Annotated in this window: 39 protein-coding genes and 1 pseudogene (1 of these 40 running past the window's edge); 16 read left to right on the top strand and 24 right to left on the bottom strand. The window is 61.7% G+C overall.

Annotated features, from left to right (window positions below; translation table 11 throughout):
* A protein-coding gene (locus tag DZK26_RS04725; protein ID WP_181918393.1) for an ATP-grasp domain-containing protein crosses the window boundary here: on the top strand, positions 1-468 show its end. It extends 531 nt beyond the left edge of the window; 468 of the gene's 999 nt are visible here — the last part of the coding sequence; its start codon lies off the left edge, out of view; its stop codon occupies positions 466-468.
* 25 nt (positions 469-493) lie between these two features.
* Here the strand turns inward: DZK26_RS04725 and DZK26_RS04720 are convergent, their stop codons facing one another.
* Both DZK26_RS04720 and DZK26_RS04715 read right to left on the bottom strand, forming a co-directional pair.
* Entirely contained in the window at positions 494-745 is a 252-nt protein-coding gene (locus DZK26_RS04720; protein WP_116898367.1) for a hypothetical protein, read from the bottom strand.
* Positions 746-1,123: 378 nt separating this feature from the next.
* A complete protein-coding gene (locus DZK26_RS04715; RefSeq protein WP_181918394.1) occupies positions 1,124-3,469 on the bottom strand; it encodes a TonB-dependent receptor in 2,346 nt (781 codons plus the stop codon).
* Positions 3,470-4,100: 631 nt separating this feature from the next.
* On the opposite strand from DZK26_RS04715, the gene DZK26_RS04710 reads away from it, so the two are divergent.
* Complete coding sequence (locus DZK26_RS04710; protein ID WP_181918395.1) at positions 4,101-5,651, top strand: sulfotransferase; 1,551 nt, start codon at positions 4,101-4,103, stop codon at positions 5,649-5,651.
* Between the two features lie 173 nt (positions 5,652-5,824).
* Here DZK26_RS04710 and DZK26_RS04705 read toward each other — a convergent pair whose 3' ends face one another.
* Entirely contained in the window at positions 5,825-9,142 is a 3,318-nt protein-coding gene (locus tag DZK26_RS04705; protein ID WP_220337167.1) for a VPS10 domain-containing protein, read from the bottom strand.
* A 104-nt stretch (positions 9,143-9,246) separates the two neighbouring features.
* Positions 9,247-11,130: a DEAD/DEAH box helicase gene (locus tag DZK26_RS04700; protein ID WP_116898370.1), complete on the bottom strand. Its 1,884-nt coding sequence runs from the start codon at positions 11,128-11,130 to the stop codon at positions 9,247-9,249.
* Positions 11,131-11,304: 174 nt separating this feature from the next.
* Here DZK26_RS04700 and DZK26_RS04695 point away from each other — a divergent pair, with 174 nt between their 5' ends.
* Entirely contained in the window at positions 11,305-12,216 is a 912-nt protein-coding gene (locus tag DZK26_RS04695) for a hypothetical protein (RefSeq protein WP_147316854.1), read from the top strand.
* Positions 12,217-12,340: 124 nt separating this feature from the next.
* Here the strand turns inward: DZK26_RS04695 and DZK26_RS04690 are convergent, their stop codons facing one another.
* On the bottom strand, positions 12,341-14,446 hold the full coding sequence (locus DZK26_RS04690) for a winged helix-turn-helix domain-containing protein (protein ID WP_116898372.1): 2,106 nt from the start codon (positions 14,444-14,446) through the stop codon (positions 12,341-12,343).
* Positions 14,447-14,807: 361 nt separating this feature from the next.
* Between DZK26_RS04690 and DZK26_RS04685 the strand changes: the two genes are divergently transcribed.
* Positions 14,808-15,101, top strand: coding sequence for an MTH1187 family thiamine-binding protein (locus tag DZK26_RS04685; RefSeq protein ID WP_116898373.1), 294 nt, complete (start codon positions 14,808-14,810; stop codon positions 15,099-15,101).
* Between the two features lie 88 nt (positions 15,102-15,189).
* Here DZK26_RS04685 and DZK26_RS04680 read toward each other — a convergent pair whose 3' ends face one another.
* Positions 15,190-15,837, bottom strand: coding sequence for an NAD(P)-dependent oxidoreductase (locus tag DZK26_RS04680; protein ID WP_116898374.1), 648 nt, complete (start codon positions 15,835-15,837; stop codon positions 15,190-15,192).
* A 343-nt stretch (positions 15,838-16,180) separates the two neighbouring features.
* On the opposite strand from DZK26_RS04680, the gene DZK26_RS04675 reads away from it, so the two are divergent.
* Together DZK26_RS04675 and DZK26_RS04670 are read left to right on the top strand one after the other, a co-directional pair.
* Positions 16,181-17,365 (top strand): hypothetical protein, encoded by a 1,185-nt coding sequence (locus tag DZK26_RS04675; RefSeq protein WP_147306662.1) that lies wholly within the window; start codon positions 16,181-16,183, stop codon positions 17,363-17,365.
* Positions 17,362-19,362 (top strand): protein-L-isoaspartate(D-aspartate) O-methyltransferase, encoded by a 2,001-nt coding sequence (locus DZK26_RS04670; protein ID WP_116898376.1) that lies wholly within the window; start codon positions 17,362-17,364, stop codon positions 19,360-19,362. The genes DZK26_RS04675 and DZK26_RS04670 overlap by 4 nt, the downstream gene beginning before the upstream one ends.
* A 42-nt stretch (positions 19,363-19,404) precedes the next feature.
* On the opposite strand, the gene DZK26_RS04665 is transcribed toward DZK26_RS04670, so the two are convergent.
* The 3 genes from DZK26_RS04665 to DZK26_RS04655 form a co-directional block, all read right to left on the bottom strand.
* Complete coding sequence (locus DZK26_RS04665) at positions 19,405-20,226, bottom strand: alpha/beta fold hydrolase (RefSeq protein WP_116898377.1); 822 nt, start codon at positions 20,224-20,226, stop codon at positions 19,405-19,407.
* An 86-nt stretch (positions 20,227-20,312) separates the two neighbouring features.
* A complete protein-coding gene (locus tag DZK26_RS04660; protein WP_116898378.1) occupies positions 20,313-20,609 on the bottom strand; it encodes a 2OG-Fe(II) oxygenase in 297 nt (98 codons plus the stop codon).
* Positions 20,610-20,743: 134 nt separating this feature from the next.
* On the bottom strand, positions 20,744-22,054 hold the full coding sequence (locus DZK26_RS04655) for a hypothetical protein (RefSeq protein WP_147306663.1): 1,311 nt from the start codon (positions 22,052-22,054) through the stop codon (positions 20,744-20,746).
* A gap of 324 nt (positions 22,055-22,378) precedes the next feature.
* On the opposite strand from DZK26_RS04655, the gene DZK26_RS04650 reads away from it, so the two are divergent.
* Positions 22,379-22,915, top strand: a complete 537-nt coding sequence (locus tag DZK26_RS04650; RefSeq protein ID WP_116898380.1) for a DUF2062 domain-containing protein — start codon at positions 22,379-22,381, stop codon at positions 22,913-22,915.
* Between the two features lie 75 nt (positions 22,916-22,990).
* Here DZK26_RS04650 and DZK26_RS04645 read toward each other — a convergent pair whose 3' ends face one another.
* Both DZK26_RS04645 and DZK26_RS04640 read right to left on the bottom strand, forming a co-directional pair.
* Complete coding sequence (locus tag DZK26_RS04645; protein ID WP_116898381.1) at positions 22,991-23,770, bottom strand: crotonase/enoyl-CoA hydratase family protein; 780 nt, start codon at positions 23,768-23,770, stop codon at positions 22,991-22,993.
* A 25-nt stretch (positions 23,771-23,795) separates the two neighbouring features.
* Positions 23,796-25,592 (bottom strand): acyl-CoA dehydrogenase, encoded by a 1,797-nt coding sequence (locus DZK26_RS04640; protein ID WP_116898382.1) that lies wholly within the window; start codon positions 25,590-25,592, stop codon positions 23,796-23,798.
* A gap of 121 nt (positions 25,593-25,713) precedes the next feature.
* Between DZK26_RS04640 and DZK26_RS04635 the strand changes: the two genes are divergently transcribed.
* A complete protein-coding gene (locus DZK26_RS04635) occupies positions 25,714-26,979 on the top strand; it encodes a lipopolysaccharide assembly protein LapB (RefSeq protein WP_147316853.1) in 1,266 nt (421 codons plus the stop codon).
* 73 nt (positions 26,980-27,052) lie between these two features.
* Here DZK26_RS04635 and DZK26_RS04630 read toward each other — a convergent pair whose 3' ends face one another.
* From DZK26_RS04630 to DZK26_RS04615, 4 genes are all read right to left on the bottom strand, one after another.
* Positions 27,053-28,840 (bottom strand): CocE/NonD family hydrolase, encoded by a 1,788-nt coding sequence (locus DZK26_RS04630; protein ID WP_181918396.1) that lies wholly within the window; start codon positions 28,838-28,840, stop codon positions 27,053-27,055.
* A gap of 146 nt (positions 28,841-28,986) precedes the next feature.
* Positions 28,987-30,789 (bottom strand): serine hydrolase, encoded by a 1,803-nt coding sequence (locus DZK26_RS04625; RefSeq protein ID WP_181918397.1) that lies wholly within the window; start codon positions 30,787-30,789, stop codon positions 28,987-28,989.
* 144 nt (positions 30,790-30,933) lie between these two features.
* Positions 30,934-31,413 carry a DUF4440 domain-containing protein gene (locus DZK26_RS04620; protein ID WP_116898386.1) on the bottom strand — a complete coding sequence of 160 codons (480 nt, stop codon included), beginning with the start codon at positions 31,411-31,413 and terminating at the stop codon, positions 30,934-30,936.
* A gap of 250 nt (positions 31,414-31,663) precedes the next feature.
* Positions 31,664-33,742, bottom strand: coding sequence for an ATP-binding protein (locus tag DZK26_RS04615; RefSeq protein ID WP_116898387.1), 2,079 nt, complete (start codon positions 33,740-33,742; stop codon positions 31,664-31,666).
* 211 nt (positions 33,743-33,953) lie between these two features.
* Between DZK26_RS04615 and DZK26_RS04610 the strand changes: the two genes are divergently transcribed.
* Positions 33,954-37,079, top strand: a complete 3,126-nt coding sequence (locus tag DZK26_RS04610) for a DNRLRE domain-containing protein (protein ID WP_116898388.1) — start codon at positions 33,954-33,956, stop codon at positions 37,077-37,079.
* 36 nt (positions 37,080-37,115) lie between these two features.
* Complete coding sequence (locus tag DZK26_RS14125) at positions 37,116-38,618, top strand: hypothetical protein (RefSeq protein ID WP_147306664.1); 1,503 nt, start codon at positions 37,116-37,118, stop codon at positions 38,616-38,618.
* Between the two features lie 166 nt (positions 38,619-38,784).
* Here the strand turns inward: DZK26_RS14125 and DZK26_RS04605 are convergent, their stop codons facing one another.
* Positions 38,785-40,095 carry an amidohydrolase family protein gene (locus DZK26_RS04605; RefSeq protein WP_181918398.1) on the bottom strand — a complete coding sequence of 437 codons (1,311 nt, stop codon included), beginning with the start codon at positions 40,093-40,095 and terminating at the stop codon, positions 38,785-38,787.
* Positions 40,092-43,211 (bottom strand): amidohydrolase family protein, encoded by a 3,120-nt coding sequence (locus DZK26_RS04600; protein WP_181918399.1) that lies wholly within the window; start codon positions 43,209-43,211, stop codon positions 40,092-40,094. Before DZK26_RS04600 ends, DZK26_RS04605 begins: the two co-directional genes overlap by 4 nt.
* A gap of 756 nt (positions 43,212-43,967) precedes the next feature.
* Between DZK26_RS04600 and DZK26_RS04595 the strand changes: the two genes are divergently transcribed.
* On the top strand, positions 43,968-45,278 hold the full coding sequence (locus tag DZK26_RS04595; RefSeq protein ID WP_116898391.1) for an acetyl-CoA carboxylase biotin carboxylase subunit family protein: 1,311 nt from the start codon (positions 43,968-43,970) through the stop codon (positions 45,276-45,278).
* A gap of 171 nt (positions 45,279-45,449) precedes the next feature.
* On the opposite strand, the pseudogene DZK26_RS04590 reads toward DZK26_RS04595, so the two are convergent.
* Positions 45,450-45,638, bottom strand: a pseudogene (locus tag DZK26_RS04590) (hypothetical protein); the annotation flags it as partial.
* A 269-nt stretch (positions 45,639-45,907) separates the two neighbouring features.
* Here DZK26_RS04590 and DZK26_RS04585 point away from each other — a divergent pair.
* The gene (locus DZK26_RS04585; protein WP_116898392.1) at positions 45,908-46,183 is read left to right on the top strand and encodes a YqjD family protein; all 276 of its coding nucleotides are present in this window, start codon (positions 45,908-45,910) and stop codon (positions 46,181-46,183) included.
* A 28-nt stretch (positions 46,184-46,211) separates the two neighbouring features.
* Complete coding sequence (locus DZK26_RS04580) at positions 46,212-46,688, top strand: phage holin family protein (protein WP_116898393.1); 477 nt, start codon at positions 46,212-46,214, stop codon at positions 46,686-46,688.
* A gap of 10 nt (positions 46,689-46,698) precedes the next feature.
* Here DZK26_RS04580 and DZK26_RS04575 read toward each other — a convergent pair whose 3' ends face one another.
* A complete protein-coding gene (locus DZK26_RS04575) occupies positions 46,699-47,730 on the bottom strand; it encodes a DedA family protein (protein ID WP_116898394.1) in 1,032 nt (343 codons plus the stop codon).
* A 403-nt stretch (positions 47,731-48,133) separates the two neighbouring features.
* Here DZK26_RS04575 and DZK26_RS04570 point away from each other — a divergent pair, with 403 nt between their 5' ends.
* The 3 genes from DZK26_RS04570 to DZK26_RS04560 all read left to right on the top strand — a co-directional run bounded on the left by DZK26_RS04570 (position 48,134) and on the right by DZK26_RS04560 (position 50,428).
* Entirely contained in the window at positions 48,134-48,922 is a 789-nt protein-coding gene (locus DZK26_RS04570; RefSeq protein ID WP_147306665.1) for a hypothetical protein, read from the top strand.
* Between the two features lie 353 nt (positions 48,923-49,275).
* Positions 49,276-49,761: a VOC family protein gene (locus DZK26_RS04565; protein WP_116898396.1), complete on the top strand. Its 486-nt coding sequence runs from the start codon at positions 49,276-49,278 to the stop codon at positions 49,759-49,761.
* 1 nt (position 49,762) lies between these two features.
* Complete coding sequence (locus DZK26_RS04560) at positions 49,763-50,428, top strand: dihydrofolate reductase family protein (protein WP_116898397.1); 666 nt, start codon at positions 49,763-49,765, stop codon at positions 50,426-50,428.
* Between the two features lie 330 nt (positions 50,429-50,758).
* Here the strand turns inward: DZK26_RS04560 and DZK26_RS04555 are convergent, their stop codons facing one another.
* From DZK26_RS04555 to DZK26_RS04535, 5 genes are all read right to left on the bottom strand, one after another.
* On the bottom strand, positions 50,759-53,248 hold the full coding sequence (locus tag DZK26_RS04555; protein WP_116898398.1) for a Mur ligase family protein: 2,490 nt from the start codon (positions 53,246-53,248) through the stop codon (positions 50,759-50,761).
* 6 nt (positions 53,249-53,254) lie between these two features.
* Entirely contained in the window at positions 53,255-54,034 is a 780-nt protein-coding gene (locus DZK26_RS04550) for a class I SAM-dependent methyltransferase (RefSeq protein ID WP_181918400.1), read from the bottom strand.
* Between the two features lie 603 nt (positions 54,035-54,637).
* On the bottom strand, positions 54,638-55,966 hold the full coding sequence (locus DZK26_RS04545) for an aminotransferase class V-fold PLP-dependent enzyme (protein WP_116898400.1): 1,329 nt from the start codon (positions 55,964-55,966) through the stop codon (positions 54,638-54,640).
* A gap of 168 nt (positions 55,967-56,134) precedes the next feature.
* On the bottom strand, positions 56,135-57,115 hold the full coding sequence (locus tag DZK26_RS04540; RefSeq protein WP_220376491.1) for an NAD(P)-dependent alcohol dehydrogenase: 981 nt from the start codon (positions 57,113-57,115) through the stop codon (positions 56,135-56,137).
* A gap of 57 nt (positions 57,116-57,172) precedes the next feature.
* Positions 57,173-57,671 (bottom strand): DUF808 family protein (locus DZK26_RS04535; RefSeq protein WP_116898401.1); only part of this gene is annotated, 499 nt, incomplete at its 5' end.

The raw sequence follows: 57,671 nt of genomic DNA, 5'->3' as shown, positions 1-57,671 counted from the left end.
AATATCTCACCCCCCGAAGCCGTGGTGCAGGAGTTCCTGACCGGTCGCGAGCTCACGGTATCGGTCATCGGCAATCCAGAGACCGGTCTGGAAATACTGCCGCCCGCAGAGATCGACTACTCCGGACTGGACACCAACCTGCCGCCGATTTTCACTTACGGCGCCAAATTCGACCCGGGGTCACGCTATTACGAGCAGCTGGAGCATTTCCGGAGCGAACTCGATGCAGACAGCCTCGAGTGGATTAGCCACACCTGCAAGCTTTTGTTCGAGCGCCTGCGATGCCGCGATTACGCGCGAATCGATTTCCGTGCCGGCAAGGACGGTCGGCTGCGACTGCTCGATCCCAACCCCAATCCGACCTGGCATCACAACGGTCGGCTGGCCAAATCGGCCGAATGGGCCGGCTACAGCTACGCCGACTTGCTGCGAAAGATTCTGGAGGCCGGGTTGTCGAGGTATCGCTAGGCGGAGTTCGGGATCAGCACTGCCCTCAGCGGGCCTCAGGCCGTCGCGTGACTACGGCGGCGAGACCGGTCAAAGCGAGCGTCCGCAAGAGGATTCCGTCCAGATCGCCTCGCAAGTCGCGGAAACGGTATGGAAGGGTTTCGTCTGCAGACTCCTGGACGCGGCTGGGCCGTCGTTGAGCATCGTCGGAATCGATGCCGTGGGTTAGCACCTTGATGGCGACCTGTTGATCCCACTCGCGATCATCGCGCCAGGCACTGAGCCCCAATGCCATCATTATGCTGAGCGCCGATTCCGACTTCTTCCGCTACCTGGAAGTGTCGCAGGTGCAGTAACCTGGTTGTCCCACCTTCCCCCGCCGCGGGGGAAGGTGGATCACACCCATACTTCTTTACGGCTAGGTACGCCAACGAACAGGCCGGCGCCCCGCCTGCTTGGCAAGCTGACTGTGTAGACAACCAGCGAAATTGGATCAGCGTGTTTAGCTTAAGGCAATTTATAGGACGCCGGTCAGCCTTCGGGTGCAACCTGGAGACGAAGCCCGCTGGGTGGACAAGCGGGGCACATGGGTAGGTGAGTCGAAGAGGATCAACTGAGGTCACGTGAAAGGCGCCCCCGCGGCCAGTGATTCGGCCGCGGGGAAAACGCAATTCAATCAGTAGGTCCAGCGAACCTGTACGCTCCAGGTACGGGGCTTACCCCACACCCCGTAGCCCCAGTCATCGCCGAGCGTATTCTGGTAGGTAAAGTATTCTTCGTCTGTGATGTTTTTAACCATGCCCGACACCGCCCACTGGCGATCGGCCGAACGCCAGGTAACCTTGGCGTTGCCAATACCGTAGGACGGATGGCGCGAGAATGGGTCGTTCTCCACCTGCAGGAAGTGCTCGTCCTGCCAGGAATAGTCAAGCTGAAAGGCCATTTCGCTGCCGCCTTTTAGCGGGCGATAATAGCGAGCAAGCAGGTTGTAAGAGATCGCCGGGGCCGAGGGCAGCTCGTTGCCATCGAGGCTCAGAACATCCCCGGCCACGATGGAAGTGCGATCCGAATCGAGTTCCGTATCAAGCAAGCCGAGCCCGCCGATCACCTCGAAGTAGTCCGTCACGCGATAGTTCAGTTCGGCTTCGATGCCCTTGCCGGTCACGTCGCCAGCATTGAGAATCACCTGGCCGGTGGAGACATTCTCGAAGAGCTGCGTCTGGAAACCCTCCAGCTCATAGACAAAGGCAGCAGCGTTGAATCGCGCCCTGTTGTCGGCAAAGGTTTTCTTCCAGCCGAGTTCGAAGTTGGTGATCTCCTCCTTGGTAACCGGCTCGAAGGCCTCAGGCTTGTTGTTATAGCTGGCCGAATAGCCGCCCGAGCGATGGCCCGTCGACAGGCTGCCGTATATCAGCGTGCTGTCGTCGGGGCGGTAATCGAGTCCAAGACGGCCGGTTAACGCGTCTTCCGACAGGGAGTCCTGCACGGCGTAGTTAGAGCCGTAGTAAGAGGGATCCCGGATATAGTCAAAGTCCCGTTCCTCGTCGGTGTAGCGCAGACCAGTCACCAACGTAAGTTGGTTGCTGAGGTCGTATTCCGTCTGCCCGAAAACAGCCCAGGACTGGGTATCCAGGCTAACGTCCTCGAAATGTGCAAAGCCAATGTCCGCCGCCGCATCGAACTCCTCATCGCCCGGGTTCTGGGTGGTCATTTCCCGGAGATCGTCGTAGAGATACAGTCCAGCAACCCATTTCATGCGGTTCGTGTTGCCGTTCAGACGCAACTCCTGGGTGATCTGCTCCGCATCCACGGTGTACTGCTCGTCGAAGAACACATCGAAAGTGTTCCCTTCGGGATCGAGATTCGGCCCGGCGCTGACGCCATCGCCGTCATCCTCCAGAAGTTTCTCCAGGCTCTCGTAGGCGGTAACAGAAGTCAGCGTAAAGCTCTCGAAATCAGCAATGTAGCGGGCGTAAGCGCCAAAGGTGTCGATCTCGGTCTTGATCCCGTCTGCACCGCCAATGCTTGAGGACACGTCTTCCGGATTGAAGTCTCCACCCGACTGGATGATGCCGGTAGTAGCGAAGGTATTGCTGGTGCATTCACCCCGGTGGATGCGGGCCACGGAGCAGCGCTGGTCCGAGACGGTGCCGTCCGGGTTGAAGTCGAGATACCCCATGTGGGCGAAGCCGACGGACTGCTGGTCGGCTGAACTGCCATGCACATCCAGCAATAGTTCGGAGGCATCCCCGATATCGAACTCGAGCTTGCCGCGAAATCCGTAGGTGTTAGTTTCGTTGAGCTTTTTGGAGGTGTTGACTGCCACGCCGTAGTCGTTCACCGAATCACCATTGTTGACCTGCCAACCGTCGTCCTGGTTCACCTTGAAGGCAAAGCGGCCGCGCACACCGTCCGCGATCCCGCCGCTGACGGCCCCCTCGAAAATTCTCTGGGAATAGGAGCCAACCTGGACACTACCGTGGGCCTCGAATTCCTCAGTCGGCCCCGCGGTTACGTATTGCACCAGCCCCCCGGTAGCGTTGCGACCGAACAGCGTGCCCTGGGGGCCGCGTAGCACCTCCACGCGTTCCAGGTCGAATAGCTGGATCGCCGAGCCGGCGGGATTGCCGCGATACACCTCGTCCACGTAGATCGAGACCGGAGATTCCCAGGAATCGGAGAAATTGACCAGGCTGATGCCGCGCATGCTGATCGACGGGCTCGACGCCTCACCAAAGATGGCGAAGAAGTTCATATTGGGGACCTGTTGATACACCTCCAGGCCCGCTTCGTAGCCCAGTTTCTGCAGCGCATCCCCGGTCAAGGCAGTGACCGCCAAGGACACATCCTGCACACTCTGTTCCCGCTTCTGCGCGGTAACGATCACTGTATCGGTTACGGAACTCGAATCACGTTGCGCTTCCTCTTCCTTTTCCTCTTCGTCGTTTGCATCCTGTTCCGACTGTGCCAATACCGGCATCGCAAGGCAGGTAGCCAAAAGCCCCGCCAGCAGGCAGGACATCGACGCCCAGGATCCGCTCCGACCCACGACAGGCGGTTCCGCAGTGCGTAGGTCGGTCGATGTATTTGTTCTTTCACTAGCTCGAGGCATGAGGTTTCTCCCTAGATAGGTTGTGTCACTTCAATTCGCCAAGATGGAAAGTGAAACGTCGGTCCGTCCCTTGCGAGCGCGGTCACTGGTCCCGGGCGGCAGCTCTGAATCGGGACGGTGTCGCCCCCGAGGTGTTCTTGTACCCAATCTCCAGCGCCACGTCGGTGACCGGTCGGCCGCCCATAGAAATGCCCCTTGCTTCCCAGTTGAAATCGAACCATGGGCCGCAAGCCACCGACTACTTTCCCTCTCCCTCTGTTAATGGCGTTCGCGTAAGCCTAGCATAGTGAACGGGCGGAAATCTGGGAGGAGGAAATCATGCACGCAGCCAACGGGTCAGCGACGAAGAGCCGGCTTCCTGTATAAGCCGAAGATAAGCCGCTATGCCGGTCAACATCGCGGATGTCCTGGTGTTTCGGGCGCCGGCTCGAGATGAGCGCGTAAAATAGCGCCATTCGGCGCCGCCCATCTACAGCTAGAACAACCGCCATCCAACTTAATGAACACAACCTCTTCGTCAAATCACGTTGATCCGCGAGCCGTGTTGCTCGAAGCCGCCCGGCGGCTGCAGCGCGGGGAATTGTCCGCGGCGGAGCAGGCCTGCGACCAGCTACTCCGGGCCGCCCCCAGGGAACCGGAAGCCCTGCACCTGGCCGGTCTGATAGCCCATCGCCGGGGCGACCTCGCCGGGGCAAAGAGCAAGCTGCGCAAAACCGTAGAGATTCATCCGCGGGTGGCCCGTTTTCACAACAGCCTGGGCGTGGTGCTGCGCGATCTGGGGGAAGCCGAATCGGCACGAAGAACCCTGGAACGGGCGATCAGGCTCCGGCCCGGCTTCGCCGGCGCTTACTACAACCTGGGGTTGGTGCACGAGGACCTGGGTGACCACCGGTCGGCCCTGTGGGCCTACGAGACCGCCTGCGAACACGATCCCGGCATGGCGGGGGTACACCATGCCCGCGGCATGGTCTTGCAGATGCTCGGCCGGCTCGACGAGGCCCGGGACGCCTTTCGCCGGGCGCTGGACATTCAGCCCGCCTACCCCGAAGCCCATTTTCACCTGGCGCATGCGCGCCGGGCGGAACAGGCCGACGACCCGCAACTGGCCCAGATCGAGTCACTGGTGGCACAGCGTGACTGGCCGCCGCGCGAAACGGGTTGGCTGTACTCGGCGCTCGGCAAGCTCAACGACGACCTGGCGCGTTACGACCGGGCAATCGAGGCCCACCACCGGGCCAACCAGGTCACGGGCGTCAAACATGACCCCGAAGCGCGGGATGAATGGGCCGGGCACCTGATCGAGTCCTTTTCAGCCAAGCGGCTCCGCCAAGGCAGCGATGCGGCCCTCGCCCGCGCCGACCGCATTTTTATCGTTGGCATGCCCCGCTCGGGCACGACGCTGCTGGAAGCCATGTTGGCCCGCCACCCGAGCGTGGCCGCCGGTGGTGAGCGCATGGAACTACAAGCGGCCCTTACCGAGGCGGCTGAAACGCTCGGGCTGAGAAAGCCCAGGCAATGGGCAGAAGCCGGACCCGAGGCCATGCAGCAAGCCGCGAAAATCCTCGACAGGCATCTCGATACGCCCTCAGGCGCATCCATGCTCATCGACAAGCTCCCGGGCAATGTCTGGCGACTGGGACTCGTGGGCCTGCTCATGCCCCGAGCGCCGATCCTGTTCACCTGGCGCGATCCGCGCGATGTGGGACTGTCGTGCTATTTCACGCGTTTCGAGAAAGGCCAGAATTTTAGCTATGACCTGTATCACTGCGGCCGGCAGATCCAAACCGTACAGCGTTTGACAGATCACTGGCTCGCCGCGTTGCCGAACCCGGTCCGTGTCGTGTCCTACGAGAAACTGGTTACCGAACCCGACAACACGATTCGCGACGCACTGGATTGCTGCGGCCTGGATCCATCAGAGCCTGCGGATGGTCATGCCGCACAAGAGGTGGTGACCACGGCGAGCAGCTGGCAGGTACGCCAGGGCCTGTATCGTCGCGCCATCAACCGATGGCGCCATTACGAGGCTCACCTGGAACCACTTCTGCGGGGACTGGGGTCCACGCCCCTGGAGCAGCCGCCCCAAGGCTGAACCTGACGAATGCGGGCAATTCCGCCCCGGTCATCTCCCGGCGACGGACCACACCACGAACCTGACTTCGGATTCCTGTTCTTCGTGCGGTTCCAAAAACGGGACGCCACCATCTACCGTCGCGAGACAGGCGGCCCGGAACCGCACGGCGGCTCCGGGCCGAGCCGCTGTGCCTAACCGTCCCTGGCCGGAACAGCGGCGCCCGGTGTCCAGGGCGCCCCGGCATCGGCAAGCTCGTCTTCGAGCGCCGGAATCCGCTCCTCGACCAGCCGGTTGAGTTCGGCTCGCACGTCGGTGAACTCGCGCTCGGCGATATCCAGGCTCATCTTGTGGGTCGGCGTCGGGCCGTAGGTCGAACGACCGGTGCCGATCATGGCGACGAAGAGGCGATCGCCGATGGTCGGACCCTGCGGCTCGTTCATCTCTTCCATCGTCTCCCTGCCCTTGAGCTCTTCGGCGATCTCGTAGAGCCGCTGCGAGACCGTGTAAAGCTCGCCGTCGAGTTCACCGGCTTCGGCGGTGCTGCGCTCGAGCGCGGTCTGCATCGCATCGACCCGCGAGCGGGCCTCTTCAATGATCCGGTTGGCTGCCGAGACCTTGCGTTGCATCTCCTGCAGGCGTTTCCAGAACGCCACCGTCTCTTCGGGATCAACACCCTCCAGAGTCCCTTCGCGCATCCGGACGACATCGAAGGAACGGGGCTCGGCAAGTGCGGTGACCTCGCCGTCGATACGCTTGGCCAGCTCGACGGTATAGGTGCCCGGCGCGGCCATGAAGCCCTCGGGCTCGGCGAATCCGCCGGAATCGCCGATCGCGTTCGGCGCCGGCATGCGCAGATCCCAGGCCACGCGATGCAGGCCTTCTCCGGCGGGGCCTTCGAGACGTCGCACGACGTTGTCGTCGTTGTCGCGCACCGTCAGGATCACTGCCGGTTCGGGCTGGCGGCGTTCGGCCTCGACCTTCCCCCAGCCGACGAACGGCACGTCCTCGTCCTCCTCGATCAGCAATTCTTCGCGTTCCCGGCGCTTTTCGGCGTCGGTCTTGTAGCCTTCGGCCAGGTGGTAGGTGAATACCGCGCCGAATGGCGGGTTGGGTGCGATGTACATGCCCTGACCTTGCGAGCCGCGTTCGTTGCCGCCCAGCGGCGTGCGCTGCATGTACCACCACGCATCGCGCGTGTCGAACAATGCGGCTTCCTGTTCCAGCGTCTCGTCGTCGATTTCGCGCAGCACGCTGTAGTCGTCGAGCACCCAGAAACCCCGGCCGAACGAGGCGCCGACGAGGTCGTTCTCGCGTCGCTGGATAGCCAGGTCACGGAATGAGATTGTTGGCGCGTTGCCGGTCAGCTTGTTCCATTCATCGCCACCGTTGATTGTCACGAACATCCCGAACTCGGTCGCCGCGAACATCAGTTGCGGATCGACGTGATCCTGGATCACACGCCAGACCAGATGGCGCTCGGGAAGGTCACCGGCGATGGATTGCCAACTGCGCCCACGGTTGCTGCTCTTGAGCAGGTACGGCGCGAAGTCGCCGTACTTGTGGTTGTCGAGCGCCAGGTAGACCGTGTCGGCGTCGAACAGGTCGGCCTTGATGTCGTTGACGAACGCGGTGTCCGGCACGCCCGGCAACTCGCCGACCTCGATTTCACGCCAGCTCTCGCCGCCGTTTTCCGTGACCTGGATGAGGCCGTCGTCGGTACCGGCGTACAGCAGGCCTTCCTCGACCGGCGATTCGGCCAGCGAGGTGATGGTGTTGTAGTTCGACATCGCGTAGGTATCCCACGGCGCATCCCAGCTCCACTGGCGACCCATGACGTCGAGCTCGATGCGCTCCTGGTCGTGCGTGAGATCGCCCGAGATGCGAGTCCAGCTGTCCCCGCGATCGTCGGAGCGCCAGACCCGCTGCGAGGCGTGGTAGATACGCGTCGGCTCGTGCGGGCTGACCAGGATGGGGGCGTCCCAGTTGAATCGGTTCGGCGCCTCGTCCTGCCCGACCTGCGGCTGGATATAGACGATTTCGCCGGTGGTGCGGTCGTAGCGCACCAGGTTGCCCTGTTGCCAATGGGCGTAGACGATGTCGGGATTGCCCGGCTCGGTCGCCGGTTGATGGCCGTCGCCGAAGAGGATGACGTTCCAGTCGGAATTGCGAATTCCCGAGATGTTGTCGGTGCGGACCGGCCCGCCCTGGGTGTTGTTGTCCTGGGTGCCGCCGTAGACATTGTAGAAAGGCTCCTCGTCATCGACGGCAACCTTGTAGAACTGGGTCACCGGCAGGTTGTCGATGAAGCGCCAGGTCTCGGCATGGTCGAAGGTCTCGTAGAGCCCGCCGTCGGTGCCGATGAGCAGGTAGTTCGGATCATCCTCCCGGAACGCCAGCGCATGGTTGTCGACGTGCTTTGAGTCATGGGCGATCGACTCCCAGGTCGCGCCACCGTCGTCGGATACCGCGGCGCGCACGTCCATGAAATAGAGCCGGTCGAACTCGTGCGGGCTGGCATAGATCTCCTGGTAATAGTGCGGACCGGTGCCGCCGGCGATGCGCTCGGACATCTTTTCCCACGACGCGCCACGGTCGTCGGAGCGCCACACCCCGCCCTCGCGGCGGTTGGTCTCGATCGCGGCATACAGCACGTCGGGCTTCTGCGGCGAAATCGCCAGCCCGATCTTGCCCATGTTGCCTTTCGGCAATCCCTTTTTCAGCTCGGTCCACGTCTCGCCGCCGTCACTCGAACGATAAATGCCCGAATTCGGTCCACCGCCGACGTAGGTCGCGACGGTCCGGTGACGCTGCCAGGTGGCCGCGTACAGCACGTCCGGGTCGCGCGGGTCCATGGCCAGGTCGGTCGCGCCGGTCCAGACATCGTCGCCTTCCTCACCGACCAGCGTCCGCGTCCAGCTCTCGCCGCCGTCGGTAGTCTTGTACAACCCGCGCTGGCCACCCGCGTTCCAGAGCGGACCCTCGGCGGCGATCCAGACCGTGTCGGAATCTTCGGGATGAATGATGATCCTGGCGATGTGCTCGGAGCCCTCGAGCCCGACGTTGTTCCAGCTCTTGCCGGCATCGTGGCTGACGTAGACGCCGTCGCCGTAGCCGACGTGGCGACCCCCGACGTTCTCACCGGTACCCACCCAGACCGTGTTGGGATTGTTCGGATCGAGCGTGATCGCACCGATCGAGTACGAACCCTGTCCGTCGAAGATCGACTCCCAGGTCGTGCCCGAATTGGTGGTCTTCCACACGCCCCCGGAGCCGACGGCGACGTACCAGACGTTATGGTTGTCGGGATGGATGGCGATATCCGCGATCCGGCCGGACATGAACGCCGGGCCGATGGTGCGCAGCTCCAGTCCGGCCAACGCCTTTTCCAGCGCCGACTTCTGTTCGCCCTCATCGTTGCCATTGTCCTGAGCCATCGCGGGCGAACCGGCAAGCGTGGCGCCCAGCAAGGCGGTAACAACCAGTGATACAAAAGATCGATAAATCTTCATGCAAGTCTCCATCCATTCAGAACAATTCAACCCGTCTAATTGCATGATCGCACACACGCTGACCCCAGCATCAGCGATGCTTCCCTGCGTGCCAGGTTTTCAATTCAGGTCTTCTTGCGCGATTTGAACCCGGCCTTGCGTTCGGCACGCGTTCGGGCCGGACGCTTCAGCCTGGGCTTGTCCGGTTCATGTGGTTTTTTCGTTTTGTCCTTCTCGCTCTCATCGCGCGGCTTCTTCTTGTCGGACGGTCGCCCCGGACTTGAAGCGGATCGACTCGGACCACCAGGACGGGACGTGGATTGGCCGGACGTGCCGGTATCCAGCCGGATCAAAAGAGGCTGGCTGGCAACACGCACGCCGCGAAGGTGCTCGAGGGTCTCCGCGGCCAGGTTGGCGGGAAGATCGACAGTGCTGAAATCCTGCTGGATGTTGATCCGTCCGATCTGGCCGGCATCCAGCCCGGCCTCGTTGGCGATGGCGCCGACGATGTTGCCGGGCTTTACCCCGTGGCTAGCGCCGACCTCGATGCGATAGCTGGCCAGGTCTGCGTCGCGGGCCGAGTCAGACTTGGCATCGCGGCGCGAAGGCGCACCCTGCCCGCGCTGATCCCGTGGCCCTCGTCCTGCCTCCGGACTCTGGTCTGCAGCGGTGGGTAGCACACTGTCGTCACCCAGGCTGCGAGATTGGCCACGCGCAATCAGCGCGAGCGCGGCGGCGAGGTCTTCGATGGAGGTATCCAGCGCATCCAGCGTCTGCTGCACGGTCTCGCGCCCCGCATCCAGTTCGTCGCTTTCCAGCGCGGCCTTGATCCTCGCCTGGAAGCGGACCAGGCGCTGGGCGTTGACGTCGCCGACGGTCGGCAGCGTCATGGACTCGATCGGCTGGCGCGTCGCGCGCTCGATCGCCCGCAGCATGCCGCGCTCGCGTGGGGCAACGAACAGGATCGCCTCGCCCGATCGGCCGGCCCGACCCGTGCGCCCGATCCGGTGTACGTAGGCTTCCGTGTCGTGCGGAATGTCGTAGTTGATGACGTGGCTGATACGTTCGACATCAAGACCGCGGGCCGCAACGTCGGTGGCCGTCAGGATGTCGATCTCCCCGCGCTTGAGGCGATCGACGATCTGTTCGCGCTGCTTCTGCGGCACGTCACCGTTGAGTGCGGCCGCCGAGAATCCGCGCGCTTCCAGACGCTGGGCCAGCTGCTCCGTTGCAATGCGCGTACGGGCAAAGACGATCATGCCGTCGAATTCCTCGACTTCCAGGATGCGCGTCAGTGCGTCGAGCTTGTGCATGCCGCTGACCACCCAGTAACGCTGACGGGTATTGGCGGCCGTCGTGGTCTTCGAGCGGATCGTGACGTGTTCGGCCTCGCTCATGTGACGCTCGGCGATTCGCCGGATCGCATCCGGCATGGTCGCCGAGAAAAGCGCTTTCTGGCAGGTCTCGGGGATTCGCTCCATGACGTCACGCACATCGTCGATGAAACCCATACGCAGCATTTCATCGGCCTCGTCGAGCACCAGGGTCTGGAGCTGATCGATCTTGAGCGTACCCTTACCCAGGTGGTCGATGATGCGACCCGGCGTGCCGACGACCACATCAGGCCCGCGCTTGAGCCCGTTCAGCTGCGGTGCATAAGCCTGGCCGCCGTAGATCGGCAGCACGTGGAACCCTCGCAATCCGCTGGCATAGGTCTGGAACGCTTCCGCGACCTGGATGGCCAGTTCACGGGTGGGGGCGAGCACCAGCGCGGCCGGGCGAGCCTCACCCGGCTTCAAGCGGGCCAGGATGGGCAGCGCGAAGGCAGCCGTCTTCCCGGTGCCGGTCTGTGCCTGGCCGAGCACGTCGTGCCCGGCCAGCAGGGCCGGAATCGTTGCGGCCTGGATCGGCGAGGGCGCCTCGTAACCGAGGTCCCGCAGGGTGGCAAGAAGTTCGGCGGGGAGACCCAGGGCATCGAAGCCGGGTTCGGAGTCGTTGGAATCGGACATGGTTCAGAGCCAGAGCAGAATACTCAATGATACCGCCGAAGCCCGCCCCATCCTCACGAAAATATCCTGAAACTCTTATCTTTCTCGCAAGTACTCGACCCAATAAATCAATAGCTTGGGATTTACCGCGTTGGATCGGACGCGGCCACACGTCAAGAAGGCACGGAGGACATGATGAACAAGCTATCGAAACTGATCAACAGCCTACTGGTGGTTCTTTGGTCTGCGTTATTTGCATTGGCGGCAAATGCCGGCCCAGATCCACAGGCTAATACGAGTCCGTTAATCGAGAAAGGAGCATCGACCGGCTATGAGCCGCTAGGCGACCACCAAAACCGTGAATGCCAATTGATCCGCATGCTGGGGGGTCAACTCCCGCCTCGTTGTCTTCCCGAGTTTGAAAACTGGCGTCAATCTTTCGAAGATGATACCGCCGGCTGGGTGACGAGCGCCGATCCAGGACCCACCGGATGGTGTGGCGAAATTGAACGGATCAACATCAGCGACCTGATGTGCGAGGCCGATGAGATTCGACCGCTGTCGGGCGACAACCATGCCATTGTCCGCCACGGCCAATGCAATGACTTCTTCAGCGAGACATTCCCTGACGGCTCCGGTCCGGCCTCGTCTTTGAGGCTGCTGAACGAGAGCTTCCCCGAAGGAGGCTTTACAAGCTCGGTCAACATCTACCTTGATCCCGGCTGGGCGGAAGGCGCTGAGTTCGGCTATGCAGACGCATTCCAGGACCTTGACGCGGAATTCCCCAATTTCCGCTACCTTTTCATTCCCGTAGCGCGTACCGAGACCGGGCTGTTCGTGGGCGAATTCCAGGTCACTGAAGCCGGGTGGTACACATTCTCGACGGTTTACAGCAGCGGTAAGGGCAATCACCTGTCGGCGGAATTCGTGCTTTCACGCCATGACTGGCCGCTCTACAGCCAGAGTCATGATGTCACGCTGCTTTCCGAGGAACCGGTGGATTCATTCAAAACACACAACACATCCAGTGCCTATATCTGGTTTGTCTATATCAGTCCGGGACTGGACCTCGCCATAGACGAGGAACAGATGAGAGCCGGGCGCTGAGCCTGGCGGATCTGCCCCGCAGAACCTGGCGGTAGGGACCGACGGCACCAACGGAGACAACCCGGCCGGCAAAGGCCGGGTTTGTCTTGTCTCGAACCGATCAATCTCGTCCTGGGAGCCTGACCTACTGGTGGCGCTCCAATGCATCGAGTTCCGCCAGTTCGGCGCGCATTCGCGCCAGATCGGCATCGATCCGGGCTTGAAGCTTGCGAAAACGATCTTGCTCCGCAAATTCCCTGACAATGGGGGGATAGGCATCGGGATGACCGAAGATCCATAGCAATCGTCTTCGAAAGCCCTTCTCGATCGCCGCCTCCATGCGATCCAGGGCTTTTTCGTGTTGCCCACGCAGCAATTCAATCCAGGCCAGGGAAACTTGTAAAGTACTGCCCCATCGCCTTGGTATTCGATTGCGCAGGTTATGCTCGTATGTTCGCAATGCCTGCTCCATTTTTCCGCTTTCGCCGCGACGGGTCCAGATCAGGGCAGCCCCGAAGGCACCGTTTTTCTCAAAATGCTCCGGATACCGGTCGAAATACGCCTCGGAGGCATCGATATCACCGAGCGAAATGTTGAGTCCAAATAGGCGATAGTCCTGACTCGGGCTATCTGCGGTAGCCGTAAGATAGTCCAGCTGCCTGCGCAGCTCGTCCCAGTCTTGTTCATCCCGGGCAGTGACGGCAAACAAGTAACGCAACCACCATGGATTGGAATCTATCTGTTCCCATGCCTGCCGGTACGCATCCCGAGCTCGATCCATATGCCTGAGCCACCGGTAGGCATTTCCGAGCCGATTCTGATGCCTCGTCAGGTTGGGTTCAATGGCCGCTGCTCGGCGGATCACCTGGACGAGCTCGACATACTCGCCCCGATTCTCATGGATCAGAGATATGTGCTTGAGCGTGTCCGGATCGTCGGGATCGATATCGGCGGCCAGTTGGAACTGCTCCCAGGCAGCATCGCCGTCACCATTAAAATAGTATGCCTTTCCGAGTGTGAGGTAACCGGCAGCGAGATTGGGATCGAGACGAATCGCGCGACGGCTGGATTCCACCGCCTCCAGGTAGTGCGCTTCTGCTTCTTCGGCAGACCGAAATCTCAGGGCCGAAAGCAACGCAGAGCTCAGGGCTGCATGGGCGGCTGCGAATTCCGGGTCCTGTTCTATCGCGGAGCGAAACAGGGTCTCAACCTGGTCGAGACGCTCACCAATCTCCTCCGGCCCGAGGACGGGTGGCCGGGGCTGTCTTAAAAGTTCGCGTCCCTCGAGGTACAGTTCGTAAGCTTCGGGGTCGCTGGTGCCACGCTCCGCGAGTCGACTGATCGCGGCCGGTTCCAGGTTCACTTCGAGTTGATCGGCAATTGCCAGTGCAATATCGGTCTGCATGGCAAAGATATCGCTGAGGTCCCGATCGTAATTTTCGGCCCATAAATGATCATCGGTTACCGCATCGATCAACTGCGCTGTGACCCGCACCCGGTCACCCGAACGGCGTACGCTGCCTTCGAGAACATGACTCACGCCCAGGCGGTTCCCGATCTCCGGAACGGCCAACCCCTCCTCGGCAATGGCTTGCATCGAGCTGCGCGATATCACCCGCAGGTCGTCAATATGCGACAAACTCGTCAAAACCTCCTCGTGCATGCCGCCGGCAAAAAAGGCATGGTCGGGGTCCGGGCTCAAATTGACAAAGGGAAGTACAGCAATTCCATCCGGCGTTGCCGGGGCTGCAGAAGAGCCACCATCGGGCCAGTTAGTCCAGATCGCGACCAGGGCGCTGACCACCAAGACAACGCCGAGTGCCGTCAGTCGCAGCGGCGAGGTCCTTTGTCCTGCTGAAATCGTTCCGTCCGAGGCTGGCTCAGCACCGGGGTTGATCTGCGTAGACTCATCCGGGTCGCATAGAGTCACCGGAGCGATCAGCCGATAACCGCGCTTGGGAATGGTTTCAATAAAGCGGTGGTTTCCGGCCTGGTCGCCCAGGTGACCCCGCAATTCCGAGATACAGCGAGTCAGTGCATAGTCCGACACCACACTGGGATGCCATATCTCATTGCTGAACTCATCTCGTGTCACCACTTCGCCGGCATGCTCGGCCATGCACAGCAACACTTCCATGGTCCGGGGCGTCAGGCGAACATGGCCATCCGGACCGGAAATTCGGTTCCGGTCGGGTTGAACCCGCCATTCCTCCAGCCAGAATCCGCTTCGCAAATTGGACTTGTCGCTCACGCTCGCCCCTGTATGAGCACTCGATCACATTCTAGCAGGTGCCAACGGGATAGAGCCGCCGCCTCCTTCGATCTTTCTCAGCAAAACCACTCATTGGGCGACGGGCGGGATTTTCGTAAGGTGCACCGACAACCCATGGAAATCGTCAGTTCGGATAATCAGTTCACCAACGGCGTGTCCATCCAGGTGAACGCCGGACGATATCACCTGGATCGATCCGATCTTCGACGATATCCCTTCTGTCGGGATGCTCGGATGACAGGGGAGTGATTTCGTAGTTGTCCCGGTTTTCCGGCCCGGCTTGCCGATACGACTCTATAATCCAGTCTGAAAACACACTGATTTCATTGGAACACTTCCCATGGCCAACGCACTTGTGAGCCTACAGGTCATTCCCCGCCCGCCGGACAATGAAGATGTGATTCCCCTTGTTGACCGGGCCATTGCCGTGATCGCGGACTCCGGCGTCAAGTTCCGCGTCGGCCCGCTGGAAACGACGATGGAAGGTGAGCTGAGTCACTTGCTCGATATCGTCCGCGAAGTGAGTGACCAAATGGTCGAGCTGGGTTGCCCAAGCGTCATCTCCCAGGTCAAGATCTTCCACACCCCGGCCGGAGCATCGATGGACCGGCTGACGGAAAAGTACGACCACTGACACGTCACAAAAACTGCACCCGGGCGGTGGGTAATCGCGACGTCGAATTTTTCACTTTTCCCCGCCGGATTCGGAGTGGCGGAGAACTTCAATAGACCAGCACCGGCCCCTCGTGCAGATTCTCCCGGTCAAGCGCACGCGTGACCAGGAATTCCGCCACATCGGCTCGCGAGATCAGGCCGTTCCGCCAGGATTCCGGTGTAATCAAAACCTGGTATTCGCCTGTCGCCGGTCCATTTGTCAGTATCGTCGGACGCACGATCGTCCAGTCCAGACTACTGCGTTCAACAATTTCCTCCTGTACGTCCTTGTCGGCGTACGCGCGTCCAAGCAGCAGGCGATGACCGAGTTCTTCGACCGCGTTCATCGCGTGGCGGCTTTCCCCTGCGCCGAAGCCCGTGACGACGACCAGGCGCTTCGGCCCGTTCGCCTCCATCTGCGCGACGAGGATCTCGGTCGACCGCGAGAATAACGTGACCGGCTGCATGAGCCGCGTGGGACCGGAAGGAACCCCGAGCGCGAGAATCACCGCATCTGTGCCCTCGAGTGCACGATGCACGTCATCTCGCTCGGTCGCATCGCCGGAGAATTTCTCGAGACGGTCGTGCTCGATCTCGATTTTCTCGGCGCCCCGCGCCATAGCCCGTACCGTGCAACCGCGTTCCAGCGCGTAATCGACCGCACGCCGGCCAATCCCCTTGCTAGCGCCCATTATGAGCACAGTTTTATCTGTCATGACGTCCTCTGCATGGAAGTAGAGCAGCTAACTTCACGATCCGCTACGCCTGCCTATTATCCGGGCTACGGTGAATAACAGAGAAGGCGATCCTGCCAGCCTGGAACAATGGCGACGCAAATGTCTGTCGGTTGCCATTATTCATTACAGTCATTTTTGGAATCGTATGTTGTTCGTGAGGGCCCTGGTTTTTGGTGGGGACAATGCAGTGGATGCTGGGCTACAGGGACACGGTTTCGGGACGCCGAGAGGCAGTGCACCAAGCTGTCGCATGGGCGTAAGATGGGGTTCAGTTCAAAGGCTTTTCGTGCATCCCCGCGCGAGGGTCAGGGTGGAGTTCGACGTGGACCGACTGGAACGAGTCGAAGGGTTGATGGAGGACTTTGCTAATCGCACGGGCCTGGACGGCACATCTGTTCCCAAAAGATACCTCTGGACCGATGCGTTCGCGGTCTGCAACTACCTGTCTCTTCGAAGTGCCCGCGGCGAACAAGCCTTCCTCGACCGCGCCCGATTGCTGGTGGATCAGGTGCACGAGGTGCTCGGGGCCTACGCGGAACACGATCCCCGCAGCGGTTGGCTCGGCGGCATGGATGACCGGGAGCATTCCCGTGCGCCGACCCGGGCGGGCCTGCGAATCGGCAAGCAGTTATCCGAACGCGGTCCTGGCGACGCGTTCGACGAACGCCGTGAGTGGGACCGCGATGGCCAGTATTTTCATTATCTGACCCGCTGGATGCACGCGCTGGAGCGGATGGCCGAAGCCACCGACGAGGCGCGATATCACCGATGGGCGGTCGATCTCGCATTCGCGGCCTTCGACGGCTTCGTGCACCGGTCGCCCGATGGCCCGCCGCGCATATTCTGGAAGATGAGCATTGATCTGGACCGCCCGTTGGTGCCGTCCATGGGACACCACGATCCGCTGGACGGATGGGTCATGGCACAGGTGCTGATGGCATCCGACCACGGCACCGAGGCCGAGCGGCGTGAACTGGCCCGGCGTGCCGGAATTTACCGTGAGATGTTCGCCGGTCGCGACATGGCGACCGGTGATGCGCTGGGCATCGGCGGTCTGCTGGTGGACGCCTGGCAGTTGTACCGGGTGCTGCCCGTAGCCGAGGACATCGCACCGGCCCGGGTCGCCGAACTCGTCGACGCCGCTGGATCGGGCCTGGATCTGGTGGTCGGTCAGCGCCAGCTCGAAGCTCGGCCCGAGTACCGGCTGGCGTTCCGCGAACTGGGACTCGCCACTGGACTGCGTGCGGCCGGCCGGCTGGCCGGGTGCGCACAGTCTTCGAGCAGGGTCGACCCGGGCCGGCTTGAAGATTCGCTGGCCAGTATTTCGGACCGGCTGCCGCTGGCCGACGATATAGAGCGGACCTGGCTTCGGCGCGAGAACCGCAAGTTTCCCGCCTGGACCGACCATCGCGACATCAACGACGTAATGCTCGCCACTTGCCTGGCGCCGGCCGGCTACCTGGGCCCCGCACCGCATGGCGAATCGCAAACGGAGGTTACTTCATGACCGACTTCACTCAGCAACGCGAGGAAATGGTGCAACGCCAGTTGGCCGAGCGCGGCATTCGCGATGAGCGGGTACTCGACGCCATGCGATCGGTGCCGCGCGAGCGTTTCGTGCCCGAGAACTATCGCGAAATGAGCTACCGCGACGGGCCGCTGCCGATAGAACAGGGCCAGACCATATCGCAGCCCTATATCGTCGCAGTGATGGCCGAGGCAATGGAGGTCGAGGAGACCGACCGCATCCTCGAAGTGGGTGCCGGATCGGGCTATGCCGCCGCGGTGCTCGGGAAGCTCGGGGCCGAGGTCTATGCCATCGAGTATCACGACGAGCTGGCCGAACTGGCGCGCCAGCGAATGGCGGCGCTGGGCTACGACAACGTCGAGGTCAGGCAGGGCGACGGTTCCCGCGGCTGGCCTTCGCAGGCACCGTTCGATGCCATCATGGTTTCGGCCGGCGGGCCGGACGTGCCACCGACACTGCTGGATCAGCTTGCGGTGGGCGGATGCATGGTCATCCCGGTCGGCGACCGCACGCGCAGCCAGGAACTGCTTCGAGTGCGCAAGGTCGACGAACACGAGTACGAGCAGGATTCGCTCGGGCTGGTACAGTTCGTGCCGCTGGTCGGCAGCGAGGGCTGGCAGGCCGGCGAACCGAAGCAACCCGAGCCGCCGCGGGGCCCGAAGCTTTCGATCAAGCGCCAACGCCTGTCGGGCCGTGTCCGCGAGGCCTGCGAATCCTTCGACGATATCGAGTCGGCCAATGTGGATTCCATTGTCCAGCGCGTCGGTAATGCCCGCGTGGTGCTGATCGGCGAGGCCAGCCACGGCACATCGGAGTTTTACCGAATGCGGGCCCGCATCACCCGCGCGCTGATCGAGCAGGCGGATTTTAACGTCGTGGGCATCGAGGCCGACTGGCCCGATACCAGCATGCTCGATCGGTGGGTACGAGACTGGGACGGACAGCAGCTCGACACCCCCCCGTTTTCCCGATTCCCGCAGTGGATGTGGCGCAATCGGGAGATGCTGGAGTTCGTTGACTGGCTGGCCAAGCACAACAGCGGTCGGGACGATCCCGACCAGAAGACCAGCATTCATGGTCTGGACCTGTACAGTCTGTACAACTCGATCCACACGGTGCTGGAATATCTGGATCGCGTCGACCCGGCTGCAGCCGACCGGGCACGCCAGCGCTACGCCTGCTTCTCGCCGTGGGAAAAGGAACCGGCCACTTACGGCCGCGCGACCGTCTCCGGCGAGCGCGAGGACTGTGAGGAAGAAGTCGTCGCCACACTCAAGGACCTGCTGGCCCGGCGCATGGAATATCGCACCGCCGACGGCGAGGCGCTGTTCGACACCGAACAGAATGCGCGCGTGGTGCAAAGTGCCGAGCGCTATTACCGCGTGATGTATTACGGGTCACGCGAGTCGTGGAATCTGCGCGACAGACACATGTTCAGTACGCTTCAGTCGGTGATGCAGCACCGCGGCGACAATACGCGCGCCGTCGTATGGGCCCACAACAGCCACGTGGGCGATGCCTCGGCGACCGAAATGAGCATGCGCGGAGAGACCAACATCGGCCAGCTCGCCCGTGAAGCCTGGGGCGACGACGCCTACCTGATCGGCTTCGGGACCGATCGCGGCACGGTGGCGGCGGCCTCAAACTGGGACGAGCCGATGCAGGTCATGGAGGTCCGGCCGTCGCACCCAGACAGCTACGAACAGGTCTGCCATCAGACCCAGGTACCGAAATTCATGCTACCGCTGCACCTCGACGGCGCCGACGACCTCAGGCACGAACTGTCCACCCCGCGGCTCGAGCGCGCCATAGGCGTGATCTACAGGCCGGAAACCGAGCGCATCAGTCATTACTTCGAATCGGTACTGCCCAAGCAATTCGACGAATACATCTGGTTCGACGAAACCTCCGCCGTCCATCAGCTTCAGGAGCGCGATACTCAAGTGCTGGACGACGATCACCCGCTGAAGGTCTGAAGTACCGCGGAGGTTGGCATCCAAACGGCGGGCGTTGTCGCTCTAGTCCTGTCGGTCTCCGGAAGAGAGCGAGGCGTAGAATTCCTCGAGCACACGATTGACCTCATCGGGCTTCTCGGCCGTGGTCATGTGCCCGCTGTCCTCGATCATCACCAGCTTCGAGCCGTCGATTCGCTCCTGCATGTTCCGCGCTCGGGCCGGCGGGGTGGCGCGGTCCTGGTCGGCGGCGATGATCAACGTCGGCAGCTGTATCTGGTGGATGCGCTCCAGGATCGATTTTCTCGACACCACGCCGTGCACCGCCCGGCTGACGCCGATCCGGTCGTTGGCCGTCACCATCGCCAGCCATCGCTCGCGCTCCTCCAGGTAGGCCGGGTCTTCGATGAAGCGCTCGGAGAACAATATCGGCAGGATCTTCGGGGCCACTTTCTTCAGGCCTATGAACCGCGCGACGAGGTTCAGCAGCGCAAAGCGCGGACGCTTGGATATTGGTTCGGGTTCCGCAGAGGTATTCATCAGCACCAGTGACCGCAGCAGATCGGGCCGCTTCAACGCCACCCGCTGCGCCACCATCCCGCCCATCGAAAAGCCGAGCAGGTTAACCGGGCCACAGTCGAGGGACTCGATCAGGGCGATCGCGTCGTCGGCCAGCGTATCCAGATCGTAACCCGAACGCGTCACCTCGCTGTCGCCCTGCCCGCGGAAGTCCATGCGGACACAACGAAAGCGGGACTGGAGCGCCGCGACCTGGGCGTCGAACATGCGGTGAGAGAACAGCAGGCCGTGGAGAAGAACCAGGGTTTCGTCGCCGGTGCCGGATTCGACGACATTCAGGCTGGCGTTGTTCAGGGCATGTTTGGCCATGCGGAACTCCTTGTGCGCAGTCGGCTTGCGATATCCTTTGCCCTTTTGCTGGCCGGCCCAAAGCGCGGGGCAAATTTCCGGGTATCCTAGCTCACGGCAAAACTCAGTAGCCAACGATTGCCGCGTTCTATCTTCGTGACCTGGTGCTGGTGCAGGTCCGGCCGGAACAGGATGAATCGCCCGAACAAGTTGAAGATATTCTTTTCACAAATGAACTCGCCGCCCGCTTCGGGCTGGACCACGACCCAATTGAATTTGTACAGCCTGCCTTCGGACACCATGTCTACGTGAGGCACGACCCTGTGCCCTTCCGAGTAACGGACCAGGTAAATGTTCAGGCGTCTGGATCGAAAGAGAATCCGGGTTTTGACGTTGTCTTGCATTGCGCACCTGTTCGTTGATCAGTTCGCCATCATTTCCGTTGTCTGAAGACACAATCTATGAACCCTGCCGCCGAGCAATGCAGGGAGACACCGATATTGTGGCAAAAAGGAACGATGAGTGTCCTGGTTTTGCCTCATTGAAGTGTCGGGCGTCGCGTAGCCCAGGCGGCAAGGCCGGTCAGCACGATTGCCCCCGCCACCAACCCGAGTGCCATGACCGGATTGCCAAGCGTTTGTGGCGCTGACATGAGCAGAATGCCCAGGCCCAGCATCATCAGACCCGACAGCAGTTTGAGCAGCCGTCCCTGGCGCTCGCCGAGCTTGCGGCTGCCCATGCTGCGCACGAATACCAGCACGATCACGACCATTGGCAGGACGTAGACAAGGTTGTAGAGGGCCAGCCAGGCATAGTGCTGGGCGGCCCCGTCGACCTTCAACGTCAACATCCGGGTGTAGACCATCGGAAAGCCCGCAGTACAAAGCAGTTCGTAGAGATTGGCGACGATGGCCATGATGACCGCCGCGCCGACCATCACCGGAAGACTGCCGGCGGCCAGGAGCTGGCGCCCGCGCCGGAAGATGTCCTCCCGCCGGGATTCGGTGATGGACAAGGTCACACCGCGCCCGAAGACGATGAAATCCTTGACGTTGATCGCACCCAGCACGACTGCCACCGCGCCCGCGACAACGGTCACCCATGGCAGGCTGCCCAGCAACCGGAACAGATTGAGCCAGGCAGCCATGAAAGCGAAGTACATCAACCCCGAGATCAATACGTAAACCCCACCGATCAACAACATACGGCCTCGACTCTGCAAGTGGACGAGCATCGAAAGCAGAAACAACAGCACAAAGAACGCGCACGGATTGAAGGCGTCGACGGCAGCGAGGGCGACGGTCAACACCGGCAGGGACAGCGCCGCCGGGTCCAGCGCCCCCACGAAAGGCAGCGACACGCGCTCCTCGTGAGCAGCGGCACTCGGTGCCGGGCTACCGGCGACCACCCGCTGCCGGCACGCCGTCAGTTGCTCGAATAACCGTGTGCCGGTCGTCTGCGCCGAATGCCAGCCCACCTCCATCTGGCCACAGAACAGGAAAGCGGGCACTGAGCGTGCTTCCCGACCCAGTCGTTCCGCCATTTCCCGGTACAGATGCGCGTTCTCGGGATACCGGATCAGTTCAAGATCGTGAAGCTGCAGCCAGGGAGTGTCGTCAGCCTGCTCCAGCAGGTAGGATCGCGCGTCGAGGCAGTGCGGGCACTGCCGTGACCAGAAGAACCACAGATGCACGCGGGGCTGGCCTTGCGCATTTATCGTCACCCACTCATCCGGCACATCCGCCGCCAACGACTCCCGGCCGACCCCGGCAGCTGCCAGCAATACCCCGGCCAACACCAGCACATGCCGGAGCCTGCGGCGGGTGCGTCGATCTCGGGCTACTGTCACCAGAATGGCCTCTTCACTGTTTCGGAACAATCCAGGGGAGAACCCGGGACAGAGCGTGCGACTGAAAAACTCGAAGCACCCATGATTCTTAGAATAGCGCCTACACCAGGGCGCAACAATCCGCGAATTAATACGTCATGATCGTTTCGAGCAAAAGCCCCCTAAAGGCCATTCCGGAAGATCTTGATAGTGAGCACACCAAGCCGACGCCGAATCAGCGAACTAGAAATTTGGAGCGAGATGATTCTTACAAATAGTTTGGTTTCTGCCGAATTGCGTACACTGGGCGCTTCACGTCTCGGCGGGCCGTGTGCCTGACTACCAGTGTTCAAGAAATTCATTCTCAATCACCGCCGGCAGATGGCTTCCGGCGAAGGAAAGGGCCAGAACAGTGAGCGGGTGCGCCAGTGGTTGCGACGCTCCGGCTGCCTGACCTTCAAGCGCGAACCCATCGCGCGTGGCATCGGCATCGGCCTTTTTGTCGGCCTGACCCCGACGGTCGGGCTGCAGACCATCATGATGCTGGCCGGCAGCCTGCTGGTACGCGGCAATTTTCCGGCCGCATTCGCAATCTCCTGGGTCAGCAACCCGTTCACCCTGCCGCCGATGGTCTACGCCTACCATGAGTTGGGCAAATGGTTGTTCGGGTCCTGGGCTCAGGCCTTGTTCAAGGGCTCGGATGCGGTCGACAATGCGCTGATTGCGGTGGTGAGCACGGTCCTGGGCACGCTTCTGATCGCCATCCCCATCGCGCTGGTCGGCTACTTCGCCTCGCTGGGCATATCGGAAGTCTGGCACCGCCGCCGTCACCAGGCCCGGGAGAAACGCCGTCAAGCAGCTCGCCGCGAGCGCGAATCCTGAGTTTCCGGTCAGTCGCGCAGCACCCCCAGAACCAGTCCCATGAATCGTGGGTGACCTGGTTTTCATTGACTTCGTTCAGCGCCCCTTGAAGACCGCGTCGCGCCGTTCCAGGAAGGAGCGGATGCCTTCCTTGACGTCTTCACTTTCCATAACCGGGCGCAGGTCCGGAAACAGCCGCTCCTTGGCCGCGTCGTGGCCGTGCAGCCTGGCCAGACGGGATGATTTCAGGCTCGCCTGGACGCCCAGGGGCGCGGCCTTGGCCACCTTGCCCGCCAGCTCCAGGGCTCGGTCGAACTGCTGTCCCGGCTCGACCAGTTCCTGCACCATGCCCCACTCGTGCGCCTGGCGGGCCGTCCACTCGTCACCGGTGAGCAGGTAGCGCTGGGCATTGGCCCAGCCGATTTCCTCCTGCAAACGAATGGTGGCGCCACCGCAGGCGAAGATGCCGCGTTTGACCTCGAGCTGGGCATAGCGCGTGTCGTGGGCCGCCACCCGGATGTCGGTATTGAGCATCATTTCAACGCCGCAGGTAAAGCAGATGCCCTGGGTGGCATAGACAACCGGCTTTGTCAGGGGCTCACCGGACACAAAGAACGGGTCAATCTCGCCCTCGCCGAGTTCCAGGCCCTTGCCCCGGGCAAATACGTCGGCCCAGTCATCCAGCTCCAGGCCCGAGGTGAAGTGATCGCCCTCTGCATAAAACAGCCCGACCCGAAGGTCATCATCGCGGTTCAGGCGCCCGTAGGCAGCGGCGATCTGGTGATACATCTCGCGATTCATGGCGTTCATCTTCTCCGGCCGGTTCAGGCCGATGAACAGAACATGATCCCGTGCTTCAACATTGACCAGTGACATGTATTTGTCCTCGCGTGTACCGCATTCAGAACCATTCATCCTTCATCGCAAGACAAGTGTCGTCCATGCGATCGAGAATCTCGAGGTCGCGGCCGATCCCGGGCAATTCCCAATGAAAGAAATAGCGGGCCGCCTGAATCTTGCCGAGATAGAAGTTGCGGTCCGCCCGGCCGATATCGGCATCGAGCCGGGCGACGGCAACATTGGCCTGCCGGAGCCACATCCAGGCCACCACAACGTGGCCGAACAGATGCAGATAGACCGAGGCGTTGGCCAGGGCATCATCCGGCCCCTCCTCGCCCAGCGCACGGCCGAGCCGGCGCGTCACCTCGCCGACCCGCTCGATGGTTTCACCGAGTGACTGCGCCCATTGTTGGCACTGCTTGTCAGCAGCCGCCGCCATTTCGGCCTGAATCGCGCCCAACAGCAGTTCGAGCCCCTTTTCCTGCCAGACCTTGCGGCCGAGCAGGTCCAGGGCCTGGATACCGTTGGTGCCTTCGTGGATGGGGTTCAGACGATTGTCGCGCCAGCACTGCTCGACCGGGTACTCCCGGGTGTAGCCGGCACCGCCATGGACCTGGATGGCGAGGTCATTGGCCCGGGTGCCGTATTCGGACGGCCAGGCCTTGATCACCGGCGTGAGAAGATCGAGCAGTTGCCGGGCCCGTTCACGTTCTTCACGTTCCGGATGGGTCTGGCTGTCGTCGACCAGCCTCGCGCCGTAAAGGCACAAAGCGAGTGCACCCTCCACCCAGGCCTTTTGTGCCAGAAGCATGCGCCGGACATCGGCATGCTCGATGAGGGCTACCGGTGGACTGGCCGGATCCTTGTTCGAAGGCGGCCGGCCCTGCAGCCGTTCCCGGGCGTAGTCGAGGCTGTGAAGGTAGCCGCGATAGCCGATGGCCGCTGCACCGAAACCGACACCCAGGCGGGCCTCGTTCATCATCTGGAACATGTATTTCAGACCCTGGTGCGGCTCGCCCACCAAGTAGCCGTAACAAGGCGCGTCGTCGCCGAAACTCAGGGCGGTGGACGTGGTCGAGCGATAGCCGAGCTTGTGGATCAGTCCGGCCAGCGAAATCCCGTTGCGTTCGGCTGGATTGCCCTCGCCATCCAGGCGGTACTTGGGCACGATGAACATGGAAATGCCCTTCACGCTGGCAGGTGCGCCTTTTATGCGGGCGAGCACCAGATGAATGATGTTGTCGGCAAGCTCGTGTTCGCCGCCCGAAATGTAGAGCTTGGCGCCCCGGATCAGGTAATGCCCGTCCTCAGTGGGTGTGGCCGAAGTGGTCAGATCAGCCAGTGAGGAGCCGGCCTGGGGTTCGGTCAGCGCCATGGTGCCGGTAAACCGGCCCTCGAGCATGGGCGGCAGGTAGGTTGAGCACTGCTGCTGTGACCCGAACAGCCGGATCACGTTGGCCGCCGCCATGGTCAGGAAGGGATAGCCGGCGGTGCCGGGATTGGCGGCAACGAAGAAGCCGTTGCAGGCGGTCATGACGCTCTCGGGCAACTGCATGCCTCCGAGTGATTCGTCGTAGCGCCCGGCGATGAAACCGGCGTCGGCATAGGCGTCGATCGCGTCCTTGACCTCGGGCCGCATCTCCACCCGTCCGTCGACAAAGTGTGGTTCCTCGCGGTCGGCCAGCGCGTTGTGCGGAGCGAATTTCTCCCGGGCGATGCGATCGGCCGACTCGATCACCGCGTCGAAGGTGTCACGATCATGCTCGTGAAACCGCTCCCGCTCGCACAGTCCAGCCGTATCCAGCACCTCATAAAGCTGGAATTCGAGATCCCGCCGATCGAGCAGCGCTTCGGTCATGAACAATCTCCCTTGTCAGTCATAAATTTCAGACACCCCCGGAGAGCTCAATGACTATCGGCACAGGCCATCGGGATGACACCGTTCGATAATACCGATTGATAACCGGGAAAAGTACATTTTGCTGCCCCCGCCCAATTTGCCAAACGCGCGACGAGTTGGGAGAATCAAGCACATGAACACAGGCTTTTTGCATGGTGCTCGTCTGCCAGTCGCGCTGATCCTGCTTGTGCTCGCGGCAGGCTGTGCATCGGTGCCGCAATCCAGTCAGCAACACGAAGCTGACTCGAACGACCTGGTGCAACCCCCACTGCCGGTGCCTCGGCTTGACCTGTTCCAATCCCGGGCCGATGTCCCCTCGTTTGACGAACTCACGCGACTCACCCCGGCGCAGGAACGCCAGTTTTTTGATTGGTTCAACGCACCCGAGCGCGTCGCGGTCAAACCGCACCGGCGCATCGCCGATTATCTTGAAACCCTCCTGGCCGACGTCACCTTCGACGATCAGACAAGGGGCGCTGCCGATGTGCTGGCAAGTCGACACGGCAATTGCCTGTCGCTGGCGCTGGTGACCACCGCAATCTCACGGGTTGCCGGGGTCGATACCGACTGGAAATTGACGACCCGCAACCCGGTGTATTCCTCTGACGACGGCGTGGTCTACAGCGCCAATCATGTCCATACCCGATTGTTCGATCCAACCTACGAGACCAGGCCCGGACAGATCACACTGCGTCGACCGCATGTGCTGGTCGACTACTTCTCCCAACGCCCGAAATCAGGCGGATTCACGCTGAAACACCACCAGATTATCGCGTTGACGTATCAGAACCTGGCCGCCGAAGCGATTGCAGATGGCGATCTCGACAGTTCATTCCACCTGTCCCTGAAAGGGCTGGAACACGATCCGGCCAACCCGGAGCTCTACAACATCCTCGGCCTACTCCACAAGCGTAAGGGCGCATGGAACACGGCCGAGGCATACTACCGCCACGCTCTGGACGTCGGCGGCGAACGACTGGTCACGTTGCGTAACCTCGAACGCCTGTTGCTGGCCCGCGGTCGCGAGGCAGAGGCCCGGAACGTCGCACGGCGAATTGTTGCGCTGCCAGACTCCGATCCGTTCCCATTGATCAAACTCGGCGACGAGGCCCTGCAACGCGGTCATATCCAGATCGCGCTGAACTACTATACCCGGGCCCGCGACCTCGCACCCTACCTACACGAGATCCATGCACGAATCGCGACCGTGCGGTTCCGGCAAGGACGACTCGGACTGGCCAGGAAGTCCATGCGCGAAGCACTGGAGCGCGCCGGCGTGAGTGACAAGAGCAAATATAAAAAAATCGGGAAATACCCGGATCTCGCAAAATCAACCTGGCCATGAGTCACTAGAAATCGTCGACCGCGATCGGGTTCTCGAACGCTGGCTGATCGACTGGTCGGGGCGGTCCCCAGACTCAGCCGTCGTCCGAGACGACCGGCAGAATCAGGCGACTTCGATGTTCTTCATCGTGGTGCAGCCGCACCGTCGCGGTGCGGGCATCGGAAGCCGTCTGCTCGTGCACCGGTTTGGCGGCGTTGTAGTGGCGCTGGTCGCCGATGCCGTTGGCCGGCCGGATGAACAGCCGCAGGCGGCTGCCTTCGGCAACCTTGCGCGAGAACCAGTAAAAGCGGTCGAAGACCAGCTTTTCGATGGTGCCCGGCTTCATCATGCGGACCTCGCGCAACCCGTCCCGGTGGCGCGCGCGTAGCGTCTGGCCGGCCAGCGCGATGCTGCTGCCGTCGACGCGGATCTCGTAGAGCGTGGCGTCGACGTCGGTATCGGGCACGTCCATCTCGATGAAGGCTTCCACTCGGATATTCCCGCTGATCTCGGTGGCCTCGTCGAACGGCTCGCTGTGGAAGATCAACCCGTCGCCGTCGGTCATCACCACCTCGGTCTGGTCCACGATGTAGTCGTCGGCCGTACCGCGCTCGGCCTTCGACGTATCCAGGGGGTCGTAGACGTATTCGGAATAATCGCTGCCGGTATCCGGCTCGGGTGCCAACACCCCGGATCGAAAGAGATCGTGCACCGGGCGGTCCGCGCCGAGTCTCAGCACGAGTTCGTCGTCGGCAACTGCATCCAGCGATGGGGCCGATTTCCACTCGTTGGCGCCGGCGACGAAGTAAGTCACCCGATCGAGCAGGAATTCCGGCCGCTCGCCGTCTTCCATTGTCCAGTGATACCAGTCGCGGTCGAGCGCGAAGGCGTCGAACATCATTTCGTCACCGAACTCGTAGCCGCCGAACGACTGCTCGGGCATGCGCGTTCCACTGTGGTTCCAGGGGCCGAGCACGAGGTAGTGCGCTTCTTTCGCCGCCTCGCTGCCGTGGCGCATGTGCTCGTGGTAGTAATGCATCGCGCCGGGCTGGTCGCCGTCGTAGTAGCCGGTGATCGTCAGGATGGGCAGGTCGAGCCGGGCCAGTTCATCCGCCGACGGGACGCGCGCAGCCCAGTAGTCGTCCATAACCGACCGCGAGACCCACTCGTCGAATGTCTCGCTGGGCATGCCAACGTGTTCGTCGAGTTCTTCGAACGCAATCCCGGATTGGTGATACTCGAGGAACTTGCGCTCCCAGAACGCGTCGTCACCGAACGTGCGGCCCTGCGGCGTCACCCCGGCGGTGAGCGTCAACCAGCGAATCACGTACGGGTACTGCACGTTGTAGTTCATCGGGAAATCGATGCCGTGATACGGCGAGGCGATCGGCACGATCGTGTCGAGATCCTCGGGGAAGTACCGCGCCGTGGCCCACTGGTTGTAACCGCCGTAGGAGCCGCCACGCATGCCGATCTTGCCATTTGACCACGGCTGTTCGGCGATCCACTGCACAATATCGTAGCCGTCGCGGCCGTCTTCGAGATCCAGCGGCTTGAACGCACCTTCGCTGTTGCCCCTCCCACGCGTGTCGACAATCAGGAATGCAAACCCGTGCCGGGCGAAATACTGTGCATCGGGATGGTAGCGATCGCTGATATACGGCGTGATCGTCACGATCGTCGTCAACGGCCCGTCTTCTTCGCGCGAATAGCCGTCAGGCCGGTACAACGTGCCGTTGAGCACGGTGCCGTCACGCACCGGGATCTCCACACCCCAGATGAAGTCGACATCGGTTGGCTCGCGGCCGATATCGTCGGAGGACTCGGCGACGGCCGTCGCACCAACCATGGCGCACAGCGCGAATGCAATCAGTTTCCTCATCGACATGCTCCGTGACAATCGCACCGAGCATAGCAGGAAGGCGGCAACTTCTTGCAGTTCGCGGGCGCCCTGGTTTTCGACCCCGGCCTCACCTCCATTGACCGAAGGATATAAGCAGATTCGAGGTCGAGCGCCGAATCTATGTCTTAGCGTCCCTTTTCTGCCTTGCGCAGCCGATCGAGAGTCATCTTCGTGGTCTCGTCGTCGGGATCAAGCTCCATCACTCGTTCATACGCACTGATGGCGTCCGGATCCTGACCAGCGGCCTCGTACGCCTGGCCCAACCCGGCCCAGGCCCGCGTTGACTCGGGGGCGATTCGGGTCACCAATCGGTAGATCTGAACACTGCCATCCGGTCTGCCCGTCTCCATGAGCATTTCCGCGGCACCATCGAGCAGAGCAGCAACACTCGTTCGATTCGTTGCCAGGAGCCCTCCTATGGCCTGTTTGGCCGAGTCCTGGTCGCCGGCCAGAAGGTCGACCAGGGCGCTGCCGACCGCCACCAGAAGTTCCGATTCGCCCTCGGTCCGGTCCATGAGCTCCCGTGCCCTTGCGACTTCACCGCCGGCGGCGGCGTACAGCGCGGCCCGGACCAGGTGCTCGGTGTCGACGATCCCGGCCAGGGTGCCGTCGTCGTCCCGGACCGGCCAGTAGCGCGCGTGGCTGTCCTCCTCGTGCAGCGTGCCGTCGGGCTGGAGGTAGAGGCGAAACGTGCCTGCAAACGGGGCGTCGAAGACCAGGTGACCGTCCGCCGCCTTGATTTCCACGGTGCCCCGCTCCGGCAGGCCGAGGGAAGCCGGGGGATAACGCCATTCACCGACGAATTCGGAGAGTGCGTCGCTGGCAACGGAGGTGATCAGCGGATCGGATTCAGTGGTTACGGGCGTCAGCTCCGGATCGTCGATCGGGTTACCCGACCGTGCCTCGAGGACCTCCTCGACCAGGTCCAGCAGCTTGCCGGAAGGCGTGTACTCGAATTCATACGTGTTCGCGCGGTTCACAATCACCACGTCAATATCCGGGAGCACGGCGATCATCTGGTAGCCCACGCCCAGGGCCGCGTACATGCCGTGCTGGCGGAAACGGGGCTCGAGGAACGTCCACCACATGAAACCGTAGCCCCGTACCTCGTTGTCGAACGAGTAGGTGGCGGCGCTGCGGCGCACCCAGTTCCGGGAGAGGATTCGCGTATCGCCCCACAGCCCTTCCCGCGCGAACAGCAGCCCGAAACGGGCCGCGTCCCGTGCCGATATCCGGAACGGATAGGCCGGATAGCGTGACTTGTCCCGCTCATAGTGGTAGTAGCCGTCGGAAACCCGCCAGTCCTCCATCCCCAGCGGCTCGCCGAGGTGTTCGTCGAAGGCGGTGAAGACCCCGTCTCCGGTCTCCTGCCGGAGAATGAACGCCAGCGTATTGAAGTCCCAGTTGTTGTAGGCGAAGTGCCGGCCTGGCCCCTCGCTCCCCCGGGGCCGCGAATCAGTCCGACCGCCATATGCCGCCGGGTGGAAGACGCCCGACCTAGCTTTCAGCAGGTCCAGAATCCTCGCCTCCCGCTCCGTCTCGAGCAACGGGGCCGGATGGTCGTCGATTCCGAGATCCGAGAGCCGTTTGTTGAGTTCGATCTCGTCGCGGTCCCAGTAGATTCCGTACAGTGCGGAAAGGAAGCTCTTGCGCACCGAGTGAGCCTCGAACCGACGGCCCACCTCGCCCCAGGCGGCCACCACCGCACCATCCGCCACGACCATGAAGGCCGCCGACGGCAGTGCTTCCCAGCTTTCTCTCGCCGAGTCCAGCCGCGCCGGATCGAACCCGGCATCCTCGATATCCGCGTACCTCATCCAAGTCTCACCGGGCACTCGCTGGGCGTTGAGCTCACCCGAGAGGACCAGGGCCAGTGCCAGGCCCATGAACCCGACCAGCCGACGGTGGGGTTGTTTGCTGAACTCCATGAGTCTCCTCCTGTTCATCGGCAGCCAGTCAAGAATGGGTAAGGCCTCACTTGCAGGAAATCCATCGACCTACGCGTTGCGGACAGTCGCCTTTTGTAGAAAATTCCTACCGCCAGTTGCGACACTTTCAGAATTGCATGGTGCCTAGAAAGAAGAATCGTTCTCGAGCGACTCGAAGGTCATTACCGAGACCGCCAGCTTCCAGCCTCCATCAGCCTGTCGCTGCCAGGTGTTGCTGTATATGCCCCCATTACCTGCCTGGCTCGAATATCGACCCGCCAGGGTTACCAGGCCTTCTTCGGCTGCGACCCGGTCGACCTCGATCTCCGTGCCGCTGCCTTCCCCGGCCTCTCCTTCAGGCGAGGCCAGGTAAGTGTCGAGAAAGTCCTCCCGAATCGCCGAACGGCCCCGAAAGACATGCTCGTGATCGACGAGCACGACGGCATCCTTGGCGTAGAACGCAGCGGCTTTCTCGGCGTCGCCTTGGACCATTGCCGTGGCGAAGGCGCCGTAGGCCTGTTGCAGGGCTTCCGGGAGTTCCTTGCCTTCCTGGCCCGCAACCGGAGTCGGCGCCAGCAAAATGCCCGCCAGAAACGAGAGTGCAGTAGCGTATACCTTCGGCATGGCCTCCCACCTCCATCCGTCGAGTAATGGCCCCCATCTACCCCGGCCTTACCCCCATCGACCGATGGCTATAGCCAGTCTAAACCCCCAGCTTATTGATTTCAAAGAGGATTCGGGGAGGCTTTGGGACACCGATTCGTACGCCGGATTTGATGTCGATACGCTCCCGGTCCTAACGGCCAAAACATTGATGTTAAAGGCAGCTGATCTCGGTCAACGGCCGGAGCTCACGAGAGTCATGGAACGATGTTCAATCCGCCTGGGTGTCGAACTGCCACAGGACCTCGGCAAGCCGGGATTCGGCCGCCCGCAGTCGGCGTCTCAACGTGCGTTCGGAGACGTGGACGCTCTCGGCGGCCGCCGGGTGTTTCCCGGCCGGCACGAAATAGACTTGCTCCAGCGCCTCGTGCAGAGAACACGGTTTCGGTGAAGCTGACAAGTGACGCTCGCTCTTGGCCTGAATCAGGCTACGCAGCGATTCAGGGTCGCTACGATTGCCGTAGCGACGCAACATGGGTGAGTGCAGCAGCGGACTATGCGCCAGAAGCGAGTCGTCGTTGAATCCATGCAGGGCGTCCACGACAGCCTGCTCGAATGCCTTCATGTCGAGCAGCACAACATCGGCGGGTCGCAATTCCGGTGCATCGCCGTCGCGGAGGATGCGCTCGACGCAGTTGTGCGCCCATTGAAAGCTTGGCTCGCGTCTCAGATCGTGGGCGGTGATGCCATAACTGCGGCCACCGATCTCGTATTCCGTATCGGGCAGAATCCAGGCATCCGCCGTGTTGTCGATTTGGCTCCAGTCATGAGCGAGATCCGAGGCCCAGCCCAGAAGAACGATACCGGGCGTGAACATGAGGCCGTTGAGTTGGGCTGCCAGCTCCGCCCATACGGGCGTCCGCGCCTGGTGGGTCCCGTGTGCAATCATGAACCGCGTCAGCATGACCTGCTCTGCCCCACGTAGCGGCGCGTGGCGATCCAGATAACGGAACAAGGCCTGCACGCAGGGATCATCCGAACCGGTGGCGAGGTCCGAAGCGTCGAAAAGAATATTAACTGCCACTGCGCACGGCTGCCGGGTACTGTCACGGAGCACCAGCAGCTCGGTATGTTCGCGGCTGAGCCAATATTCGAACCAGTCCGCCGACTCGTCCCCCTCGAGGCGTGCCACCTCCGCTTGCAATGCCGGAATCTCCTCTGCGCTAGCCGAATCGGGGTAGCACTGGACGTCGCCGAACGGGAACTGGCGTTTGACGTGCGGCTCATGGCGCAGGGTGTATATCGTCTCGCCAATGGCCTGCAAGGCGGCCAATTGGCCGGCGTTTTCGAGGCCGTCCAGCCTATATGCAGCTGCAATCCGGATCAGCCCGTGGTGGCGTTCGAGATTGCGCTGGCGCAACTCGTGCACTATCACTTCCCGCACAAGGTCATGAATCACCAGGCCATTGGTCTGCCGATCGATGAAATGCTGCTCGGCAAGCCAGTCGAATTCACTGTGTACGTCGCTGCGCTGCAGCATGGCCGCCAACAAGGGCTCAGTCAGAACCCGAACCGTCGCGCAGGCGGCCAGCGCATCAAGTTGACGGGGCTCGTCTACGTCGCCCAGCAGCCACTCGACCAGGTCCCGGATCAGATCCGGGGACCCGGCGGCATCGAATGGCTTGTCCGGTTTTCTTGAAACCCGATCGACAGCGAGGGCCAGTGCCAACGGATGGCCGCGCGCAAAATCCCGTACGGCAGTTCGATGTCTCTCGGGGACTTTGCGATGCTGGAAATACTCCGACACGGCCTCGGATTCCAGCGGCTCGAGTTCCACGTCGATCAACAATTCGCTCAGCCCGGGATCTGCGTGCCACCTCGCGTCAGGTCGGTTCCGGCCCGCGAGGACCAGAATGATCTCGGCCGGGAGGCTCGGCAGAAGTTCGGCACGCAACCACCCATCGAGACTGGAGAGTCGTTCGGTGTGATCGATAGCCAGAATTCGGCTCTTTCCTCCGACTCTCGTCGATGCCACCACCTGTTCAACCGACTGACGGACCGCATCAGGCCGCGCCGGCAGCAAACGCGCATCCAGACAGTCGAAAGAGTGCTCTCGCTCGAGCGCACAAACCCGGAAGGCTTCCAGCAAGCTGGATTTGCCGATCCCCCCGGGACCGTGCAAATAGATGATGCACGGTGCCCGTTCAGCGGCAAGCAGATCCGCAAATTGAGCTATTTCCCGATTGCGCCCGACCAGGTTCTGAACCCTGGCCCGGCGCTGCACGCGGCGAACCGTTCTCTCCGGCGACCGTGGTGTGCCACCTCTGGTGCTTTCCGTCAACCTGGTCATCAACGATGGTCGTTGGAAAAATTCAAGTCAACTATAGCAAGGCTGACCGCATATTGGCCGCATTTTGGCCGCAAATCAGGCTGACTCGACTGTCTGCCGCGGCTAGTCTGCGTCGGGAGGAGGGATCCGCGAAACCGACAATGAGTTCGTCGAAGCGTTCGAATGGCTCTGGAAGTTCAGTCCATTCAATTGCAAGCACACGGTGTCGATCATGCTGACAATCGAAAGCACCATCAACACACGAACCAGATTCGGCCCCGGCCGAAGTTCCGGCCCGCTTGGGGGTCTAGCCATCCTGGCGATTTTTGCACTGGGATGGCAGGAAACCGCCCTGTCTGACACATCACAATGTTTCTATCCCGAGGCCGATACTTTCGCGTCAAGACAGGATCCCGCCCAGAACTTTGGCGATTCAGGAGATCTGGAGGTAACCAACTGCTGCGATGTCGGTTCTGACAACCGAACCGGTTATCTCCGCTTTAATCTCGATCCCATTCCAGCCGATGCCACGATCCTGTCTGCAGACCTGCATCTTCATCTCAACAACATTTCCCCGACAGATGGCACGACACAGACACATCTTAGGGCGATCAACGAGAGCTGGGCGGAGAATACGCTGACCTGGGACAACAGGCCCGGCATTTCATCGACCAACCTGGATTCCGCAAATGCGAAAGACGCTCCCCGGTGGCTGTCCTGGACTGCCGACGGACTGGTCAGCGACTGGATCACCGGCACGCGGACAAACCACGGCCTGGCCGTCGTGGCTGGCGGGTTCTCGGCGCTTGCTCGCTTCCGGACAAAAGACGCGTCCAGCGAACGAAATCAGCCACGCCTGTGCGTGAATTGGGACCTAGACGTAGAAGCCGATTTGGCGGTCACAGCCGTTGAAGTCACCCAGGGCACCCAGGATTTAAACAACAGTGTTCGGCTGGTGGCCGGCAAACCAACCTACGTGCGCGTGCATGTGGAGGACAGGGCCGGTGGCCGCTTTCGCACTTTCGCCACTCTCACAGCCGACAACGGCAACGAGAGCCAGGTTTTGCACCCCATCAACGAAAATGCCGGACACATTGTGGCGAAATCGTCCCCCATGCGTTCATCACTCAATCACGCTTTTCTGTTCCGGCTGCCCAATTGGCCGACCGACTTCACGCAGGGCATCGTCACCCTCACCGCGGAAGTCAACCCCGAGACAGGGTGGCGGGGTCGCTATCCACCGGAATCCAACTTCGAAAACAATACTCAATCAGTCAACGTGAATTTCGAGTGGGTCCCCCGAATTGGCCTGGTGCTATACGCGATTGATTATGAAGTGGATGACGGCAGCGGTAGCCAGGAGCTTCAGGAAACGTCCTTTAGCCACTTGGATCACATGGTCTCGTGGCTCGAGCGGGCCTATCCGGTATCCGATATCTGGTATACGCGCCGGCGCCTGACATTCGCCGATGTAAGCGTTGAAGGTGGCGACTTCAGTCTGAAGGCCAAAGAGGTCAACTCGTTTCTAAAATCCCTGCAACAAGAAGCTCGGAATGCCGGCCGTTGGTCGGGCATGGTGGGTGACGAAAAGGACATACGCTACTACGGCATGGTGGCCGACACCGCCGGTTGCGGTGGTATTCCCTGCATGCGTGGCAAGGCAAAAATCGGTGGCAATGTGGCCGCAGGACCGACCGGCAGCGCGAACTGGGGGTGGGACTTCGACGGCAGTTTTGGCGACTGGTATGGGGCGCACGAGTTGGGACACAACTTTGGACGCCGCCACGCAGAATTTTGCGGGGCCAAGAAAGGAAGAAGTTTTCCGCATGACTTTGGTCTGATCAGTCCCACCCGATCCGGTGACGATGCAATCTTTGGCTTCGATTTGGCTCCTGAAAGCGTCGGCAGCAGTTCGCGTGAATTCGAAGTCTACCGCTGGGCCTGGGCCGATGTCATGACCTACTGCGACAACCAGTGGATCAGTGATTTTACTTACCACGGGGTGATGGACTTTATCCAGCGCAAGGTCGAGCCTTCGGGCACCGCGACGCGGGCTGAAGTAGAAAGTACTGGGGTTACCGACCGACTGCAGGTCAACGGCAGCATCGATCCGGATACCGGTGACGTCCAACTTCAGCCATTATTTGTTTTACGCGATGCTGGAGACCTTGAGCCTCGCACGCCGGGCGATTATGAAATTGTCTTGCGAGACCAGAACAGTGAGGAGCTGGCACGGTACGCGTTTACGCCAGAAGAGATGAGCTCCGGACCAACAGAGCCGGGCACCGGTTTTACCGAGGACGTATCCTTGTTGATCTCGGAACTGGTTCCCTATGTTGAAGGGACGGCGAGGGTCGAAATCGAAGATTCCACCAGAGTACTCGCCACCGTCAACGCGGGAATCAACCCGCCGAACGTTGAAGTCCTAAGCCCCGGCGGTGGCGAGACAATATCGACCGACCCAGTTGAAGTTGACTGGAACGCATCGGATCCGGACGGTGACCCACTGACTTACCGGGTGCAATTCAGCCACGATGGTGGCACGACTTGGGAGCCTGTCACTCGCAATCTGGCTACCACCCAAGCGGCCATTCCCCGGGCCAACTTGCCCAGCACCAGTCAGGGACTCTTCAGGGTCACCGCCAGCGACGGCATCCATACGGGCAGCGATGTCTCCGACGGCACATTTACTCTGTCAACCGTGTCACCGACGGCTGAGATCATTTCACCTGCCAGCGGCACCTATGTTAGTCAAAGCCAGACGCTAACGCTGGAGGTTAAAGCCTTCTCTCCCAATGTCGGCTCGCTGAACGACGACCAGATCCTCTGGGCTTCGAGCGTCGACAGCATCCTTGGCAGCGGAAAGCGACTGACCGTGACTGGATTGACTCCTGGTGAGCACAACATAGGGGTGCTGGTGGACGACGGTGTGGCGGACGTGTTCCAGTCCGTCGACTCGGTATTTGTCGTCGAAAACCCGACATTGTTGCCCAGTCTCACCGCAGGCTTGGAGCACGGTCCGGATCATCTCCAGTTCCGGCCGGCATTCGGCTTGGACACCCAGACCATAACCGTTGACAATCGAAGCGGACGCGACAGCATCGGCTGGTCCGCGTCCGCATTCACAGTTGGTATTGGGGGTGACAAAGATTGGATCACCCTGGATAGGAACGCGGGAACGACACCCGCAGAGATTACCGTTTCAGTGGATACCAGTGGCCTGGGAACAGGCGTCTTCCTCGGAACCATCCTTCTGTCCAATGATGCCAACGAGGAAACCGAGTCGGTGAATGTCACCCTCTGGAACTTCGGGCCGGGTGATCTGAGCGATGTAATTTTCCAAGATGCTTTCGAGTAGCCTTGCGGCCCGACACTCGGATGGGAGAGCCACTCTATGATGCACATAAAAGCTTTTTTTCTAAACACTCTTGTTCTTGGGCTTATATCCGGGATCTCCGGACTGGCAGTAGCCCAAAGCCCGACAACCCAAAGCTCAACCTTTACCTATCAAGGTCAATTGCACGACGGTGGCGGGCACTTCAGTGGCACCGCGCAGATGGACTTTCTCCTATATGACAGCCGGGTTGACGGCGACCAGGTCGGCGCAACCCAGAGCTTTTCCGATGTCGCAATCGAAGATGGGCTATTCCAGGTCGAGTTAAATTTCGGAGAGGTCTTGAACGGCGAGCGATGGATTGAAGTGGTTGTCGAAGGAAAAACACTTGCACCACGGCAGCGCGTTACATCTGTTCCAACTGCGGTTCATGCAATGAATGTTCCCCCGAACCTCGATGTCAGCTCGATTATCGCTGATCGAATTACCATTAATGACACGCTGCCCAAAATCAGCGAAGTCGGTACTGATCCCGCACGGGCAATCAATGCACTGTCAATGTTGTTCGATGAAACGCCGTGGACTGAGCCCATTTACCATCCCGGGGCCGCTCACGGTGAGGATAGTTTCCTGGGAGGTGTTCTTGCACCTATGGGACAGATTGTCTTTGCACCGTTCGGCTCCAATCACGTTGGAATCTACGATTACTCAACGCACACCTTTACACCCGGCCCTGCGCACGGCGAGGGCGGGACTGCATTTTCCGGAGCAGCATTGGCGTCCGACGGAAAGGTGATTTTCGCACCATCTCAATCAGATCATGTGGGCATCTACGATGCGGGTACCGGGACTTATACATCCGGACCTGCACACGGTGAGGGGGAGTCCGCATTTTCTGGCGCGGTACTGGCACCCAACGGCAAGATAATTCTTGTGCCTTATAAATCTCAGCACGTGGGCATCTATGATCCGGCGACAAATAGCTACACTTCCGGCCCTGCGCATGGTGCCGGGGAGGGTGCTTTCACCGGGGCAGCGCTGACGTCAAATGGCGACGTGATTTTTGCGCCTAGAATGTCCGATCATGTCGGCATCTATGATCCGGCGACCGGGACATACAATTCTGGCCCGGCGCATAACGAAGGAGATGGAGCATTCCGCGGAGCCTCTCTGGCGCCCACAGGTGATGTGATATTTACGCCGCACGAGTCCGATCATGTCGGGCTCTACGACCCTGAAGCCGGGACATACATTGCCGGCCCGGCGCACGGACAGGGAGGGAGCGCCTTTCAGGGAGCTGCGCTGACACCTGCTGGCAAGGTGGTTTTTGCTCCTCGCCAATCTGCTCAAGTAGGAATCTTCGATCCGGAAGCAGGAACCTACACATCCGGGCCGGCGCATGGGAGCGGAAATTTTGCATTTGCCGGAGCAGTATTGGCGCCATCCGGCGAAGTGATTTTTGTACCGCTTATCTCAGATAATGTGGGCATTCTGGATTCGGGGGCTCAAACGATCAGGCCACGAGTGACGGCACTCCACCCTCTCATCAATAATGGCATGTGAGCCTTCGTTCGCAAGACCAATCCAGACACATAAAGTACGACTCACCCCGACTCGGCCGATCACGGCACGCCGGGCGCCGACAACAGCGATCCCTTATCGCCGACGATGTGGCGGCATTTCAATGAACATCGCGCCGGCTTGCCAGCCGGCGCGCGTCCCCTGCCGATCAGCGAAGACGCTGACGATACTTCTCGGCCAGGGCCTTGTGATGATTACCCAGATCGACTTGGCGACCGTCGATGAACAGCGCTTCGACGGCATGTTCACGATAGTCGAGAACATCGCCGCTGCTTACCAGCAGCGATGCGGAATAGCCCGGCGCGATACGGCCGATTTCATCGCCCACCCCGAGCATTTCGGCTGGCGTGCGGGTAATCATGGCCAGCGCAGTCTGGCGGTCCAGGCCGTGGGCCACCAGGTAGCCGGCGGCAAACGCCAGGTTGCGGGTGTCCCAGTAGCCGCTGTAGGCCAGCGCCGTCTTCACGCCCGCCTCGTCGAGAATCGCCGGTGCCCGGAAGGCAGCGTCGTAACCATCCCCGTCGCGGATCGGCATGCCGAATGTCGCAGTGTAGACGACGTCGATCTCCGCGGCAGCCAGCTCATCGGCCAGACGCCAGGCATCGCGCCCGCCCACCAGCGTGAACGCCAGGTCCTCGGACTCGGCAAAGCGAATGGCCTGTTCGATCTGGCGCAGGCCGTCGGCATGAATGAACAGCCGCACGTCACCGCCGAACACACCGCGCATCGCCTCGAGCCGCTCGTCGCGAGGCGTTTCCTCGTCGGCCGAGCGCCGAAGGTGATAGGCGCGCGCCTCGTCGAAGAAATCGAGCAGTTCCCGGCGTTCGCGCTGGGCCCGCTCGACCGGATCGGAGCCCGAAGACCCGCCGAACCACGACCAGCGCGGACGCGGCGAAGGCCAGCGCACGTGCAGCGCGTCGTTTGCCTTGACCAGGGCGTCTTCCCAGTGCCATCCGTCGGTGTGCATCAGGCTGCTGCGTCCGGACACCAGACCGTTCTGCGGCACGACCTGGACATGCGTCAGGCCGTTGGATCGCACCGTGGGGATGACCTCGGAGTCGGCATTGAAGGCGATGTGGCCCTGCACCTCGGGGGTGAAGGTGCCCACCTCCTCGGTGTCGACGGTGGCGCGCACCGCCGATATCTCGACCAGGCCGAGCGTGGTGTCCAGCCCGACCAGGCCGGGATAGATGTGCCGGCCGTTCAGCGCGATGACTTCGGCATCGTCGGGCACCGGCAGCGAGCGTCCGACCGCGGCGATGCGGCCGTCGCGGATAAGCACGTCGCCATCGCTGATAACGCCGTCCTCGCCCTGCTGCGGGTCCATGGTGACGATCCGGCCGCCCTGCAACAGCAGGACTTCGGCCGGCGCTTCGCCAGGCGCGTAAGGACTGGCCATGAGCTGACTGGTCAGCAACAACGCCAGCGCGGCAAAAATCCATCGTGTCACTCGACTCATGACTGATCCCCGCGGTTGAGAATGGCCCACACGTCGACGTTGTGTTCGCAGTGCCATTCGTGTTGGTGTTCAACGTCTTGCTCATCGTCTTCGCGCGGCGCTTCGTCGCCGGCCAGCACGCGCTCGATCAGCGCCTGTTTCTCGCTGGCGGCCGCCTGGCGCAGTTCCTCGTCCTCGCTGCGGCTGAAGTAGCGGCGTCCGTCGACCCAGGTCTCATCGGCCCTCGCGTAGACCGACAGCGGGTGATCGTTCCAGATCACGAAATCGGCCTGCTTGCCCGGCTCGAGCGAACCCACGTATTCATCGATCTCGAGCTGCCTCGCCGGGTTGATCGTGACCAGATCCAGCACCTGCTCCTCGGTGACGTTGTCGCAATAGGTAAGCGACTTGGCCGCCTCCTGGTTCAGTCGCCGGTGCAAGTCGGCGCTGTCAGAGTTGACCGACGTCAGCACACCCGCCTCCATCATCAAGCAGGTGTTGTAGGGGATGGCGTCGATGACCTCGTACTTGTAGGCCCACCAGTCGGCAAAGCTCGACGCCCCGGCGCCGTGCTCGGCCATCTCGCTGGCGACCTTGTAGCCCTCGAGAATGTGAGTGAAGGTCTGGATGGTGAAGCCCATCGATTCGGCCAGTCGCATGAAGGCGAGAATTTCCGAGGCGACGTAGGAGTGCACGTGCACGAAACGCTCCTCGTTGACCACCTCGGCCAGGGCCTCAAGCTGGTAATCAACCCGCGGCGGGGCGGTATCGCGACGCGCCCGGCTCGACAACTCATTGTAGGCCTGGTGGCGCTCACGGTAGGCCACTGACGCGTTGAGGGCGGCGCGCATCAGCGTGTTCACACCCATGCGCGTTTGCGGATAACGGCTGTCGACGTCGTCGCCCCAGTTGCTCTGCTTGACGTTCTCGCCCAGCGCGAACTTGATGCTGGGCGGGGCTTCATTCATTTTCAGTCCCTCGGCGTCCTGCCCCCAGCGCAGTTTGATCACCTGGGCCTGACCGCCGATCGGGTTGGCCGAACCGTGCAACAGCTGCGCGATGGTGGTCCCGCCGGCCAGGCCGCGGTAGATGTCCACGTCGTTTCCGGTGACCACGTCGGCAATGCGCACCTCGGACGTGACCGGGTGCGAACCCTCGTTCACGCCGCGCGAGATGGCGATGTGGGAATGCTCGTCGATCAGCCCCGGCGTAACGTGCCGGCCCTCGGCATCGATCACGGTCGCGCCCTGCGGTGCGGCGAGGTCCTCACCCACTTCGCGGATCAGGCCGTCGCGTACCAGCAAGTCGGCGTTCTCGAGCACGCCCTGCTCGCCCTGGGTCCAGATGGTGGCATTGCGAACCAGCACGTCGCGTTGCTGCGGCATCTCGGCGCGGCCGAAGGCCTGGTTGGGGGAGACGATGCGCGAGACCGGGGCGCGATCCGCCGTTTCGGCCTCTCCGGATTGTTTATCGTCGTTTTTATCGGCTTCTTCGTCGGCGACCGCCGCTTGGTTCAACGCCAGCGCCCGGGTGGAGCCGTCCGGCCCGATCGTCTCACCGCTCAGGCCCTCGTCGGAGGGGCGCAGAACCAGGCGCGTCGCCTTGGGCCAATCGCCCAGTGCATCCGCGCTGCGGGCACGCAGCTCGCCGAAAGCCACACTGGCTTCTTTGAAGGACAGCTTGCCGTCCTCGTGCTCGAAGCTGACCTTGAGTTTCTTGCCTCGTGCGGGGGCGACGCTGAGCGTGCCTTCCACGCCGCCCAGCTCGCCGGCGTAATCGCCCAGCAGGGCGCGCTGTTCCATCGCCACTTGCTCGTGGCGGTGTCCATCGACCCAGGTTTCGAGCAGACGCGCGTCGGAGTCGAACAGATCGCCGTCGGCGACCACCAGGTTGGCGCGATAGCCCGGCGCGATTCTCCCCAGCTCCTCATCGGCGCCGATCAGATCGGCGGGCGTGGTCGTCAGCGCCGCCAGCGCGGTGTCGGCACCCAGTCCACGCTCGACGGCACGTCGCAGATTCGGCCAGAACTTATCGGCTTTCTCCATTCCGTGCTGGGTAAATGCCATTCGGAGTCCCGCTTCGGCCAGCATGGCCGGCTGGTAGGCCGCACGCTCCCATCGGCGCAGCTCGGCCACCGAGGCATCCAGCACGTCACCAGAGGTGGCTACAGGCGGCGGCTTGGGGAAATCCAACGACACCAGCACCGGATGACCGGTCTCGGCCAGCGCCTCGGCGTGTTCCCAGGCGTGGGCGTCGGCCCGCAGGATCATCGGCAGATCGAATTCGGCCGCCAGCGCGCTGGCACGCAGCATCGACTCGGCGTTGCCCGGGTCGAACAGCAGGCCGCGCCCGAACACGTCCTGCATTGCGGCCAGTCCCCGCTGCATGGCTACGGGTTCGTCGAGGAATCGGGTGTCGTCGGCGGCCAGCGCCTGCGGATACCACTGGGCATCGCTCAAGGTTTGGCGAAGCAGCGCGATGCTGCCCATCAACGAACTCGGATAAGCCTGGCTGGAGGCACCCTTGTTGAAAGCGCCGAAGTGCAAGCCATCGGCGTCGATCACGCGCTCATTGGCGCTGCCGGGTGCCAGCGAAACCAGCGCCCCGCGACCGCGCAGGATGCCGTCCAGGCGGGCGGTCTGCACGGCGGCGAATCCATTGCCGCGCCAGCGCTCGGCCGCATCGCCGTCGGGCTCGAACGCCGCCACCCACTCGCGGTCGGCATGCAGGGCGGCGTTCCAGGAAACCGCACCGGGTCGCTCGACCTCGTAAATCGGCGGATCGCCCCAACTCGTGCCGTCGCCCTCGGCGGACGGCACGCCGTACTCGGCCATCAGATCGATAAAGCCGGGATAAACGAAAGCGCCCTCAAGATCGATGCGCTGCACACCTTGCGGCGCCTCGAGATCCTCCCCGACGGCGACGATGCGCTCGTCCTCGATCAGGATCGTGGCGTTATCCAGGCGCTCGCCGGGCTCGGTGACCACCGTGGCGTTGACCAGGGCGTAATGAGAATCGGCGTTGTCCTGAAGCCCCTGGATGGGCGCCTGCGCGGCTGCCGTCGCGCCCGCAAGAATCAGGACGATGGCGAAGAGCCAGTTGACGGCAACACGGCAACCGTGTCGTTCGATGGGCATGGAATGCTCCTTGGATTGGCAGGCAAAACAGACCTGCATGATGTTAAGGCTCGCACCACTCCTTTGACGCGGCTCCATCGGGAGCGGGCGTGCCTTTTTGTACGGATAGTGTGTCCTGCCTGGCAAGGCAGCGGCCACTCATTCTCCAAGTTTTGTGCACTCGGGTCCAGTCGGGCATGAAAAGCACCCTGGATTGAGCCATCCTGAGAAGCCCGTCCGAGCTTTCACCTGTGCGAGGCCCGCCGAAGACGACGGCATGGGACACGAGTGGTCGGACCGGCCCGTACGTCCCTTCTGATGACGCAGGTCAATTTTTCCTTCACTTTTACTACGAAGTGATTGACAGGCCCTTCGCATGGGCGTAAATCTATACTCGACGCGGAAGCCTCACAAGGGTGAAGCGGCACTAGAGAGCTCGATCCAGCGAGATCTGGTGGCAAAAGCCAAGACTCTTGAAGTTGGAAGCATTTTTGTCGAATATCAGGATCCCAGCGCTAGTGCTCCAATCTCAAATTATCCGCGGACAGACCCCGGTTCCAGAAGACCGGGGTTTTGTTATGAGCGGGAATCTCCTTCCCGCCCTGTTTTCCTCGAGATGCCCATTCCGGCAGCATGACCAGCCTGGCCGACCAAGACGATTCTTTCAGAAGACTCTTGATTGTCCTGATTCCTGATACAGGTCAATACCTATTCGGAGCAGGCCCGGTAGCCTCGATGTTGTTGACAGGCAGCACCACCTTGAATGGAGGGCTCCGGATGAAGAACGTCTATGTCATGGGTCTCGACCGGTTTCATCTCGACCTGCTCGAAACGATTCACGACGACAACGAGGAATACGAGTACCACGCGCTGTTCGACAAGTCGCAGATCGTTCATCCCCCCGAACTCGCCTACCCATCGATGAACGACATCCTCGCACATGCCGGTGAACTGTTCGAGGCGGCGCCGGCGCCGCCTGATGGCGTGATGGGCTACTGGGATCTGCCGACCTCACTGGCCGTGCCGCTGGTCGCCAGGGAGTTCGGGCTGCCGGGCGCGCCGCTGGCAGCGGTCGCCAAGTGCGAACACAAATACTGGTCGCGCATTGAACAGCGCAAGGCCGTCCCGGAGGTGGTGGGTCGGTTTCAGGCCATCGATCCGTTCGCTGACGATCCGCTTGCCGGACTCGAACTCGACTATCCTTTCTGGTTCAAGCCAATCAAGTCGCATTCGTCGTTTCTCGGCTTTCATGTCGACAGCCGAAAAACGTTCGAGCAGCACCTGCCGCAGGTGCGCAAACAGATCGGCATCATGGCCAGGCCGATGAACCAGTTCCTTGAACACGTCGACGTGCCCGACGAGATCGCGCCGATCGACGGTTACCATTGCATCATCGAGGAGATCGTCTCACAAGGCGAGCAGTGCACGCTCGAGGGCTATTGCTGGGAAGGCGAGGTATTGATCTTCGGCGTCATCGACTCGAAGCGTTTCGGTAAGCACGGCTCCTCGTTCAGCCATTACCAGTATCCCTCGGCATTACCGGTCGAAGTGCAGGAACGGATGATCGAAATCGCCCGCAAGGTGATGCGGCATTTCGGCTATGACGGCGCCGCGTTCAACATCGAGTTCTACTGGGATCCGGATGCCGACACCATCCGCCTTCTCGAAATCAATGCGCGCATCTCGAAGTCGCATTCGCCGCTGTTTCTGATGGTCGATGGCGTGCCCAACCAGAAGGTGGTCCTCGACCTGGCGCTGGGGCGGCGGCCGGCATTTCCCTATCGCGAAGGCGATTTCCATTTCTCGGGCAAGTTCATGCTGCGCTACTTCGAAGACGGTATCATCGAGCGCGTTCCCAACGATCGGGACATCGCCCGCGTGCAGGCGAAGTATCCGGAAGCCCGGATCCGCGTGCTGGCCTCACAGGGCACGGCGCTCAGCGATCTGGAATTGCAAGACAGTTACAGCTTCGAAGTCGCCGAAATCTTTCTCGGCGCCGACAACGAGGACGATTTGCTGGTGAAATACGAGGAAGTGCGCGACCTGCTCGATTTCCGGATACGTCCGTTCGGGCCGGAGGCCGCATGAGAACGCGAAAAAACGCGTCTTGAGTGACAACTGGGACGCGAAGCCATTCCGGGGGATTTCGTTTAGCTCCGAATACACGGCGCCGGACGTGTCGCCATCATTCCGCCATGGTTCAGTCACTCAGCCTGCTGGTCAGCTGAGAGGAGCCGCGCTTCAACCCCCGCATGACGATCAGCACTCTTCGCGCCCGCTGGCAGGTCCCCAGGATAGGCGCGCGCCTTCCACGCTCAATTCGCGTCCGAGGGCACGCATCAGGCTGAAGCAGGGAAGACACAGGATCAAGGCGACCGGCAAGCCTGCGGCGATGGCGCCGGTCTGCAGGCTGTCGAGGGCTCTTTCGCCGCCGACGATCAGAAGCGCCCAAACTGGGACACCCACGAATTCACCGAAGTTGCGCTAGTCAACGTGCAGGCCAGGCCGGAAAATATCGCCTCCGTTCGAAGGAGATTGCCTGCAGAAACAAATTACTGGTGTACCGGTTATCGGTCCCGGTTCTCGCCGATTTCGGAGAAAGAATCGTGGGTGTTCTGGTTTTTGGGTTTTGTGTGGGTTTTTGTGGCCCGGTTTTTCGTCCGATGCTATTCTGATCAGGCGATTCTTTGTCAAATTACGCATAACAGGAGGGCCCCATGGCCACTGCAACGGACAAGGAACTTAAAGAGCTGAAAGACGAGTTTTCCGCACTGAAAGGTGAGCTCTCAGAGATGAGCAAGACCGTTTCCAGGCTGGCACACTCCGCAACCGACGAAGGCCGGGACCGTATCCGCGCCGCGGCCAATCAATCGCGCGAGCAGGCCCGCCAGAGCTGGAGTGCGTTCGAGAAGGAAATCGAGGAACGCCCGATGACCAGCATCGCAGCCGCGCTCGGCATCGGTTTCATTCTCGGCAAGCTGCTCAGCCGCTGAAAGCAAGCACTGATATCCGGAGAGTGCGATGCTGAAGAAGCTGAAGAGACGCATTGAAACCGGCGCGTTGGTGACGGCGTTGATCGTGCCGCTGGCGTTGTGCGTGTTCGCGTTTCTCAGCCTCGCCGGCTACTTCGCTTTCAGCGAAACCTTGCCACCGAAACTGGCCGCGTTGGTGACGGCAGCATGCGGCATCGTGCTGATCGCTCTGATCCTGGTAATCGCGCGAATTGCCAACGCCGGCCGCGGCGGTTCTTCGCGATCGACCGCTCGATCGGATAGAGAAGATCTCGATCTTGGCGAGGATTTCGAGAACTTCCTGCGCGAACACGCCGACCCGGTGCTGAGCGACTGGGTCCGAAACCACCCCGACAGGGCAGCGATCGCGACGCTGGCACTGGGCATCGCGGCCGGTTACAGCGACCGTTTCCGTCATGTGCTGATGGACCTGTATTCGCGCTATTCGGAATCCGAATCCCTGCGTCGATCCCAGCGTCAGCGCTGACGTGCTGAGATCACCGGGGCGAATCGCCCTGCTCCTCTTCCGGGGAGGGGGGCTTCGAGCGCAGGGCGGTCCCGGGCAGTTCCAGCGTCGTCGCCCAGGCCATCCCCAGGGCCAACCCCAGTGCGATTCCCGACGGCGCTGCCCAGCCGGCCACGACCGTTCCCAGCGCGACCGTGCACAAGACGAACGTGCCGATCGCCGCACAAGCCACCGCACCTCCCCAATCAAGCATCCTGGCCGTGAGCGCCGTCGTATGAACCAGCAGCACCGCTGCAACGGCGACCGGCACCGAGGGGAACTCGGCACCGGGGACGTGTCCTTCGAGCACGAATCGATCGAGGAAATAGGCGCCGCCGGCCGCGCCTACGACACCGACGCCGATTCGGATCGCGGCGAACCAGCCCACCCGCCACCAGGCGAAGGCCATCAGCGGCACCGCCACTTCGAAGACACCGGGCCAGTGAAATGCCAGCAGCCCGCCGCATGCGATCGAGACCGCCTCATCGGTTCGAGTCTTTCCCATCCACTCGAGAACAGGGAAGTCGATCAGCGCCAACCCCTCGACCGCCTGAGTCTGACTGAACACCAGGCCCGCGCCTCCGATCGCTCCCATAAGGGCGAAGAATCCCAGCGTCAGGCTCAGCCCCTGGGCCAAGCGCGGGTCGAACCGTCGGTTTAGCCAGCGGACCCCGGGCGCGAGCGTCCGTGCAATTCCCTGAGTGCCGGTCACCCGGAGCGTTAACCGGATCGAAGGGCCGAAGAATCGCTGAAGCGGCGCCCATTCCAGCATTCCGGTGCCCCAACGGCGACCCACGTAAAATCCGGTGGCATTGCCCGCAATAGTCGCAGACACCACGACCCCCAGCAGGACATCCATCTCGAGGTGGCCGCGCGAGGCGAGAATCCCACCGACCACGACGGCAAGCTCCCCCGGCGTCACGAAACCCAGGAAGAATGCGCCCTCCGACCAGCAGAACAGCCCGATCAGCAGGTAGATCGTGAAGGGTGAAAGCTCGAGAAGCGGCTGGAGGAGTTTGTCCATGAATGCCTGTGTGTTCGGAAACGGGGCCGAACCATCGGATGAGGCGCCACGGTCACCAGCACGATCGTTCTTCCACAGCCCCCTTGTGGAGTATAAAGACGCCATTTTGAAGCGTCGAATGGCCAATCGATGACCGCAGCATCAGGAGACGAATTCGGGACACCCTGCAAGACGCTAGCCCTTGCCCGAAGTTGACCTCAGGCAGCCCGCAGACACTTCTCTATACGCCAAACCCCGGCCATTCGAGCACGAATTTCAGCAGATTCTGATATCCAGCCGACCATGGCCAGGATGATTGAGCCAAGAACATCGTGGGTGCCCCGGTTTTCAGGATTGGCTGATCGGACATATTGCGATATGGTTCATCGACCGCAACCGTTCGTCGCCACTGATCGGAGCCACGATGACGCGTGCAAAACAGCTCCGGGTGTTGATCCTGCTGCTGCTTCTTTTTCCGCTGGTGATTGTCGCCTTCTGGGAGCAAGACCATCGGCCCGACTGGTCGGATACGCTCGTCGTCGCCGTCTACCCCTATAATGCCGATGGCTCGGCAGAGGTTCGGCGCTGGCTTGACTCGCTCGACGGCGAGTATTTCGATCCAGTCGAGGACTGGTTGGCCGCGCAGGCGACACGCCACGGCTTACCCCTCGATCGACCCTTCGATATTCGGATGGGGCGACCGCTCCGGAGCACGCCGCCCCTGCCGCCAGGCAACGGCAGCTACTGGCGGAAACTGGAATGGGCAGTAAGCCTCCGCTGGTGGCACTGGCGACTGGATACCCGCGGCCTGAACCCCGACATCGTGATCATCGCTCGCTACAGCGCCCAGGACGACCCAAACCTGGATGCGCAGTCCATCGGCATGTCCAGTCCCCGGCTGGGGTTGGCCAGCCTGTCAGCCAGCGAAAAACTGCGGGGGCTCAACCAGGTCATCCTCGTCCATGAGCTGCTGCACACCGTTAATGCCCGCGACCTCTACGACCCCGCCACGGGCTTGCCGAAGTTTCCCGAAGGCTACGTCCAACCCGACAGGACACCGCGCTATCCGCAACCGACTGCCGAAATCATGGCGGGCCAAATCCCCATCACGCCGGACTCAGCGCAACAGGCCCCAAGCCTGGCGCGGTGCCAGATTGGACGGCAAACGGCGCACGACATCGGCTGGTTGCCAGGAAAATCCTTATCCCCCTGACAGAATCCGGACCGGCTTGAACTGACCCCGCACATCGAAAACTGACCCGGCATGTCCGGAGAACTAGGACACCCACGACTTCAAATAGTCCTGATCCCGACCACAACGAGGCCGTTTCAGACAGGAAATTAGTGGGTGTCCAGGTTTCTTGACAGCTTAGGCGAGGTAGCATTTCGAAGGGCGCGGAGAAAACCGCTCCCTGTCGAAGCACCTTTTCATCATTCGACCAGGGATTGACGAGCATCCCGGATGGACACGAATCGGGGCACTGCAGGCGCTTGATCTTTGGTTTCGAACCTGGAAGAAAGGGCACCATCCGATGTCACAAAGCTTGAACAGCATGGAGGAAAAACATGGCCGAAGTGATCAACTGCCTGTGGTTCGACCATGGCGAGGCCCGCAAGGCAGCAGAGTTCTATGCCGCCACATTCCCCGACAGCCGGATCGAACGCGTCAACGCAGCCGCGTGCGACTATCCCGGCGGTCGGGAAGGTGACGAATTGACGGTCGAGTTCACCGTGCTCGGTCGGAAGTTCCTCGGCCTCAATGGCGGCCCCGATGTAAAGCCGAATGAGGCCGTCAGCTTTCAGGTCTTGACCAACGACCAGGAAGAAACCGACCGCTACTGGAGCGCGATCGTCGAAAACGGCGGCGCTGAAATTGAATGCGGATGGTGCCGCGACCGTTGGGGTTTTTCCTGGCAGATCACGCCGAGACGATTGATGGAGTTGACGGCCGATTCCGATCGTGAAAAGGCCGCCCGCGCAATGGCGGCGATGATGACGATGAAGAAGATCGATATTGCCCGGATCGAAGCTGCCGCCAAGGGAGAAGGCTGACATGTCGCGCAAGATCATCGGCGCCGCGTTCCTCTCGCTCGACGGGGTAATGCAGGCCCCCGGCGGCCCGGAAGAGGACACGACCGGGGACTTTACGCACGGCGGCTGGCTCACCAGCCTGTTCGACGAAGCGATCGGCCACCAGGTCGATACCGTATTCAGCGAGCCCTTCGACTTACTGCTGGGCCGCAGCACCTATGACATATTCGCCGCCCACTGGCCCTTCATCGACCCCGATCAGGATGCCATTGCCGCAAAGTTCGCCCGCATCTCCAAATACGTGCTGACAAGCTCGGAAGCACCACTCGAATGGCGGGGCAGCCATCGCCTGCCGGACATCGACGCGGTCGCGGCTCTCAAGGACGAAGACGGACCGAACCTGGTGATCCAGGGCAGCTCCACACTCTACCCGCAGCTGCTGGAACGGGGGCTGATCGATCGGCTCGTGCTGATGGTCGCACCACTGGTGCTGGGAAAGGGCAAGCGGCTGTTCGGTGAGGGCACACCGCCCGAAATGTTTCGCCTGGTCGAGCATCGGCTGTCGGCCGGCGGCATCGCCATGTCGACCTTCGAGCCGGCAGGCGATGTCGAAACCGGCTCCTTCGCCATGGACGATCCATCCGAGCGGGAGCTGGCGCGACGCGAGAAGATGAAGGCCGAGGAATGAATTGATTCGCAGCATCTCGGTGATGCTGGTGGTGTCGGCCGGCTCGTTACGCTACCCGTCCACGCCCGCTCCAAGCGCGTCCGAACGCCGGGGAACGCAGCTCAAAAATCCGCAGGTTCCCGCTGTAGCCGCGACAACGGCACGGATCGGCTTTCAACGGCGCACGTCCCAGCGCCGGCCGCATTTGGGGCTACCGGACAGGACGGAAACAGCGCAGCAGCACCTTAAGCGGGCCTTTAAGCCCTGCAAACGCACCTGCCAGCCGAATGATCCGGCAGTCGAGGCGAAAAGCCCGACCTTGGTCGAGCGCAGCATCGTGGCTGCGTGCCGTCACGACGGTCTCCCTGAATCGACCGGCCATTCATTAATCAAACGCCACAGTTCCCGGCGCCGCTTGCCGCCCACGATCACGACGAGATCGCCCGGGCGCCCCATGCCGAGCGCGGACTTGACGCCCTCGTGCTCGTGGCCTTCGACACAGGTCACGGCACTCGGCGACACACCGGCGGCGAGCAGTCCTTCGCGCAGCAGTCTCGGCCCTTCCTCGGGTGCGCGATCGAAGATCTTGCCAAAGTTCTTGCAGACATAGTGATCGAAATGACCCGCTGCCGCCGCCGCGGTCTCACGGATGAAGTCATCGTCGTTTTCGTTGCTGCACGAAAGGCAGGCGATCCGCCGGCCGTCGACCGGAAGACGGTCCACGAACTTGGCAAGCGCCCGCACGCCAGCGGGGTTGTGGGCAAAATCCATGCAGACGTCAAACGGCAGCTTGCGGAAAAAGTTGAGGCGGCCCGGCGTCGTTTCGAAATCGCCCCGCAAGCCCTTCAGGCCGGACGAGATGACATCGATCGACTCCTTCATCAGCCAGGCAACCACCGCGGCGGCAAGCGCGTTCGATACGTTGTGCCGGGCCGCACCCCCGAAGGCCAGTGGAATTTCATCGACAGGCAGCACGGGAAAGCGTCGACCGCCCTGGTGGATGACCAGCCACTCGCGCCCTTCGACGCGTTCCACCACGCCGGCCACGAATTCCAGCGCGAATGCATTCCGCAGCTCCACGGCCGAACGCGACAGAGACACCATGCCGGACACGCGATCACCCAGCGACCCGATCATGGCGCGGCACTGCCGGTCATCGGCGTTGAGGACAACCCTGCGAGCCCGCTCGAGAATGGTGCGCTTGAGGCGCGCGAGCTCGTCCACGCTGCGTACGCCCACATGATCGTTGAGGTGGTCGGCGGTGACGTTCAGGCATGCAGCCACATCACAGCGATCGAACCCCAGACCCGCGCTGCCAGCGCCGCCCCGCGTTGCCTCCAGCACCGCCACTTCCGTGTCGGGATTGTCGAGCACGGTCAGGTGCCCCGGGAGATACCCGTCCTCGAACTCCGATACTTTCCTGTCGTCGATGTAGGAACCGTCGGAGCATGCCAGACCGGTGACGTGCCCGGCAGCGCGCATGATCTGCGCGAGCATGCGCGTCGTGGTGGTCTTGCCGTTGGTGCCGGTCACGGCCATGACCGGAACCAGCGCCGTGGCCGGATCCGGAAATATCCAGTCCACAAAGGCCTGCGCCGCCGGGTACAGCTCGTGGTCATCGAGTGCAGTAACCCCGTCGAGCTCGGGCGCGAGTTCCACGTCGATCACGGTAGCGGCGTTATCGGAACCGGTGTCGTTCCCCGGGCAGATCAGGCTGACCGTCATCAGGCCGACGTTGAGGGAGCGGGCCATTTCGAGCGCGAGCTGCCGTGCCGCGCCGTGATTGTCGGAACGCCGCCAGTCCGCATTCGGATCAGGTCGCTCGAACACCGAATCCCGGCTTTGTCCCGCAACAACGACCTTGAGCTCCGTGCCCGACAGGAAGGGCTGCACCAGAACCCGCGGGCTTTGCTGCAAAGTACGGCCCGCCTCGCGGATGACCGCTTCGCGATCGGGCAACCGTCGAACGGCCGGGCCCGCGTGGCCCCGCCGGCTCGCGCGCAGACAGACCGGGTAGCCGATGCGATCGGCCAGCCGGGCCGCCTTGAGTGCTGCGCCGCACCATTGCCCGGCTGCCCCGCCAGGCAGCGGGAAACCCTGTTCCGCAAGGCGGTCAAACAAGGCTTTACGGTCACGGATAAAGGGATAAACGTCTTGCGACCGGCTGACACAGAACGTGCCGTCTACCGTGTGCTGACGGCAACCGAATCCAAGGCGAAGCAAACCGTTGCGCCGGATGCGAAATTCGCCTTCGATCGGGTCGAAGGGCGGCCTGTCCATGCGCAGGCAAGGCACGCCGCGATCGCGCGCCGCGTCATGAATCGCACGACTGTCCGCCGGCATGGCAAGGGGCCGGGCCTCGTCCAGGAATCGCTCTACACGCCGGCCCAGGGTTGCCAGCCCTTCGCCTACGGGCGTGTGTGCATCGCCCTCGATGAACAGCATTTCAATGGCCGCCTGCGCGATACTTGCAGCATTCATTCCGGTTTCGGGTTCTTCATACTCGAAGAAAACGCGAAAGTCGTCGTCTGCCGCGGGCGCAAGCACGCCGGCTTCGGCAACCGGGTGACGTGCAGCTTGCTGCAGCGAAATACCCAGCCGCGCATATAGCCGGGCCAACAGGCCGTTTCGGCTCCGGCCTGATTCGTGCCCTTTGGATTCCGAAATGTCGCCCCCCGCCAGTGCGGGATGAATGGCCGCCAGGCGGGTCCGCCACGATTCGGGGTCGAATTCGGCCAATCGCTTCACTTCAACCGGCTCGAGCGCAAAAGCCTTTTCGATCACCGTGAGATCGCTGCGTCGATTCGGCCCGGCGTAGACAAAAGCGCTGGTTTCGAGCATGGATTGTCAATCGCGCGCGGCCAGCAACAGCGTGGGGCAGCGATCGCCCAGTTCATACTCGGGAACGTGGCACGCTAGTTCATCGAAGCATTCGGCCAACACCTTGCGTGCCTGTTCGAGCGTCGGAAAGGTATAGCGCGCCGGGCTACCGCGATAAACTTCGATGGTCCGGACTTCGCGGATCGGCCAGTTCAATCGGGTCGCGAGGGATTCGGCATTCACTCCGGCGCTGGCCCAGTGACCCCAGATGTCGCTCACGCAAACGCCCTCGTCCAGGTTGTCGTGGAGTGCCATCGCCAGGCGCCACTTGAACACGTGGAAGCTGCCGATCAACCCGGCGGCGAGATCATCGAACACGGCAGAGACCGATTCACGTTCGGGCGGCTGGACGAACAACCGGATCACCAGAAAGCGACCCGGGCGCAGAACCCGATGGAGTTCGTGCCACAGGCGGCGATGCATCTCGACATTCTCGAGCACCGTGAAACAACCATCGCCGATGACACAGTCCAGGCAGTCGTTGACCAGCGGCATGTCCAGCCAACTTGCACAAATCGGCGTCACGGGTGCCGCAGCGCGACGCGGCAAAATCTCGCGGATCATGCGCCGGCTTCGGTCAACCGACAGCAGCCGGCTGCCCGTCGGCCAGTTCATGCCGACCAGTTCGGGGGTGACGCCCAGAAGCGCATTGCGCATCGATTCGCTGCCTTCATGGCATCGCGCCCGGTCGACCATCCGCTCGGCAATGGCCACGTCCTCGGGTCCCGGCCGGAGCGGTGGCCCCACGCTTTCCCACTGCAAGGCATGCCGTTGCCAATGATCACCCAGCGGGCCGGACGCCCCGGCCGACCGGGTTGCACGGCATGAACCTGCGCCAAACGTCTCAGAGCCAACCATGGTCCATCTCACTCCAGTCAACCTGCCGCCAATGGCGACCAGCGTTCCGGCACCGAGCACAGCCGCGCTGGGGCGATTCGGCGAGGCGCTCGAGCACGGCCAGTCAAGTCATCGTGTCCGAAGGATAACCCGAATCCTGGCGCCATCGCCTTCCAGGAACATGCGAAACATGGCTACAACGCTCGCGGCCCTGCCCTGAGCCGGACAGCGTCTCCGTCAGCGCCTGGCAATGAGCGTCGTAATAATTCAGGAGGACACCCCTCTTTACCGACAGGCTCGTAGATCAGGTCCGCTATGCCCAGACCAATAAAAATCCCCAGCATTCCAGTAGATCCAAGCGCCACCAGTTTCACCTCGACCGCCAGGAAAACGAATGGCGCCAGCAAACAAGGCATACAGCACGTTGGCGAAAGAACCGATACCGAGAGCCCGAAGAACAATCCACCCTACAAGATTGTCGTTTGACTCTCCCAGTACATCCAGAAACTCGCGTCACGGATTTGAGCTTGCCAGGCTTCCGATGACCTCGAGCGTGCGATCGACTTCCCGCTCGGTGTTGATGAGGCTGGGGGCGATGCGGGCATACGAGACCGGATACGGGCTTGCGCTGGCGATGACGCCCTGTTCACCCAGCTTCTCGACCACTGTCGGCGGCTCATGCCCGTCCACCTCGAAACAGATGATGCCCGATGAAAGTTCTTCCGACATCGGGGTGTGCAGCCTGACATGCGCCATGTCGTCCAGGCCCTGCTTGGCCCGCGTATTGAGCGCATGGATGCGTCGCTGTACGCGCGGCTTGCCGATGGCGAGGTGAAACTCGAAGGCGCGGTCCAGTGCCCAGCGATGCTCGAAGCTGTGGAAGCCGCCGGGTGTGTGGTAAGTGCCCGGCGTGACGAGGGGTGAATCAGGAGGCAACATGCCCAGCCATACGCCCACGCTCGGTCCGAAGCTGGGAATGATGGGCTCGAGCGCTTCCCAGGCCCGCGGGCGACCCCAGATCAGGCCGGTACCGCGCGGCCCGAACAGCCACTTGTGGGTCCCGGCAATGAAAAAGTCGCAGCCCAGATCGTCCATGGTGACGTCCTCGATTCCCAGGCCATGCACGCCGTCGACGCAGAAGAGCACCCGACGGTCCGGCTCGCGATCCGCATTGATTTCGGCCAGTGCCTTCGACATCGCCGCCAGGGGCAGCTTGACGCCGGTCGAGGAGTGCACCCACGTTACCGCGAGTACGCGGGTACGTTCATTGATGTGGCGGCGCATACGCGCGATGATCTCGTCGACGTCGGCCCGGGCGCCTTCATCATAGAGGGCAACCTCGCGCACCTTGGCGCCGGTGCGCTCGGCCCGCAGCGCCAACGACTTGATGGTGACGTAGTGATCGTGCGTGGTGGTCAGGATCTCCTGATCCGGTGCCAGTTTCAGTGCGCCGTAGACCAGCCCCAGGCCCATGGTGGTGCTGTCGGTCAGGGCGATGTGATCGGGTTCAGCGCCGAGGTAGCGGCCCGCGGCCTGGCGAACGGCCGGCTCGGCGGTCCTGAAGTGTTCCTCCCAGTATTCGGCCGGGTTGGCGTCGAAGGCGCGGCGATGTGCTTCGATGGCTTCGGCCACCGGTCTCGGATGGCTGGCCAGCAAGAAGGTCGCCATGTGGATGCGCTCATCGGTCAGCGCGAACTGGGCGCGAACGCTCGACCAGTCTTCGGGATCCAGTGGTGCGGCGTCGGGGGTGCCCGTGGCCGGTGCAGGCGCCCGGGCATGAGCCATCAACGGCAGGCTGCCGAGCATCAGGCCGGTGTTTCTCAGGAAGTTGCGGCGTTCCATCTGCAGTCTCCCTCGGCAAGGAAGGTTCCCGACAGTCTAGCTCCGGTACAAAAATTTCTCCACACGACGACAAAGCCCGGCTACGGACACCCACCCCATCCTGGTCGTTGCGACCGCTCGGCTTCTGCCGGACAAAAGCGTGGGTGTCCCAGCCTTCCCTGATTTTTCCTAGTAGCCGGCGACCAACTTTCCCTTGTAGGCACCTGATCTGAATTTTTTGAATAGGTCCGGAATGTCATCAAACCCGAAGTCGCCATCAATCGACACTGTCAGCTTTCCTGATTCGAACAGGTCATTAAAGGCTTCCAGATCCTTGTTTGGGTTCAATGCGACCAGTCGCAACCTTTTTCCGGTCAATGCTCTAATGGGTTGACTTGAGACCAACTGCACCAGCATCTTCGGTACGCTGCCGCCAATCGTGCAATATGTGCCGCCCGGCTTAAGCGCGCTTGCATGAGCCCGGGGCATGCGTGAGGTTTTACAATCGAGAATCAAATCGTACTGTTGACCAGCAGTGGCAAAATCCTTCTGCGTGTAATCGATGACTTCATCAAAACCGAGAGATTTCATGAACGCCAATTTTTCCGTGCTATCAACCCCGGTCGCTCTTTCGATACCAGCATTTCTGGCGAGATGAATTCCGAGACTACCGACACCGCCACCCGCGCCATTGATGAGCAATGAATGCTCCGGACGTAATTGCCCAACATCGAACAAGCCCTGATACGCCAACATTCCCGCTTGCGGAATGGCCGCCGCTTCCTTGAAGCTCATCTTCGCAGGCTTGCGCTCCAACGCCTCTTCCGGTGCACAGACATATTCGGCAAACCCGCCAAATCCGTTGGAAGATAGATCGCCATACACCTCGTCACCGACTTTCCAGCGCGTCACGTGGGCACCCGCAGTTTCAACGACCCCGGCAATATCGCTGCCCAGAATCGGCATGCGCTTGGGTCGGAACAGACCATTGAGGAGTCGATTGATGAAATCACCCCTGAGAAGTTCGTTATCCCAATCATTCAGAGCGCAGGAACGCACCCTGATCAGTACTTCGTCATCTTTGGGAACTGGTGTTGGAACGTCGCCCAGTTGAAGTTGTTCCGGGCCGCCATAGTCATGATAGACCCAGGCTTTCATTTTGTTGTCCATTGTTCTTTGACGTTTAATGGCCCGTTGGATTTCTGTTTATACCAGAGAGGACGTTGACTAATTCGCAAGCCTGGATCCGAGCGAAAGAATCGCCACGATAATAGCGCCGATCGCGACGCCGAGGAGTCCATCGAGCAACAGCGGCGTGACCGACTCGAGCGGGCCGGTCAGTGCCGCCCAGCCCTTGAAGGGGTGCTCGACCCAGGGGATATTGTGCGAGAAGATGCCGCCGCCGACCAGTCCGTACACGACCAACACCACGAGCGCGCTGATGGCGATCAGTACGCCGAGCTGTACGCTCAGCGTCGCCGCGGCGACCGAGCCCAGTGCGATGACGATGATCTCGGCCGACAGGATGAAGTCGGTGCGAATCGCCCCCTTGATCTTCTTGTTCTCGAAGGCGACCAGGTCGACCTCGGGATCGCGAAGCGCCTTCTTCAGCTCCTCCTTCTCCTGCTTATCGACTTCGCTGCGGAAGAGCTTCTGGTGGACCTTGTGGGCGCCCTCGTAGCATAAAAAGGCACCGCCGAGCATCAACAGCGGAACGATCGCCCAC

The organism is Wenzhouxiangella sp. 15190, from assembly GCF_003417465.1.
Classification (GTDB): domain Bacteria; phylum Pseudomonadota; class Gammaproteobacteria; order Xanthomonadales; family Wenzhouxiangellaceae; genus Wenzhouxiangella.
The sequence above is the reverse complement of the archived record's forward strand: the minus strand, read 5'-3'. Positions and strand labels throughout refer to the sequence as shown.

What these genes read in the sequence shown, in the direction of transcription:
- DZK26_RS04720 (WP_116898367.1), bottom strand. Translation starts at nt 745, where the DNA reads ATGATGGCATTGGGGCTCAGTGCCTGGCGCGATGATCGCGAGTGGGAT.
- DZK26_RS04715 (WP_181918394.1), bottom strand. Translation starts at nt 3,469, where the DNA reads ATGTCCTGCCTGCTGGCGGGGCTTTTGGCTACCTGCCTTGCGATGCCG.
- DZK26_RS04705 (WP_220337167.1), bottom strand. Translation starts at nt 9,142, where the DNA reads ATGAAGATTTATCGATCTTTTGTATCACTGGTTGTTACCGCCTTGCTG.
- DZK26_RS04700 (WP_116898370.1), bottom strand. Translation starts at nt 11,130, where the DNA reads ATGTCCGATTCCAACGACTCCGAACCCGGCTTCGATGCCCTGGGTCTC.
- DZK26_RS04695 (WP_147316854.1), top strand. Translation starts at nt 11,305, where the DNA reads ATGAACAAGCTATCGAAACTGATCAACAGCCTACTGGTGGTTCTTTGG.
- DZK26_RS04685 (WP_116898373.1), top strand. Translation starts at nt 14,808, where the DNA reads ATGGCCAACGCACTTGTGAGCCTACAGGTCATTCCCCGCCCGCCGGAC.
- DZK26_RS04680 (WP_116898374.1), bottom strand. Translation starts at nt 15,837, where the DNA reads ATGACAGATAAAACTGTGCTCATAATGGGCGCTAGCAAGGGGATTGGC.
- DZK26_RS04670 (WP_116898376.1), top strand. Translation starts at nt 17,362, where the DNA reads ATGACCGACTTCACTCAGCAACGCGAGGAAATGGTGCAACGCCAGTTG.
- DZK26_RS04665 (WP_116898377.1), bottom strand. Translation starts at nt 20,226, where the DNA reads ATGGCCAAACATGCCCTGAACAACGCCAGCCTGAATGTCGTCGAATCC.
- DZK26_RS04660 (WP_116898378.1), bottom strand. Translation starts at nt 20,609, where the DNA reads ATGCAAGACAACGTCAAAACCCGGATTCTCTTTCGATCCAGACGCCTG.
- DZK26_RS04645 (WP_116898381.1), bottom strand. Translation starts at nt 23,770, where the DNA reads ATGTCACTGGTCAATGTTGAAGCACGGGATCATGTTCTGTTCATCGGC.
- DZK26_RS04640 (WP_116898382.1), bottom strand. Translation starts at nt 25,592, where the DNA reads ATGACCGAAGCGCTGCTCGATCGGCGGGATCTCGAATTCCAGCTTTAT.
- DZK26_RS04630 (WP_181918396.1), bottom strand. Translation starts at nt 28,840, where the DNA reads ATGAGGAAACTGATTGCATTCGCGCTGTGCGCCATGGTTGGTGCGACG.
- DZK26_RS04625 (WP_181918397.1), bottom strand. Translation starts at nt 30,789, where the DNA reads ATGGAGTTCAGCAAACAACCCCACCGTCGGCTGGTCGGGTTCATGGGC.
- DZK26_RS04620 (WP_116898386.1), bottom strand. Translation starts at nt 31,413, where the DNA reads ATGCCGAAGGTATACGCTACTGCACTCTCGTTTCTGGCGGGCATTTTG.
- DZK26_RS04615 (WP_116898387.1), bottom strand. Translation starts at nt 33,742, where the DNA reads ATGACCAGGTTGACGGAAAGCACCAGAGGTGGCACACCACGGTCGCCG.
- DZK26_RS04610 (WP_116898388.1), top strand. Translation starts at nt 33,954, where the DNA reads ATGCTGACAATCGAAAGCACCATCAACACACGAACCAGATTCGGCCCC.
- DZK26_RS14125 (WP_147306664.1), top strand. Translation starts at nt 37,116, where the DNA reads ATGATGCACATAAAAGCTTTTTTTCTAAACACTCTTGTTCTTGGGCTT.
- DZK26_RS04605 (WP_181918398.1), bottom strand. Translation starts at nt 40,095, where the DNA reads ATGAGTCGAGTGACACGATGGATTTTTGCCGCGCTGGCGTTGTTGCTG.
- DZK26_RS04600 (WP_181918399.1), bottom strand. Translation starts at nt 43,211, where the DNA reads ATGCCCATCGAACGACACGGTTGCCGTGTTGCCGTCAACTGGCTCTTC.
- DZK26_RS04595 (WP_116898391.1), top strand. Translation starts at nt 43,968, where the DNA reads ATGAAGAACGTCTATGTCATGGGTCTCGACCGGTTTCATCTCGACCTG.
- DZK26_RS04585 (WP_116898392.1), top strand. Translation starts at nt 45,908, where the DNA reads ATGGCCACTGCAACGGACAAGGAACTTAAAGAGCTGAAAGACGAGTTT.
- DZK26_RS04580 (WP_116898393.1), top strand. Translation starts at nt 46,212, where the DNA reads ATGCTGAAGAAGCTGAAGAGACGCATTGAAACCGGCGCGTTGGTGACG.
- DZK26_RS04575 (WP_116898394.1), bottom strand. Translation starts at nt 47,730, where the DNA reads ATGGACAAACTCCTCCAGCCGCTTCTCGAGCTTTCACCCTTCACGATC.
- DZK26_RS04570 (WP_147306665.1), top strand. Translation starts at nt 48,134, where the DNA reads ATGACGCGTGCAAAACAGCTCCGGGTGTTGATCCTGCTGCTGCTTCTT.
- DZK26_RS04565 (WP_116898396.1), top strand. Translation starts at nt 49,276, where the DNA reads ATGGCCGAAGTGATCAACTGCCTGTGGTTCGACCATGGCGAGGCCCGC.
- DZK26_RS04560 (WP_116898397.1), top strand. Translation starts at nt 49,763, where the DNA reads ATGTCGCGCAAGATCATCGGCGCCGCGTTCCTCTCGCTCGACGGGGTA.
- DZK26_RS04555 (WP_116898398.1), bottom strand. Translation starts at nt 53,248, where the DNA reads ATGCTCGAAACCAGCGCTTTTGTCTACGCCGGGCCGAATCGACGCAGC.
- DZK26_RS04545 (WP_116898400.1), bottom strand. Translation starts at nt 55,966, where the DNA reads ATGGAACGCCGCAACTTCCTGAGAAACACCGGCCTGATGCTCGGCAGC.
- DZK26_RS04540 (WP_220376491.1), bottom strand. Translation starts at nt 57,115, where the DNA reads ATGGACAACAAAATGAAAGCCTGGGTCTATCATGACTATGGCGGCCCG.